General features: G+C 45.4%; 52 protein-coding genes, 1 pseudogene and 1 riboswitch (2 of these 54 running past the window's edge). Of the genes and pseudogenes, 36 read left to right on the forward strand and 17 right to left on the reverse strand.

The window, feature by feature from the left end; genetic code table 11:
- Window positions 1-257 carry the 5' portion of a helix-turn-helix domain-containing protein gene (locus ACUC6J_RS05510; protein WP_016821354.1) on the reverse strand. It extends 91 nt beyond the left edge of the window, so 257 of the gene's 348 nt are visible here — the first part of the coding sequence; it begins with the start codon at window positions 255-257; its stop codon lies off the left edge, out of view.
- Between the two features lie 233 nt (window positions 258-490).
- Between ACUC6J_RS05510 and ACUC6J_RS05515 the strand changes: the two genes are divergently transcribed.
- The 5 genes from ACUC6J_RS05515 to mmsB all read left to right on the forward strand — a co-directional run bounded on the left by ACUC6J_RS05515 (window position 491) and on the right by mmsB (window position 5,425).
- Window positions 491-994, forward strand: a complete 504-nt coding sequence (locus ACUC6J_RS05515; protein WP_090888229.1) for a hypothetical protein — start codon at window positions 491-493, stop codon at window positions 992-994.
- Between the two features lie 45 nt (window positions 995-1,039).
- Complete coding sequence (locus ACUC6J_RS05520; RefSeq protein ID WP_016821352.1) at window positions 1,040-1,366, forward strand: nucleoside triphosphate pyrophosphohydrolase; 327 nt, start codon at window positions 1,040-1,042, stop codon at window positions 1,364-1,366.
- A gap of 243 nt (window positions 1,367-1,609) precedes the next feature.
- Complete coding sequence (chvE, locus tag ACUC6J_RS05525) at window positions 1,610-2,695, forward strand: multiple monosaccharide ABC transporter substrate-binding protein (RefSeq protein ID WP_017426385.1); 1,086 nt, start codon at window positions 1,610-1,612, stop codon at window positions 2,693-2,695.
- A gap of 32 nt (window positions 2,696-2,727) precedes the next feature.
- Complete coding sequence (gene mmsA / locus ACUC6J_RS05530) at window positions 2,728-4,278, forward strand: multiple monosaccharide ABC transporter ATP-binding protein (protein WP_447249881.1); 1,551 nt, start codon at window positions 2,728-2,730, stop codon at window positions 4,276-4,278.
- On the forward strand, window positions 4,262-5,425 hold the full coding sequence (mmsB, locus tag ACUC6J_RS05535) for a multiple monosaccharide ABC transporter permease (RefSeq protein ID WP_016821349.1): 1,164 nt from the start codon (window positions 4,262-4,264) through the stop codon (window positions 5,423-5,425). Before mmsA ends, mmsB begins: the two co-directional genes overlap by 17 nt.
- A 104-nt stretch (window positions 5,426-5,529) precedes the next feature.
- Here the strand turns inward: mmsB and ACUC6J_RS05540 are convergent, their stop codons facing one another.
- Both ACUC6J_RS05540 and ACUC6J_RS05545 read right to left on the reverse strand, forming a co-directional pair.
- Entirely contained in the window at window positions 5,530-6,435 is a 906-nt protein-coding gene (locus tag ACUC6J_RS05540) for a glucose 1-dehydrogenase (protein WP_016821348.1), read from the reverse strand.
- 79 nt (window positions 6,436-6,514) lie between these two features.
- Window positions 6,515-7,267 carry an MBL fold metallo-hydrolase gene (locus ACUC6J_RS05545; protein WP_447249882.1) on the reverse strand — a complete coding sequence of 251 codons (753 nt, stop codon included), beginning with the start codon at window positions 7,265-7,267 and terminating at the stop codon, window positions 6,515-6,517.
- Window positions 7,268-7,426: 159 nt separating this feature from the next.
- On the opposite strand from ACUC6J_RS05545, the gene ACUC6J_RS05550 reads away from it, so the two are divergent.
- Complete coding sequence (locus tag ACUC6J_RS05550) at window positions 7,427-7,852, forward strand: Lrp/AsnC family transcriptional regulator (RefSeq protein ID WP_017426389.1); 426 nt, start codon at window positions 7,427-7,429, stop codon at window positions 7,850-7,852.
- 63 nt (window positions 7,853-7,915) lie between these two features.
- Here ACUC6J_RS05550 and ACUC6J_RS05555 read toward each other — a convergent pair whose 3' ends face one another.
- Window positions 7,916-8,392 carry a GNAT family N-acetyltransferase gene (locus tag ACUC6J_RS05555; RefSeq protein ID WP_447249883.1) on the reverse strand — a complete coding sequence of 159 codons (477 nt, stop codon included), beginning with the start codon at window positions 8,390-8,392 and terminating at the stop codon, window positions 7,916-7,918.
- Window positions 8,393-8,524: 132 nt separating this feature from the next.
- On the opposite strand from ACUC6J_RS05555, the pseudogene ACUC6J_RS05560 reads away from it, so the two are divergent.
- Window positions 8,525-9,447 (forward strand): annotated as a pseudogene (locus tag ACUC6J_RS05560) (EcsC family protein).
- 75 nt (window positions 9,448-9,522) lie between these two features.
- Here ACUC6J_RS05560 and ACUC6J_RS05565 read toward each other — a convergent pair.
- Complete coding sequence (locus ACUC6J_RS05565; RefSeq protein ID WP_019686352.1) at window positions 9,523-10,791, reverse strand: MFS transporter; 1,269 nt, start codon at window positions 10,789-10,791, stop codon at window positions 9,523-9,525.
- Between the two features lie 207 nt (window positions 10,792-10,998).
- Window positions 10,999-11,685, reverse strand: a complete 687-nt coding sequence (locus tag ACUC6J_RS05570; protein ID WP_447249884.1) for a hypothetical protein — start codon at window positions 11,683-11,685, stop codon at window positions 10,999-11,001.
- A 284-nt stretch (window positions 11,686-11,969) separates the two neighbouring features.
- Between ACUC6J_RS05570 and ACUC6J_RS05575 the strand changes: the two genes are divergently transcribed.
- From ACUC6J_RS05575 to ACUC6J_RS05600, 6 genes are all read left to right on the forward strand, one after another.
- Complete coding sequence (locus tag ACUC6J_RS05575; RefSeq protein WP_447249885.1) at window positions 11,970-13,739, forward strand: phosphatase PAP2 family protein; 1,770 nt, start codon at window positions 11,970-11,972, stop codon at window positions 13,737-13,739.
- Window positions 13,740-13,999: 260 nt separating this feature from the next.
- The gene (locus ACUC6J_RS05580) at window positions 14,000-14,785 is read left to right on the forward strand and encodes a hypothetical protein (RefSeq protein ID WP_025364214.1); all 786 of its coding nucleotides are present in this window, start codon (window positions 14,000-14,002) and stop codon (window positions 14,783-14,785) included.
- 1,416 nt (window positions 14,786-16,201) lie between these two features.
- Window positions 16,202-17,608: a sucrose-specific PTS transporter subunit IIBC gene (locus tag ACUC6J_RS05585; RefSeq protein ID WP_290402840.1), complete on the forward strand. Its 1,407-nt coding sequence runs from the start codon at window positions 16,202-16,204 to the stop codon at window positions 17,606-17,608.
- Between the two features lie 29 nt (window positions 17,609-17,637).
- Entirely contained in the window at window positions 17,638-19,896 is a 2,259-nt protein-coding gene (gene bglX / locus ACUC6J_RS05590) for a beta-glucosidase BglX (protein WP_447249886.1), read from the forward strand.
- Window positions 19,889-21,280 carry a glycoside hydrolase family 32 protein gene (locus ACUC6J_RS05595; RefSeq protein ID WP_447249887.1) on the forward strand — a complete coding sequence of 464 codons (1,392 nt, stop codon included), beginning with the start codon at window positions 19,889-19,891 and terminating at the stop codon, window positions 21,278-21,280. The genes bglX and ACUC6J_RS05595 overlap by 8 nt, the downstream gene beginning before the upstream one ends.
- A 214-nt stretch (window positions 21,281-21,494) precedes the next feature.
- Complete coding sequence (locus ACUC6J_RS05600) at window positions 21,495-22,328, forward strand: helix-turn-helix domain-containing protein (protein ID WP_447249888.1); 834 nt, start codon at window positions 21,495-21,497, stop codon at window positions 22,326-22,328.
- A gap of 134 nt (window positions 22,329-22,462) precedes the next feature.
- Here the strand turns inward: ACUC6J_RS05600 and queF are convergent, their stop codons facing one another.
- From queF to ACUC6J_RS05630, 6 genes are all read right to left on the reverse strand, one after another.
- Window positions 22,463-22,960, reverse strand: coding sequence for a preQ(1) synthase (gene queF / locus ACUC6J_RS05605; RefSeq protein WP_017426398.1), 498 nt, complete (start codon window positions 22,958-22,960; stop codon window positions 22,463-22,465).
- 433 nt (window positions 22,961-23,393) lie between these two features.
- A complete protein-coding gene (gene queE / locus ACUC6J_RS05610) occupies window positions 23,394-24,257 on the reverse strand; it encodes a 7-carboxy-7-deazaguanine synthase QueE (RefSeq protein WP_447249889.1) in 864 nt (287 codons plus the stop codon).
- Window positions 24,250-24,741, reverse strand: coding sequence for a 6-carboxytetrahydropterin synthase QueD (gene queD / locus ACUC6J_RS05615; protein ID WP_447249890.1), 492 nt, complete (start codon window positions 24,739-24,741; stop codon window positions 24,250-24,252). The genes queE and queD overlap by 8 nt, the downstream gene beginning before the upstream one ends.
- The gene (queC, locus tag ACUC6J_RS05620) at window positions 24,734-25,417 is read right to left on the reverse strand and encodes a 7-cyano-7-deazaguanine synthase QueC (RefSeq protein ID WP_107734068.1); all 684 of its coding nucleotides are present in this window, start codon (window positions 25,415-25,417) and stop codon (window positions 24,734-24,736) included. The genes queD and queC overlap by 8 nt, the downstream gene beginning before the upstream one ends.
- A 135-nt stretch (window positions 25,418-25,552) precedes the next feature.
- Window positions 25,553-25,596, reverse strand: a riboswitch (PreQ1 riboswitch).
- 85 nt (window positions 25,597-25,681) lie between these two features.
- Entirely contained in the window at window positions 25,682-26,386 is a 705-nt protein-coding gene (locus ACUC6J_RS05625; protein ID WP_447249891.1) for an AIM24 family protein, read from the reverse strand.
- Window positions 26,387-26,411: 25 nt separating this feature from the next.
- Complete coding sequence (locus ACUC6J_RS05630; RefSeq protein WP_447249892.1) at window positions 26,412-26,852, reverse strand: hypothetical protein; 441 nt, start codon at window positions 26,850-26,852, stop codon at window positions 26,412-26,414.
- 309 nt (window positions 26,853-27,161) lie between these two features.
- On the opposite strand from ACUC6J_RS05630, the gene ACUC6J_RS05635 reads away from it, so the two are divergent.
- The 3 genes from ACUC6J_RS05635 to ACUC6J_RS05645 all read left to right on the forward strand — a co-directional run bounded on the left by ACUC6J_RS05635 (window position 27,162) and on the right by ACUC6J_RS05645 (window position 29,363).
- Entirely contained in the window at window positions 27,162-27,317 is a 156-nt protein-coding gene (locus ACUC6J_RS05635) for a hypothetical protein (protein WP_016821329.1), read from the forward strand.
- A 223-nt stretch (window positions 27,318-27,540) separates the two neighbouring features.
- On the forward strand, window positions 27,541-28,308 hold the full coding sequence (locus ACUC6J_RS05640; RefSeq protein WP_016821328.1) for a hypothetical protein: 768 nt from the start codon (window positions 27,541-27,543) through the stop codon (window positions 28,306-28,308).
- 71 nt (window positions 28,309-28,379) lie between these two features.
- On the forward strand, window positions 28,380-29,363 hold the full coding sequence (locus ACUC6J_RS05645) for a helix-turn-helix transcriptional regulator (protein WP_017426403.1): 984 nt from the start codon (window positions 28,380-28,382) through the stop codon (window positions 29,361-29,363).
- 41 nt (window positions 29,364-29,404) lie between these two features.
- Here ACUC6J_RS05645 and ACUC6J_RS05650 read toward each other — a convergent pair whose 3' ends face one another.
- The 4 genes from ACUC6J_RS05650 to ACUC6J_RS05665 all read right to left on the reverse strand — a co-directional run bounded on the left by ACUC6J_RS05650 (window position 29,405) and on the right by ACUC6J_RS05665 (window position 33,333).
- Complete coding sequence (locus ACUC6J_RS05650; protein ID WP_016821326.1) at window positions 29,405-30,076, reverse strand: 3'-5' exonuclease; 672 nt, start codon at window positions 30,074-30,076, stop codon at window positions 29,405-29,407.
- Between the two features lie 244 nt (window positions 30,077-30,320).
- Window positions 30,321-32,228 (reverse strand): 5'-nucleotidase C-terminal domain-containing protein, encoded by a 1,908-nt coding sequence (locus ACUC6J_RS05655; RefSeq protein WP_447249893.1) that lies wholly within the window; start codon window positions 32,226-32,228, stop codon window positions 30,321-30,323.
- Between the two features lie 194 nt (window positions 32,229-32,422).
- Complete coding sequence (locus ACUC6J_RS05660) at window positions 32,423-32,848, reverse strand: ImmA/IrrE family metallo-endopeptidase (protein WP_017426406.1); 426 nt, start codon at window positions 32,846-32,848, stop codon at window positions 32,423-32,425.
- An 11-nt stretch (window positions 32,849-32,859) separates the two neighbouring features.
- The gene (locus tag ACUC6J_RS05665; RefSeq protein ID WP_013369769.1) at window positions 32,860-33,333 is read right to left on the reverse strand and encodes a helix-turn-helix domain-containing protein; all 474 of its coding nucleotides are present in this window, start codon (window positions 33,331-33,333) and stop codon (window positions 32,860-32,862) included.
- 275 nt (window positions 33,334-33,608) lie between these two features.
- Between ACUC6J_RS05665 and ACUC6J_RS05670 the strand changes: the two genes are divergently transcribed.
- The 19 genes from ACUC6J_RS05670 to ACUC6J_RS05760 all read left to right on the forward strand — a co-directional run bounded on the left by ACUC6J_RS05670 (window position 33,609) and on the right by ACUC6J_RS05760 (window position 50,781).
- Window positions 33,609-34,085, forward strand: coding sequence for an ArpU family phage packaging/lysis transcriptional regulator (locus ACUC6J_RS05670; RefSeq protein WP_017426408.1), 477 nt, complete (start codon window positions 33,609-33,611; stop codon window positions 34,083-34,085).
- 118 nt (window positions 34,086-34,203) lie between these two features.
- Window positions 34,204-35,058 carry an aminoglycoside 6-adenylyltransferase gene (gene ant(6) / locus ACUC6J_RS05675; protein WP_090888187.1) on the forward strand — a complete coding sequence of 285 codons (855 nt, stop codon included), beginning with the start codon at window positions 34,204-34,206 and terminating at the stop codon, window positions 35,056-35,058.
- 344 nt (window positions 35,059-35,402) lie between these two features.
- On the forward strand, window positions 35,403-36,371 hold the full coding sequence (locus tag ACUC6J_RS05680; RefSeq protein WP_447249894.1) for a hypothetical protein: 969 nt from the start codon (window positions 35,403-35,405) through the stop codon (window positions 36,369-36,371).
- 10 nt (window positions 36,372-36,381) lie between these two features.
- Window positions 36,382-36,600, forward strand: a complete 219-nt coding sequence (locus ACUC6J_RS05685) for a hypothetical protein (protein ID WP_016821321.1) — start codon at window positions 36,382-36,384, stop codon at window positions 36,598-36,600.
- Between the two features lie 2 nt (window positions 36,601-36,602).
- On the forward strand, window positions 36,603-38,069 hold the full coding sequence (locus tag ACUC6J_RS05690) for a phage tail sheath family protein (RefSeq protein WP_447249895.1): 1,467 nt from the start codon (window positions 36,603-36,605) through the stop codon (window positions 38,067-38,069).
- Between the two features lie 122 nt (window positions 38,070-38,191).
- Entirely contained in the window at window positions 38,192-38,599 is a 408-nt protein-coding gene (locus ACUC6J_RS05695) for a phage tail tube protein (protein WP_016821317.1), read from the forward strand.
- A gap of 100 nt (window positions 38,600-38,699) precedes the next feature.
- The gene (locus ACUC6J_RS05700) at window positions 38,700-39,134 is read left to right on the forward strand and encodes a phage tail assembly chaperone (protein ID WP_007429164.1); all 435 of its coding nucleotides are present in this window, start codon (window positions 38,700-38,702) and stop codon (window positions 39,132-39,134) included.
- 176 nt (window positions 39,135-39,310) lie between these two features.
- Window positions 39,311-41,335, forward strand: a complete 2,025-nt coding sequence (locus ACUC6J_RS05705; RefSeq protein WP_447249896.1) for a hypothetical protein — start codon at window positions 39,311-39,313, stop codon at window positions 41,333-41,335.
- Window positions 41,336-41,371: 36 nt separating this feature from the next.
- Entirely contained in the window at window positions 41,372-42,013 is a 642-nt protein-coding gene (locus ACUC6J_RS05710; protein WP_025364227.1) for a LysM peptidoglycan-binding domain-containing protein, read from the forward strand.
- Window positions 42,010-42,987, forward strand: a complete 978-nt coding sequence (locus ACUC6J_RS05715; RefSeq protein WP_102998618.1) for an XkdQ/YqbQ family protein — start codon at window positions 42,010-42,012, stop codon at window positions 42,985-42,987. The genes ACUC6J_RS05710 and ACUC6J_RS05715 overlap by 4 nt, the downstream gene beginning before the upstream one ends.
- The gene (locus tag ACUC6J_RS05720; RefSeq protein ID WP_447249897.1) at window positions 42,980-43,387 is read left to right on the forward strand and encodes a hypothetical protein; all 408 of its coding nucleotides are present in this window, start codon (window positions 42,980-42,982) and stop codon (window positions 43,385-43,387) included. The genes ACUC6J_RS05715 and ACUC6J_RS05720 overlap by 8 nt, the downstream gene beginning before the upstream one ends.
- Complete coding sequence (locus ACUC6J_RS05725) at window positions 43,374-43,844, forward strand: DUF2634 domain-containing protein (protein ID WP_016821304.1); 471 nt, start codon at window positions 43,374-43,376, stop codon at window positions 43,842-43,844. The genes ACUC6J_RS05720 and ACUC6J_RS05725 overlap by 14 nt, the downstream gene beginning before the upstream one ends.
- Window positions 43,844-44,995: a baseplate J/gp47 family protein gene (locus tag ACUC6J_RS05730; RefSeq protein WP_447249898.1), complete on the forward strand. Its 1,152-nt coding sequence runs from the start codon at window positions 43,844-43,846 to the stop codon at window positions 44,993-44,995. The genes ACUC6J_RS05725 and ACUC6J_RS05730 overlap by 1 nt, the downstream gene beginning before the upstream one ends.
- Entirely contained in the window at window positions 44,988-45,662 is a 675-nt protein-coding gene (locus ACUC6J_RS05735; protein ID WP_167438299.1) for a YmfQ family protein, read from the forward strand. Before ACUC6J_RS05730 ends, ACUC6J_RS05735 begins: the two co-directional genes overlap by 8 nt.
- A gap of 1 nt (window position 45,663) precedes the next feature.
- Window positions 45,664-48,183, forward strand: a complete 2,520-nt coding sequence (locus tag ACUC6J_RS05740) for a hypothetical protein (RefSeq protein WP_447249899.1) — start codon at window positions 45,664-45,666, stop codon at window positions 48,181-48,183.
- A 15-nt stretch (window positions 48,184-48,198) separates the two neighbouring features.
- A complete protein-coding gene (locus ACUC6J_RS05745) occupies window positions 48,199-48,810 on the forward strand; it encodes a hypothetical protein (protein ID WP_447249900.1) in 612 nt (203 codons plus the stop codon).
- Window positions 48,811-48,868: 58 nt separating this feature from the next.
- Window positions 48,869-49,135, forward strand: a complete 267-nt coding sequence (locus ACUC6J_RS05750) for a hypothetical protein (protein WP_250248978.1) — start codon at window positions 48,869-48,871, stop codon at window positions 49,133-49,135.
- A 79-nt stretch (window positions 49,136-49,214) separates the two neighbouring features.
- The gene (locus ACUC6J_RS05755; protein WP_016821295.1) at window positions 49,215-49,661 is read left to right on the forward strand and encodes a phage holin family protein; all 447 of its coding nucleotides are present in this window, start codon (window positions 49,215-49,217) and stop codon (window positions 49,659-49,661) included.
- Between the two features lie 154 nt (window positions 49,662-49,815).
- Window positions 49,816-50,781, forward strand: a complete 966-nt coding sequence (locus ACUC6J_RS05760) for a glycoside hydrolase family 25 protein (protein WP_447249901.1) — start codon at window positions 49,816-49,818, stop codon at window positions 50,779-50,781.
- A gap of 180 nt (window positions 50,782-50,961) precedes the next feature.
- Here the strand turns inward: ACUC6J_RS05760 and ACUC6J_RS05765 are convergent, their stop codons facing one another.
- Window positions 50,962-55,452 (reverse strand): amino acid adenylation domain-containing protein, encoded by a 4,491-nt coding sequence (locus ACUC6J_RS05765; RefSeq protein WP_447249902.1) that lies wholly within the window; start codon window positions 55,450-55,452, stop codon window positions 50,962-50,964.
- A 584-nt stretch (window positions 55,453-56,036) separates the two neighbouring features.
- On the opposite strand from ACUC6J_RS05765, the gene ACUC6J_RS05770 reads away from it, so the two are divergent.
- Window positions 56,037-57,671: the 5' portion of a cyclic peptide export ABC transporter gene (locus ACUC6J_RS05770; protein WP_447249903.1), read on the forward strand. The gene runs 1,461 nt beyond the window's last position; 1,635 of the gene's 3,096 nt are visible here — the first part of the coding sequence; the start codon lies at window positions 56,037-56,039; its stop codon lies beyond the right edge, outside the window.

Consider the following 57,671-nt stretch of genomic DNA (forward strand, 5'->3'; position numbering starts at 1 on the left):
ATGGCTTTTATACTCGAATCTTCTTCGGTAAGCTCATCATTTTCCTTCACATATGTAAGCAATTGATAGACGCCCACGTTCAATGCCTTCGCTATTTTCTCCAGATTCTTCAAAGATATATTTCTCTCCGCACGCTCGATGAAACCAATATAACTCGAATTGAAACCTGCTTTTTCGGCTAAAGCTTCTTGGGAAAGCCCTTTAGACTTTCGAATATCTCGAATACGTGTACCGACTAATTCTAATAGTTCTGACATGAATACACCTCTCTATAGTTAGAAGTGTAGAGAAAGAGTTACATCTAATTAATATGCGTTAGTAAGTAAATTGAATTAAAAACTACTATATAGTAATATTCATTATGAAGCTTGTCCGATAGCTAGAAAATTATACATTTTAGTGGTCTAATGATATGCTACGTTGCTCACATTTGTTTCAGGATTTTGCAAAACCCTTATTTATGAAATTCTAAATCAGGAGTTGATTCCCCATGAAACACTACTCCTTAAGTCCCCAACTACATAGTGATTCCGATTTCAAATTGCCGAAGTACAGCGACACCCACATATTGAATTGCATGATGGATTTTCAAAAGCTTGCCCAATACCAAATGCAGCTTGCCCAGATGATGCGTGATCATAATCAATGGCTAAACTGCCTCATTCTTTGCGATCGCGCCATGTTTTCTATGGCGAAGGCCATTTATGTACATCGAAATCAAATCATGCCTTTATCCATTAGTCTTTCCATGAACGATCTGCTCAGGCTAATTCGCTCGGATGCTGAGCCGTGTTTAGATATGGTGCTGTTTATGGGTACCATGCATTATCTGGTTTCCGGAGAGGAAGAAGCATCCAGGGAGACGATGAAGCTGGAGGAAGTAGATATGTTGCTGTATAAAACAGACTCTATTCTAGAGTCTCTGTCACAACGGATCGTAGCTGATCCGTCTAAGCGGTATCCGTCTATTTTTAAAGAAAACCCGTTCAATTAAATTGTTGAATTTTTAAACTTCATATCAGAAAGGGTGTTATTTGAAATGCCTACATACAACAAGCTGGTGCGGGATCAGATCCCGCATATCATTATGTCTCAGGGTAAGGAATGTCGGACACGCATATTAGACTCAGAGGACTATAAGCAGGAACTGCGAACGAAGCTTCGTGAAGAGACTGAGGAGTATTTTGCAGCGGACAAAGATCGGGACGCGCTGGAAGAACTAGCGGATATGCTGGAAGTCATCCGAGCGCTGGCAGAAGTACATGGAGCGAATGTAGCCGAACTGGACAAGCTCCGGGCAGACAAAGCCGAGGCCCGAGGCGGATTCCAGGAGCGGGTGTTCTTAATTGATGTCGACGAAGCTTAACGTCATTAAGTAATACCTCCCCCACCACAAAGGTTAAAATTTTATAAAAAAGGTTCAAAACCTGCAAAGACCTTCCCCGGCCTGGAATGATACCATGTGTTTGCACATAAAAAAAGAGAGGTGCTCATCGCCTCGCTTATGTAAGCGCTATCTCATTTCAATTTTAATCAGCAATGACCTGAGGATTTTGCAAAATCCTTACCTTCAAATGACCTGCATCACATGAGGAAAGGGGAACTTCATATGAAAAAGGGAGCTGTTGTTGTTTGGCTTCTGGTTTTGGCCCTGATGCTCTCGGCTTGCAATCTGGCGGAGAGTGGAACGGGCAGCAAGGAAAAAGGCTATGTGGGTATTTCCATGCCGACCAAATCGTCCGAGCGTTGGGTAGGGGACGGGGAGAATATGGTTCGGTTGTTTCAGGAGCAAGGCTATAAAACGGATTTACAGTATGCCGAGGACGTGGTGGAAAATCAAATTTCCCAAATCGAAAACATGATCACCAAGGGCGTTAATGTCATGGTCATCGCTTCGGTCGATGGAAACACGCTGACGGATGTAATTCAGAAGGCACACGACCGAGGGATTCAGGTCATCTCTTACGACCGTCTGATTCGCAATACACCGTATCTGACGTATTATGCGACCTTTGATAACTTCAAGGTGGGCGTGCTACAGGCGGCATATATTGAGAAAAAGCTGGGTCTCAAGGATGGCAAGGGCCCTTTCAATATCGAGCTGTTCGGCGGATCGCCGGATGACAATAACGCCTACTTCTTCTTTAATGGTGCGATGTCCGTACTTAAGCCATACATCGATTCCGGTAAGCTGGTCGTGCGCAGCAAGCAGATGACGATGGCGCAGATCGCTACACTGCGATGGGATGGAGCTTTGGCACAGTCGCGGATGGATAATCTGCTGAGTGCCTACTATTCAGGGGCCAATCTGGATGCGGTGCTCTCTCCGTATGACGGCATTAGCATCGGTATCATTTCATCCCTGAAAGGGGTTGGATATGGATCAGCGAATAAGCCACTGCCGATCATTACCGGACAGGACGCGGAGCTGGCTTCGATCAAATCCATTGTGGCTGGAGAGCAGACACAAACTATATTTAAGGATACCCGTAAGCTGGCTGAGCAAACGGTCGTGATGGCCAACAGCATTTTACAAGGCAAGCAAGCGGAAGTAAATGACGTTAAATCCTATAACAACGGGAAAAAGGTAATTCCTGCTTACTTGCTTGATCCAATCTCGGTGGATCGGACGAATGTAGAGAAGGATATTGTCGGCAGTCACTATTACACCAAAGAACAAATCGGACTGAAATAAGAATAAGAATCCAACCGAAAGGAGCGTATCCCATGACTGGAATCATTTTGGAAATGAAGGGAATTACCAAAACCTTTCCTGGTGTAAAGGCATTGGAAAATGTGAATCTCAAGGTCAAGGAAGGCGAGATTCATTCGCTGTGTGGCGAGAACGGGGCGGGCAAATCGACGTTGATGAAGGTACTGAGTGGTGTATACCCACATGGAACCTACGAAGGGGATATTATTTTCCAGGGCAAAACGTGTGAGTTCAAGGATATCAAGCAGAGCGAGGAATTGGGCATCGTCATTATCCATCAGGAACTGGCATTGATCCCGTATCTCTCGATTGCAGAAAATATTTATCTGGGCAACGAACGCGCCAGCGGTGGCGTGATTGATTGGAAAGAGACTTTTGTCGGGACACGCGAGCTACTGTCCAAGGTCGGGTTGAGTGAAAACCCCAATACCTTGGTTACGAACATCGGGGTCGGCAAGCAACAACTGGTCGAAATTGCGAAAGCGCTCTCTAAAAAAGTAAAGCTGCTTATTCTGGATGAACCAACAGCAGCATTGAATGAGGATGATAGTGAAAATCTGCTTAATTTGATGCTGGAATTTAAAAAACAGGGCATTTCCTGCATTCTGATCTCCCACAAGCTGAATGAGGTCGCAAAGGTATCGGATTCGATTACGATTTTGCGGGATGGGAAGACGATTGAGACGCTGGACATGAAAAAGGATGAGGTTACAGAGGATCGGATCATTAGCGGGATGGTTGGACGCGATTTGACCAGCCGTTATCCAGAACGCCATGCCAAGATTGGCAAAGTCGTGTTGGAAGTAAAGGACTGGACAGTGTATCACGAGCATCATGCGGACCGCAAGGTGCTGGATCAAGTGAATCTGAACATTCGCCGCGGTGAAATTGTCGGCATTGCCGGGCTGATGGGGGCGGGACGGACCGAGCTGGCGATGAGCATCTTTGGCAAGTCATACGGGCGCAACATCTCGGGTCAACTGATTAAGGACGGCAAGCCGATCCAGAACAACACGGTTACGGACGCGATTAACAATGGCTTTGCCTATGTGACGGAGGACCGCAAGGAGTACGGTCTCATTTTAATGGATGATATCAAGCGCAATATTTCGTTGACCGGTCTGAACAAGCTGGCAAAGGGCGCTGTAGTTAATGAGCAGGAGGAAGTCGTCGTTGCAGAGGAAATGAAAAAAAGCATGAACATCAAAGCGCCGAGTATTTTGCAGAAAACGGGCAATCTGAGTGGCGGCAATCAGCAGAAGGTAGTACTGAGCAAATGGATTTTTGCCGGACCGGATATTCTGATTCTGGATGAGCCGACGCGCGGCATAGATGTGGGTGCCAAATATGAAATCTATACGATTATTCATCGACTTGCCGCTGAAGGCAAGGGCGTGCTGGTCATTTCGTCTGAGCTGCCAGAGGTACTAGGCTTGTGTGACCGGATTTATGTCATGAATGCCGGGCGGATCACCGGAGAGGTTAGCCGTGAGGACGCTTCGCAGGAAACGTTGATGAGATATATGACCAAGTCAGGAGGCGTGAAGCATGGAAACCATAACTAAACTATTTAAAAATAACATCCGCCAATATGGCATGATGATTGCGCTGGTCGTTATTATGATTTTGTTCGAAGTGCTGACAGGCGGCTTGCTATTGAAGCCGATTAATATTACCAATCTGATTCTGCAAAATAGCTACATTCTCGTACTGGCGATCGGGATGGTGCTGGTTATCATCACTGGGCACATTGACTTGTCCGTCGGCTCCATAGCCGCTTTTGTCGGTGCGGTTGCCGCCATTATGATGGTCGATTGGCAGCTTCCAGCGTGGGTCGCTGTGATTGCAGCTTTGCTGGTCGGAGCGTTAATTGGGGCATGGCAAGGGTTCTGGGTCGCTTATGTACGTATTCCGGCATTTATCGTTACCTTGGCGGGAATGCTGCTCTTCCGCGGATTAACAATGATCGTGCTGGAAGGCCAATCGATCTCTCCTTTTCCGGGGGGATTCCAGAAAATCAGTTCAGGCTTCCTGCCGGATTTTTCATCTACCGGTTATAACCTGGTATCCATCATTGTCGGCATTGCACTTACGGTATGGTTTATCGTGAACGAAATTCGCGAACGCCGCTCTCAGCTTAAATATGGATTTGAGGTTCCGTCACAGGTGTTATTTGTACTCAAATTGATCGTAGTGGCTGCTGTGATTAATCTGTTCACCTTCATGCTCGCGAGCTATGCGGGAATACCGAACATTCTCGTCCTGCTGTTCATCCTGATCGTGGTATACTCCTTCGTCATGAACCGTACAGTTATGGGGCGCCATGTGTATGCGCTGGGTGGAAATGAAAAGGCAGCGGGCCTGTCTGGTGTCAAAACGAAAAAAGTAACATTCTGGGTATTTGTCAACATGGGCGTACTGGCTGCCATTTCTGGTCTCATCTTTGCTGCACGTCTGAATGCGGCTACGCCGAGAGCAGGTACGAACTTTGAGCTGGATGCCATCGCTGCTTGCTTTATCGGTGGAGCTTCGGCGTCGGGCGGGATCGGAACGGTTTTTGGAGCCATTATCGGTGGCTTGGTTATGGGCGTACTGAATAACGGTATGTCTCTGATCGGTCTCGGTATTGACTGGCAGCAAGGGATCAAGGGCTTGGTACTGCTGCTGGCGGTTGCCTTCGATATTTACAACAAAAACAAAAGATCAGTTTAAGCTTATATTCAATATTGTAAAATAAGCAAACCTCCAGTCCCACTTGAAACTGTGGATGCTGGAGGTTTTTGCTTTGTTAGGTTTATGGCTATTAGCTAACCCAACTAAGTCGTCACCATTTGTCCGCCGTTCACATGCAGCGTCTGGCCGGTAATGTAGGAGCCATCATCTGAAGCCAACAGCACATAGGCCGGAGCCAATTCATAAGGCTGCCCGGCACGCTTCATCGGCGTATTGCTGCCAAAGGTGCGAATGACTTCAGTTGACTGTGTGGCCGGATTCAGCGGAGTCCAGATCGGACCGGGAGCAATGGCATTCACGCGAATACCCTGATCGACCAGATTATTAGCCAAAGCGCGCGTGAAGCTGACAATGGCTCCTTTGGTAGCTGAATAATCAATCATATTTTTTTGCCCAACATAGGCTGTAACCGATGCCGTATTGACGATGCTGGCCCCAGCCCGCATATACGGCAAGGCTTCTGTAGTCATATGGAAGAAGGAAATAATATTCGTATCAAACGTATCACGTAGCTGCTGTTCACTGATATCCAAATAGGATTCGCGCACAAACTGAATCCCCATATTATTAATGAGGATATCAATACGACCGAAGGTTTCCATCGTTTTTTGAACAACCAGACAGCAGTTGCTTCTAAGCCTTAGATCACCTGGAATTAGCAAGCAACGTCGGCCAAGCCGGTGAATGACATCACGGGTCTCCATCGCATCTCGATGCTCATCGAGATAGGCAATGACCACATCGGCCCCTTCCTTGGCAAATGCGACTGCAACCGCGCGACCAATGCCACTGTCCCCGCCGCTAATAATCGCCACCCGATCCTGAAGCTTTCCCGTACCGATATACTTTGGATTATCAAAGATAGGGCGTGGAACCACCAGGTATTCCAACCCCGGCTGTCTATATTGATGCTGGGGAGGAAAAGCAATCGGAACTTCTTTACATTGGGTTTCTGTACCATAATAAGGATGCTGATATTGCCAATTCATTTAATAATCCCTTCTTTTAGGCGTTTTGAAATCCAATATATTCGAAATAGGCGCAAACGGTGAATCGGGAATTATCGCCTTATGCCGAAATCGTCGCTCCATCTGCCGGAATATGGACACGCTTCTCCAGACCTTCACGATGGATATGTTCCGTAAGCTCGGAGCGAGTCAGTACACAATGGTTGATGGCTTCCATATGGACAGCAACGACTTGGGTGTAAGGAGCATGCTGTGCAACAGCTGTTACATCTTGGGCAGTCATAATAATGGGATCGCCCACTGTAAACCGCGCTCCTCCAGCGTTTACGATCGTCCAGTCTGGGCGGTATTTATCCAGTGCTTCCGCGACTTCACTGCACCAAATGGTATCCCCGGCCACGTAGACGACAGGCTCACCTGGAGCCTGAAATACAAAGCCGGATACGGGTCCCATCTGTTCCCCGATTTCTCCGGTACCGTGATGTCCAGCAGTACGGTTGATCTCAATTTCTCCCACAGAAACAGCCACCGAAATCGGAGTAACCTGTGTAAAACCGTCAGCCATGATTTGTTCTTCATTTCCGGGCTGGCAGAAGACGGGAAGCTGTTTGTCCAGCCAGCGTACTGCTGCCGGGTCCCAATGATCCAGATGCAAATGCGTGACGATGACAACGTCAGGCTGTCCAAGCGTTTGCCATTGTGGTGGCAATGGAACCAGCGGATTGCGGAGAGTGTTTTCCGTATTGGGCACCGGCGGATTTAGGCCAGCATCACTCAGCATCGGATCAATCAGAAATTTTACTCCAGCGTATTCGATCCATAAGGTTGCGTTGCGGATTAGTGTGATTTTCATATATGGAAGCTCCTTTGATCGTAAATGTTTTTTTGACCGAGTGTATTTTCGGCCGTTCTTTGTTTCTGCTACAATCATATCTGACGCAAGCAGATGCAGGCTACGGCCTGCTGAAAGGAAAACCAGCATTCTCGTTTCATCATGAAAGGAAAAATAACTATGGAACTATTCGTACCTGATGAGACCGACCTGCGTATTCTTCATCATTTAATTGAAGACAGCTCTTTAACGCATAAGGAGATCGGTCAGCTAGTTCATTTGACAGGCCAAGCAGTAGGTGCGCGTGTTCGAAAAATGCAGGATGCAGGCATTATTGAGGGCTATACACTACGCTGGAACCCGGAGAAAATTGGGCAGACGATTCATGCCTTTATTACGGTTTTTCTGAATTCAGGAACGACTCACAGTGCTTTTCAGACTTTTGCACGGGAGCATTCCTCTATTGTCGAAATCCATCGGGTAAGTGGGGAGGGCTGTTATTGGATGCGGGTGCGCATGTCATCACAGTCAGAGTTAAATACCATGCTGGATGAACTTACGAAGTTTGGTAACTACAAATTGAGCTTTTCCATTGGCGAAATTTAATGATAAAAGCTTTCGGCATTTTGTGCCGAAAGCTTTTGTTTACGAGGGCTATTGAAGTCAGCGTTATAGGCTCATTTTAAAAATATGCTGCAAGCCGTGTTGTCCCATTTTAGTGTTACCTTCATCGATAAAGCCGCATTTGAGATATAGACTTTGGGCAGAAAGATTACGGGCATTGACGCCTAGTACAATCTCGCGAATATGTGGAAAGTGTGTAGAGATGAACTGTGGTAGCAGAAGCAGCCCTTGTTTAGCGAACCCTTGTCCTTGATCTGCATAATGAATAGAAAACGCACGTAGCAACAGTGCCTCAGAAGTATTCGTATAGTCTGCTAATTCATCTCCATCGTATAAAATGAAAAATCCAACCGGCCTTCCAGTAGCCGTAATCACGACTGGATGGCGGTGTGGGTCTTCCTTGGCCAGTGCCAGCATTTCAGCTGGCATTCCAGTAAATTGCTTCTGCTCCTCGGGCAAATAAAAGGTATGTAAAATCGCATCATGCTCACAATGGTAAGGGACAAGCCCTACATTATTCATCATTACACTCCGATCTGTACAAATTTTAAACTTTCTATACATCTCGTTTGCTAAAAAAAGAAACCTGAACTTGCCTTCCTTACGTATTATCCATACATAAACTAGCATAGTCAAAAGGAGACGTCTACGATTATGAAGCCGCTTATAGAATATCGGGAAAGTCAGGATGTATTGCACCAAGAGCTGAAGCAGATTGAAAAGTGGGAGAAGGAGCAGAAGGATATTTTTTTCTGGGAAAAAATCGGCAGATGGCCCTTTATGCTGTTGGATCGGCTGACGCCCAAAATCATTAAGGACAAGCTGGAGCAGCTGCTTAACGAGATGGGTAGCTTCATTCAAAATGGTGGCAAATATTTGGTGAAAGAAGAAACAGTCCTGAGTAAGCTGAACAAGACGGCCCGTGAATATATGATTCAGCAAAATGGTGCAGCTTCCGCCTCGGATACGGAGGATCAGCCCCATTCCGGGGAAAACGAAGATGCGGAGCATAGTGAGGAATCCATGTGGGATTTGAAGCAGGCGGCTGAGCTCCCACTAACGATCATGGATCAGACTGCGGACGAGATGACGTCGGGTCGCATTACCTTTGCCACCGCTCAGGGAGCAACCACGGGAATTGGCGGTGTGTTTACGATTGCGGCGGATATCCCTATTTTGCTTGGCTTGTCACTCAAGGTGCTTCAGGAAATCGCTTTGTGCTATGGGTTTAACCCCCATGATAAGCAGGAGCGCATTTTTATTATTAAATGTATGCAATTCGCTTCATCTGATATTGTGGGGAAGAAAGCTGTATTAGAGGAACTGGCCTTGTTCGATGATCCTTCACGTCAGGCACAGGTTTTTCCCAGATGCAGGGTTGGAAAGAGGTCATTAACACCTATCGTGATCAGTTTGGATGGAAAAAGCTGCTGCAAATGGTCCCGATTGCGGGCATTTTGTTTGGCTCCATTGCCAATCGAAGCGCGATTAGTGACGTAGCTGAAGCAGGGAAAATGCTATATCGGAAGCGCCGTATTTTGATGCGTTTGGCAGAAGAAGAGAATGGATTGGAGTAGAAGTGAAGAATGGAGTTCAAGGTCGTTGTTTATAAAGGTGTGCAGCGGCCTAGTTGGCCGCCGCATGTCAGCTTATTACACTTCGGCTCCATTTTCTTCCGCCCAGCGATTCAGGGTTTTGTCTGTAGGAAGTAAGAAGGTTAAAATGCCGAGCAGTGGCAAAAAGCCACACAGGAACATAATGTTGGTGATGCCTACTTTGTCGATCCAGTTGCCAAGCACGAGTGCACCCACACCGCCAAGGCCAAAGGCCAGGCCCGTAATGAGACCGGACACCGTCCCGATTTTGCCAGGCACGAGCATCTGTGCATATACGACTGTGACCGAAAAGCTGGACAACATAATAAATCCAATAATCGCCAGCAGGATCGCCGTCCAGAATTGGTTGGCATAAGGCAGCAGCAGCGCCAATGGTGCAGCTAATACCATGGACAAAAAAATCATATTGCGCTTGCCAAAACGGTCTGCCAGCGGACCACCAAAGAAGGTACCTAGCGCTCCAGCCCCGAGGAACAGGAAAATGTACAGCTGTGCATCCGCCAATGGCATTTTAAATACTTCCATCAGGTAAAACGAATAGTAGCTTCCCACCGAGGTCGAATACCACGAACGGACAAATACCAGCAGAATGAGGACAATCATGGCAAACATAATGCGGCTGCGTACTTCGGGCTTCATGCGGCGTGTCGCCGCTTTTTTGCGTGCAATGCCTTCTGTACGCAGGACGTTACCGTACCAGCGGGCAATGAATGATTGCACTACAATCCCGGCTGCCGCAATACCTGTGAACCAGATGGCGCCAAATTGCCCCAACGGGATAAAAATCCAGCTTGTGAGCATCGGTGCCAGCGATTGACCTGCATTGCCGCCAACCTGGAAAATGGATTGTGCCAATCCCCGGCGTGATCCTGCCGCCATATGGGATACGCGCGAGCCTTCCGGGTGAAAGGCAGCTGAGCCCAGACCTACGAAGATGACTGCGATTAGCACCGCTTTATAATCGGCAGCATAGGCGAGCAGCAGCATGCCGGTCAGCGTAAAACCCATACCGATGGGAAGGATAGCGGGCGTAGGTCGTTTGTCCGAAAACAAGCCAATGACAGGCTGCATGATCGAAGCTGTAAAGTTGATGGCGAATGAGATCCAGCCGATCTGCGTGTAGCTCAGGCTCATAGATTCCTTCAGGATCGGAAAGATCGCTGGAATGACCGATTGAATCGAGTCATTGAACAGATGGACGAAACTGATCGCAATCAGAATCGCAAAAACGGTACCTTTCGCTTGCGGCCCCTGGAGGGGGAGCGATTGGCCCGTTTCTTTTTTTGTAGCAGATTTAGTAGTCATGGCAACCTCCGGATATGTATGTATATTTTAAGATATAGGAAGCAATCCATTTGCAGCAAATGGCTGAAAGTGGGATAAAGTCCCTATTTACTCATCGCTGCTTGCCCATCCTGCTGGAAACTCTTTATTGCTCGATCCTTTAATTTACAACAGATTATCTCGCTCTGAGTGTATGGTATCTGTATAAGATATCCTTTACTTATCATTTTACTCTCTAACATGCATGAATTGGTTCAACTCGTCTTCAGGGATTATTAGATTTCCACAGTAGACTAAATTGGAATGAAATTCCCATTCGCCATATGCCACCAAATGGTTATCATCCTTAACTCTTTTAATCAATGCCCAAATCCCAAGATTACTTTGTGCGTTTGCATCAAGAAGAATCCAATCCTTATATTGCAATAGCTGAGCCTCTCCAAACATATGAAATGAATCCAGATATCCTGTTCCATCACGGGATGGCATTTCATTACATACATTTTTCAATAACAGGACTTCCTCCACTCTGACAGTGATCCAAGCTCTTTTTTCATTTTTCGATATGATGTCTTCAAATCTACACTTAATAAACGCAGAGAAGTTGATCTCATCAGGCTGCTCTTCCCAACCATTAAAATGTGAATAAGCAGGTCTGAATAAAGTCCAAAAAGTTTCTCCAACGGACATATGAAAAGGAAAATATACTTGTACTTTTTTTGAATCACCTTTTACCGGAGGTATCAATGCTCTTTCCCATATTTCACTATTTAGATCTGGAGTATGATGTTTGAAATCCGCCCAGTCCATAGCATCTTCGATGGCTACAATCTCAAAATCTTTGTTTTCTAACAGGGGTTTATCTGGTATCTGTTTACACGCTCCACATTTGAAAGCAATAGTTTCCTCGCTCATAAGACAACCTACCTTAATTAGATTTTATGGTCCAATACACCAACTATATTGATCATAAGCACATATCAACATGGTGAAAGTATTACAAACAAAAAAACTATTCTATGTTGAATGTTGTTGATATTCCTCTTACATATAAATAAGCAAGAAGAATTTAACAAAACTAGGCTCTTTATTTAACAAACTTAAGATATGATTCTTTATGTCATACAACTTGTTGTATAGATAATAGCTCCGTAGAAACAGGATGAAGAGCACAAGAGAAGAGAGGATCTGATTTGAGAATGAAATTGCTAAGAAAACCACTATCAGTTGCATTATTATCTGTACCATTACTTCTAGGTTCTCTGGGTGGAAATTACACGAGTGCAGCAACCTTGCCAACAACAATAACTCCAACAGAACCGTCATGGGGATATTTCGTAGATCATTACAAAAATAATAGTTCTGCTAATAAGACGGAAAGCTCCAATCCGACTCTCGGGTTGCTCTCTGAATTTAATAAGCTTTGGACTCCTGGCGCTACCTGGGACACAGGTACCAAACTAAACAGCAGTGTACTGGACGCTAATATTCAAAAAGTGATTGATATTGCTGCCCGTCGAACTTCCAGTGAGGCCGATGCGGCTTATTTGGACGACCGCCGAAATCAGAGCTACAGTGTAATCGACGGTCTGGGTTCGCTGACTGATATATATCGAAAGAAGGCAGGTGCCACGACAACAATCAACGACGTTCCGGCCGATGCCACAACTAAGAAATATGAAGATGAGGGAACGAATGCAGGGGATATAAGCTCCAGTCTCGGCAACGTTGTGAATCTGGTCAATACCTTGCGCGGGGACTACTCTACGACGAACCCGGCCAAATCTTACTTTAGTTATCCTCGTCCGTTCCGTTGGAGCGACAATTCAGTAGTTGTTCCAAGTCTGATCCCTGCCCTCAAATCTGATGCTACTAATGATGGCGGCTTTCCTAGCGGTCATACCAATGCTGCATATCTCAGTTCCATAGCTATGGCCTATGCCATGCCGGAGCGTTATCAGGAATTGCTGACACGAGCTTCGGAGCTGGGCAATAATCGTGTTGTTGCTGGCATGCATTCCCCGCTTGATGTTATGGGAGGACGCGTCATGGCAACGGCGATGGCTGCTGCCATCCTGTCTGATCCAGCCAATAGCAACTTGAAGAAAGCAGCTTACCAGGATGCTCATAAACAATTGCTGTCCCAAAAAGGTACAGCCCCAGATCGTTTCAGCAATTATGCTACGAACAAAAAAAATTATAATGAACGATTAACGTATGGATTTAATCAAATTAACCCAACCACGACGCCAATGACAGTACCTAAGGGAGCTGAAGTGCTGTTGGAGACACGTCAACCTTACCTTGACAGCACACAACGCCGTTGGGTATTGGCCACTACAGGCCTTCCATCCGGTTATCCTGTGCTTGACGATGCCGAAGGATGGGGACGCTTGAACCTGTTTTCCGCTGCGGACGGCTACGGTGCTTTTGCCAATAATGTTACGGTGAATATGGACGCTTCCAAAGGCGGTTTCAATGCATTGGATCGCTGGCGCAACCATATTTCTGGTGTTGGAAAGCTGATTAAAAAGGGAACAGGTACGTTGAAGCTTATGGGTAGCAATACGTATTCCGGTGGTACACAGATCGATCAAGGTATACTTGAAGGTAATTCGGAGACAGCTTTCGGAAGTGGTGCAGTTACAAATAACGGGGGGACTTTTCTTAAAAACAATGCTGGAAAGCTGATTGTTGGCAGCAATTACAAACAAACAGCCAAGGGCAAGCTTGAACTCAACCTGGGCAGTAAAAATGACGTGCTCAAAATTAAGGGAACCGCCCAACTTAACGGGAAATTACGCCTGAATTTTGCTAACAAATATGTACCAGCTAGCGGTGCGACCATTTTAACCTACGGTAAACGAAGCGGGGGATTTTCTTCCATCGAAGTAGCAGGTTTGCCGAGCAACTATAAAGTGAAGGTTGTCTATACAGCTGATCATGTTCAGTTGAAAGTCACGAAGTAACCAAATAGGATAATAAAAAGAGCACCTTTGGAATACACCGGATAAACCATGAAGTTATCCAGTGCCCATTCTGAAGGTGCATTTTGCTGTTACTGATGAAACATGATATGAACAGTATTAATTCTAAGAAACGTTTGGCTTTCGACAATATTCTATTGTTTTTTTATCCATCATTTTTAAAAAAATAGGTAATAAGGTACTATTTAGTGATAATTTATTTGTGTTAGTATACAAATATGTAAAAAGGAAGGGAGATTTGTATGAAAAAGTCAATAATAAGTGGTATCCTAGTATTTTTTATGCTTATTGGTGCTATCGGCCCAACAAGAGCTTTGGCAGAAGATGCGACATCACCTGTATCATCTCAGAAGGAAATTGTTAATTTTCAGTTAATTAATGACGATTTGAACAACTATGAATACACTTTTGAAAAAGGGGGGGAATCTTTCCGGATTGTCGAGAAAATTGATTTGAACAACAAGGAAGTATTTAGTAAGACTTTCAAGAAAAATAATGAAGGAGACTACGTACTAGACTCCGAGATTTCATCAAAAATGATGAAAGATACAAGCTTACTTATATCTACTAAGCAAAATGGTATTACGACAAATGAAACAATTTCTCCAACCGTAGTATCAGAGGCAAAAGATGACTTAAGCAAAATTGAGGGTGTGAATGATTTAAGTGATAGTAAAGCTCAACTCCAAGCAAGAAGTGATCTAACGGATTGGCAATACCAAACCACTACAAAAGGGTCAACTCTAGCAGATAAGTTAACAGTGGGGGCTATATCTATTGTTATATCTGCACTTGTTCCTTATGCGGCAGTGAAGATTGTTACACAAATTGCAAATCTTTACTATCAACTAAATACACCCAATATATATTACTCTAAACAATGGTACTATAGATATACTTTAACAAATCCTCCATTACCACGTGCAGAAAGAAGCTTCACGTATTTCTATAAAGACTCAAGTTATAGCGACTTTATCTATAATAGCCCAGTAATGACAGAAAATTACACGCCTGGTTGGGGGCCGTGAATTGACAATTTTATAATATAATCTCAATTAATGCACTTTTTCGTAATTTTCGAGAAAGTGCATTTTTATTTGTAAAATGAAGGGAGACAACTAAAAAACAAAAGACTTATGAATGGCTTCGTGTAAAAATGGAAGTCATTACAACATCATGTACACAGGTGAATCCATTATGAACTACCCTCATCTTAGCACAATCAAACACGGATAACTGGAGACTTTACAATCGTTTAGAGTGGACGACTCGAAAGAAATTAAAGTGGCATCACTAAACCATCGACCGTAAACTCAAGCGAGGGGCGCTGAGATAGGCTTAAGTGGCAACGCCAGCATATGAATCCTATAAACGGCGCAGAACGTTCAGTACGCCTTCTGGAGAATTTACGCTAGAGTTTACTCAGGAGCTTGAAGAGAAGCTGAACTAGACTTGGCCCTTTAAACCGATTGCAGAGCTGCGAGGGAGATTGTTTTGTCTGGGATTTAACGCAATCTTCTGGCTGCAGAGGAGGTTGCGCCTTCGTCACAAAGAGCAACCTCCCCAAACTGGTTGACGCTTTTGGGTCGGTACAGCTCCCTAAAGGAGTCCATAGGTGGACGATCTTGACCACTGGGAACTCGATACCATGGTGCCCAGTCGTAGAAAAAGTAAGATTTGTCAAGCAACAGTGAATTAAGGAAAAGAATTTGCCAGTTATGCTAACTTGAAGCATTTGGAAACAATTTTGCTGGGGTTACTGATGGAGAACTGACCCATTCCATTGTCTTATCAATAACCGTCTCAAATCTATCTAAAGTAAAAAAAGAATATTGCACTAACAATCAAAAGTAAAATATACATAATTACAAATTTAGCTTTAGGCTTGCGTATTATTTCTATAATAACCCATATAACTATTATGGCAGCTGCAAGCCAAAAAGTGGTAGTAGAAGGGAAAATGACAATTAAAACAAATATAATCAAACTGAATAACAAACCGCTCCTAAATTGGTTCATGCATATCTCCTTTCATTCCCGATTTTATGTAATTGTACAACAAAAATTTGTTAAAAACTATGAAGGGTTTGTAATTATTTGTATTTAGTGAGTGGGCAGAAAGTGATTTTAACCTTAAATCGTAGTTGATTAAGACAAATTAGTCTTCCTCTCTATACTGAGTGGGGGAATAGAAAGTGACATCGTTTTATTGAGTAGGATCTTAGAGTGAACATTTTGATTTAAATGCAAATACACTGCACTTCTTGGGGACAGATCCGTCTGTATTGCCGGACCAAGGGTATAAAAAGGTCAAAATTTGACCTTAATGTAGTAAAATAATCGCACTGTTTGAAAGCGCAGTCATGTTATTCTTAAGAAGCATATTAGTCCAAGTTTTAAAGGTTCAGACTAACTAAGAGGAACAGAGGAAAGGAAGAAGACTGATGAGTCTTGAGAAAGAATACGTTAAAATAGCCCAGGATGTCATTAAAGGGCTTGGTGGAGAAGACAATATTATTTCCATGGCACATTGTGCTACACGGTTGAGATTGATTGTAAAAGACAGGGATACTATTGATGATGAATTTATTGAAAATATTGATAAGGCAAAAGGGGTCTTTTTTACCTCCGGACAATACCAGATTATTTTTGGAACCGGTACCGTGAACAAAGTTTACGAAGCGATGGTCGGCCAGAACGTATCTGCGACATCAAAGGCAGAGCTGAAAGAGAAGGCCTCCACGCAAGATGATAACTTTTTCAAAAGAATGATCCGGGTTTTCGGAGATGTATTCGTTCCCATTATCCCTGCATTGGTAGCTACCGGCTTGTTTATGGGAGTTAGGGGCTTGGTAACTCAGCCTGCACTGCTACAGTTATTTGGACTTACACCGGATGATATTTCTGCGAATTTCATATTGTTTACGCAAATACTGACCGATACCGCGTTTGCATTTTTACCTGTGCTGGTATGCTGGTCTGCATTCAGAGTGTTTGGCGGGTCGCCGATCTTGGGAATTTTGCTCGGACTCATGCTGGTAAGTCCTTCTTTACCTACTTCCTGGGATGTCGCTCAACATGTGAAGGAGCCTCTTTTGTTTTTGGGCTTTATTAAAATCGCAGGCTATCAGGGTTCCGTTTTGCCGGCGTTCATTATAGGGATCGTGGGAGCGATGATGGAGAAAAGAATCAGGAAATCGGTACCCGAAGCCCTGGACTTGATTCTAACACCGTTTCTGACATTGTTGCTCACACTGGTACTGGGCTTGTTCGTGATTGGTCCCATCTTCCATGAGGTAGAGGTTTTAATATTATCGGCCGTTACAGCTATTTTGAAATTGCCATTTGGCATTGGCGGATTTATTTATGGCGGCATTAATCAGATTATTGTCGTTACCGGACTGCACCATGCGCTCAACCTGATCGAAATACAGATGCTGGTGGATGGCGGCTGGAATATGGTTAACCCGATCAGCTCGGCCTCTATTTGTGCACAAGCAGGTGCGGCGTTAGCTGTCGGCCTGAAATCGAAAAGATTAAAAACCAAATCTATTGCCTATCCTTCTGCCGTGTCTGCACTGCTGGGCATTACAGAACCGGCAATTTTTGGGGTGAACATTCGGTATGGTAAACCATTCGTGATGGGCTTGATTGGAGGAGCGGTTGGAGGATTCTTCGCACGTATCTTTAATGTTCAAGCCACAGGCATGTCGATTACAGCTATACCTGGCTTGTTATTGTATCTGAATAATCAAATTTTTCTGTATGCTTTAGTTTGTTTAATCGGTTTTGGTGTAGCATTTGCGTTGACGTGGATCTTTGGATTTAAAGAAAAAATAGAGAACAAATAGAGAATAAATAAAATTTGGTGGAGAAAATCATGGACAACAAAACATTGCTTGAAAAATTGAATAGTCTTTCAATAGAAGAGAAGATCGGCCAGCTCATCCAACTGACTGGTGATTTTTTTGAAGGAGACATGGATACGGTTGTGACGGGCCCTTTGAAAAAATTGGGGCTAAACACGGACTATAATATTTATAACACGGGCTCCATATTAAACATTACCAACCCGGAAAAAATAATCCGGTTGCAAACCGATTATTTGGAAAAATCGGTTCATAAAATTCCACTGTTATTCATGGCGGATATTATCTATGGCTATCGAACCATTTTCCCAATTCCGATCGCTCAAGCATGTAGCTGGAACTATGAGGGGATAGAGAATGCGGCTTCGATTGCTGCTCAGGAGTGCTACGAGGAAGGCATTCATGTAACCTTTTCCCCCATGGTAGATATGGTTAGAGATCCTCGCTGGGGGCGGGTGATGGAATCACCTGGAGAAGATACCTTGCTGGCGCAGAAATATGCGCAAAGCGTAGTTCTGGGAATCCAGGGCAGCAACTTGGAAGATGGAGCCGTACCAGCTAATAAAATTGCTGCTTGTGTCAAGCATTTTGCCGCTTATGGAGCACCTGTAGCGGGACGTGAATACAATGCCGTGGATCTATCGGAGCATGCATTGCGAGAATATTATTTACCTGGATATCAAGCAGCAATAGAAGCGGGCGCCAAGCTTGTCATGACGGCTTTTAATACGTTGAATGGGATACCTGCGACTGGAAACGAGTGGCTTAACCGTGACGTACTAAGACAGGAAATGAAGTTTGACGGTGTATTGATCTCAGATTACGCCGCTATTGAAGAGTTAATCATGCATGGTTATGCCGAAGATGAGACTTCCGCCGCCAGGCTGGCACTGTTGGCGGGTGTGGATGTGGATATGAAGACGGCAGTGTACGCTAATCAATTGAAGAATGTAATATCTGGTAACGACTATATGCTGGAGCTTCTGAATGAAGCTGTATACCGTGTCTTACAGCTGAAAAATGATTTGGGGCTGTTTGAGGACCCGTTCCGCGGATTACAGGAAATCGTTAAACGTTCAACCAGCAGCATTCTGTCAGACGAACATAAACAAGCGGCACTGTCCTTGGCAGAAGAATCCGTTGTGCTGCTGAAAAATGAAAATAATGTATTGCCATTGTCAAAGGAAACGAAGATAGCTTTAATGGGTCCCTATGCAGAAGAAAATTCCACCCTGGGTATGTGGGCGATCAAGGGAGAGCAGACAGACACTATTAATTTGAAAACGGGGTTGTTACAGCTTGTTGGCCCCGACAATCTCTCGGTATGTAGAGGAAGTTATCTGCTACCTCTTGATGCAAGGGAAACCTTCGATAAATATGCGGACAAACTGGCGGTTGAAACAAGCTCCGAGGAAGATCTACTGCAAGAAGCCATTAGGCATGCAAATGAAGCAGAAGTCATAGTCCTTGCTTTGGGAGAAAGTATTTATCAGAGCGGAGAAGGTGGATCACGAACGAATCCGACGCTGCCAGAGCCGCAATTGAGATTACTTCATGAATTAAGCTTATTGGGCAAAAAGATCGTTCTGATCGTATATAGTGGAAGACCTTTGATCCTTACCAATGTTGTTGAAAAGGTTGACGCTATAGTTCAGGCCTGGTATCCAGGAACGATGGGCGGAGAAGCACTGGCTAATATATTGTATGGGAAAGTAAATCCGTCCGGGAAACTAGCAATGACCTTTCCACATAGCGTCGGTCAGATTCCGGTCTACTACAATGAGCTGAATACAGGGAGACCGAAATTAAAGGAAAATGGATCTTACCGCTTTGCATCTCGATATATAGATGAAGTGAACGAACCCTTGTATCCGTTTGGCTATGGCCTATCCTATACCTCATTTGAATACAGTCTATTAGCCGTCAGTCAAAAGGAAATAAAAACAAATGAGTCAGTGGATATCCGTATTTCTGTATCCAACACTGGAACGTATGATGGAAAAGAAACGATTCAATTATATATTCGCGATAAATTTGCAAGTGTTGCAAGGCCAGTGAAAGAATTAAAAGACTTTAAAAAAATATTTTTACAAAGCGGCGAGACTACAGTTGTGGAATTTTCAATTGATGAAGACATGCTCAAATTTTATGGCCGTGAAATGGAATACAAGAGTGAGCCAGGTGAATTTGAGGTTTATATCGGTTCAAGCTCACAGGACATTTTGCTAAGCTTTAGTTTTACTTTGTTACCGGAGGATAAACATGAATAAAAGCGACGCTTATCATCTTAAATATCATATTACTCCTCCTTACGGGCTATTAAACGATCCTAATGGACTTGCCTTTTTCAATCAACAATATCATGTGTTCTATCAGTGGAACCCCAAAGGAACCGAACATCAAAATAAATGTTGGGGCCATGTAGTTTCGAGCGATCTGGTGCATTGGCAAAGAAAGGGTGTAGCGCTGGAGCCTTCGGAATGGTATGACAAGGACGGCATTTATTCCGGAGGCGCCATAGTCCATGATGAAAAGCTGTATCTGTTTTACACAGGAAATGTAATCAGGGATGATGGAGTCCGAGAAAGCTATCAATGCGTAGCCATTTCGGAAGATGGGGAGCATTTCGAGAAAATGGGTCCTTTGTTTGAACATCCACAAGGCTATACCAGACATGTCCGAGACCCGAAAGTATGGAGAGATCGGAACGGGAACTGGTGGCTGATCGTTGGCGCTCAAAGAGAGGATTTGACTGGAGATACGCTTATCTACAAATCTATAAATTTGTCTGATTGGGAATGCCAAGGATCATTTTTGGACCATGATCATGAATTCGGATATATGTGGGAATGCCCTGATCTACTTCAATTTGCGGAAAATGATATTTTTGTGTTCTCTCCTCAGGGCTTACCAGAAGCAGGCGAATATTATAGAAACCCTAACCAATCGGGATATGTTGTTGGGAAATTAACGAGTACAGGAAAATTCAACGGAAACCTTACCCATTTTAAAGAGCTTGATCGGGGGTTTGATTTCTACGCGCCACAATCATTCAAGGTGAATGATAGAACCATTATGTTCGGATGGATGAGCGCCATGAATGAAGAAGCAGAGAGGGCTGTTCCCACCATTCAGGAAGGCTGGATTCATGCGCTGACTCTTCCTAGAGAAATCGTATTGTCTAACGGTGTGCTATACCAGAAACCATTGCCGGAATTACAATTGCTAAGAATGGACGGTGTACATTCCAAGGAGAACATTCACAAAAATAGGGTTTGGCTGCTGCCTTCCCTGCAGGTGGAGTGCAATGTTCATTTTTCGAAGCTTACAGAGAACTTCAAAATGATAGTCAGAAATGCGGTGGAAATTGACTATGATTCGGAAGAAAACAGTTTAACCGTATGGAGAACCAACTGGTTGACGAACCAGAGAGAGTACAGAAAAGCAACGTTAGCCAGTCAACTTACAGGCATGCAAATATTTATAGAAAGCTCAAGTCTGGAGATCTTTGTGAACGAAGGCGAGGAAGTATTTTCTCTGCGTTATTTCCTGGAAGATACGGAACAACGCAGTGTGGTGCTTGAAGCAGGAGACAATGAAGGAGAAATTGAGATTTATCAGTTGCAGGAATGTGATGCCATAATCAATCATTAAAACTTTATTCTTATCTTTTACCTGAGAGCTACAAGCAGACAAAAAAAGGCTGTTCATTTCTCCGTTTGCGAGAAGAACTGCCTTTTTTTGTCTTAGTCGACTGAAGAGATTTCAGCTTGTGTAGGCATTTTACTATCGGTATAGTATGAGTATTAGAGTATATGACTGAATATAATTACTGTTGATTACTCATAGCTGGTTGATGAGGTGTCGTATGAAGAAAATATATGAACATATTGAAATAGACAGAAGAAAAATGATTAACCTCTTTATGTTTCAATCGACAGATACAGAAAGAGTCATCCCTATGCATTTTCACAGTAATATGGAATTAATCTACTGTACAAGTGGAAGTCTTAAGGTGTGGCATGAAGGAAAAATAACCATTTTGATGGAAAAGGATGCACTGTTCATTAATAGCAATGTACCGCACTCCACCCAAAGTATTACGGAAAACCAGGTCGTTGTATTGCAATTTCCAGCTACCTTTTTTGCCAATGAACAAGTATTCATCCAATTAAACACGCAAGAGCAACAAGTTGAACATACTATACTTTCTAAATTAAGAGAGTTATTTTTGGATATATATAACCTGCATATTTCCAAAGGGAAATATGACTATATTTTAGAGCAAAGTCGAATTATTGAACTTAAATATTTGCTTGTTAATCATTTTAGTCAGGCAGCAGATCTACAGCCGGAGGTATTTAGCGATAAGCAGCAAAAGATAAAGACGATCATGGACTTTATTAAAGAACATTACGCTGAAAATATTAGCCTAGCGAAAACAGCTCGAATATGTGGCTATTCGGAGGCCTATTTGTCGAGAATGTTTCATGAATATACAGGTCAGACGTTTACGGAGTACAAGCAAATTCTTTGTTTGGAAAAGGCGATTGATTTATTGGAAACAACGAATAAGTCACTTACAGAAATTTCTTACGAGGCAGGCTTTCCCAACGAGAAGTCTTTTAGAAAAGCTTTTAAGGAAGTTATGGGTAAGACCCCTTATGAATATAAAAAATCAAAATTTGATCTGAGTGTGTAAACGACGCCACAAGCGCAAATTTTTTATGGATTATTTTGATAGACTAGAAACATAGGGGCTGTCCTTGAGTCATTTTATGACTATTGGGACAGCCCCTTATTTATATTTGTAGCGAATGAGTTGAGGGGATCAGCCTATCGATTATCCACCGTCTCTGGATACATATCATGGTTCATCATACGGTGTTCTGCGATTTGCTCATACTTCGTTCCCGGCTTGCCGTAGTTGGTGTACGGGTCGATAGAGATACCGCCGCGTGGCGTAAATTTGCCCCATACTTCAATGTAGCGAGGGTCCATCAGCTTAATCAAGTCATTCATGATGATATTGACGCAGTCTTCATGGAAATCACCGTGGTTGCGGAAGCTGAATAGGTACAGCTTAAGGGACTTGCTTTCAACCATTTTAATATCAGGAATGTAGCTGATGTAGATGGTCGCAAAATCAGGCTGTCCTGTAATCGGGCAAAGGCTGGTGAACTCTGGACAATTGAATTTTACAAAATAATCGCGGTACGGGTGTTTATTATCAAAGCTTTCGAGAATGGCGGGATCATAGGCAAATGTGTATTGTGTGCCTTGATTGCCAAGTAGGGTAACGTCGGTCATTTCTTCAGGTTTTCTTCCGGTCATATTGAGTGAGGCTCCTTAAAGTTGGTTTAGTGGTAAAAGAGAGAGGGAGTTATGGTGGGGAGGTTCGGTTAGGCGACGCTTCGCGAAGGATTTGAGCTTCCGATCGCTGTTGAAATGGGATTCTTTCTGATAAAAGATCTATAGGTTAGAATCCCATTTCAAAGGCGAACGCTAACGCTTCTCCAGCTTCAAATCCTCCGCTCCGCTGCTGACCGCCGTCAACACCATAAAGTCCCTACCCGTTTACATGTGGGTTGGGCAGAAGTGAAATTTCGCTCCTTATATTTAAGGAGCGTTATTTTATTGAGAAACCCCGTCTCGCGGACGAGGGTTTCTCTTGATTTATAGTTATAGATGTTGAAAAGTACTACGATGAATTTGGCGTATCTTGTGTATCACATACAGACCATATGGAATATATTGTATATACGTGTTATACGCCGCGTTTGTTGCCCCATACGAGGGTGTGGAGCTGCGGGAGTACTCTTACATCATTGAGCCGGGAATCGTCCATGACACGGTCGATAAGCCATTCATAACGATGTAAAAGAGACTCTGCGATCTGCCCGGTGTTCTCCGTGTTCACATCTGGATTACCCGTCTGGAGGAACAACGGTACGTGTGGATAGCGCTCATGAACGGTGCGGGCATATGCAAGATCAGTGTCATCGAAGATGACGACCTTCAGGCTGCATGCTCCAGCATATAGTCTGACCGATTCATTATTTGATTCCTGGGAGCACGTTGTAACTGAGACGTTTGTTGTAGACTTGGACGCTCCAGCCATCTTCCGGTTGGTCAGACGGACCACGGTATCATCCAGCACGTCCCAGTTGGTCGTCATGCCAGAGCTGGGCGGCTTCGGGGATAAGGTCACCTCATCAATATCGTACAGCCATTCCTGCCAACGGGAGCCTTGTGTTTCGACAGCTGTAGCAATGCCTTGACTGCGTAACAGGGTAATCAGCGTCCCGAGCTGTGGCAGCAGGACGGGATTGCCTCCGGAAAGGGTCACATGCGAGAACCGTTCGCCGCCGATGGACTGTAGTTCCTGCCAAATATCAGTGGCACTGAGACGACGGATTTGATCCTTGGCGCTGCCGTCCCAGGTAAAGGCGGAGTCGCACCATGAGCAATGGTAATCGCAGCCTGCGGTACGCACAAACATCGTTTTACGACCAATGACCATACCTTCGCCCTGCACGGTGGGACCAAACACCTCCAGCACAGGAATAGGGGCTGCTTTAGCCTTGTCGGGGGTTGCCATAGGTTGGTGAGTAGTTACAGTATTACTCATCGAACATCCACTCCCGTCGGAATTCGGCGTAGCTGGTAGGTGTCTCGAACAGTCGTACAAACTCGGTACGTCCGCCTTCAACACGATTGCAGTATGCATCCGAGGTCAAGGCTGACTCCATTTGTTCAAAGATCCAGACGACCATGTTTTCTGCCGTTGTATTCATTGGAGGGAGCGTTTCATTCAAGTAACGGTGGTCCAGAAAAGGCTCAATTCGCTCTTTCCAGATCGTTTTGATATCACCAAAATCCAGCGTTAGACCTATTTCGCTCGGGATACCGCTTATGCCAAATACGACGATATAAGTATGTCCGTGCAGATTTTTGCATTTGCCTTCGTAACAGTGCAAATGGTGGGCTGCATCGAACGTAAATTGTTTGCTTACGAGTACACGCTTGCGGTGATAACGCAACTGAGAGCGTTCAATGTCTGTCTCGAACTGCTGGAGCTTGTCGACAATACGAAAGGTACCTGGCTCACGCATGGCCTTCAGCTCCTTGGGACGAAGCGCCGCGAACTGCAAGATACTGCTCCAGTCCAGCACGACGAAGATTGCAAGCAGGACATTCGCCACAGCCATCGCCAATGATGCCGTTATAGCACGTTAGTGTACGGGTTCTTACAAATTCAAAAGCTTTCAGCTCATCGGCCATTTGCCAGGTTTCGGCCTTGTTCAACCACATGAGCGGGGTATGAATCACAAAGGGATAGTCCATCGAAAGGTTCAGTGTGACGTTCAGCGATTTAATAAAGGAATCCCGGCAATCGGGATAGCCGCTGAAATCTGTCTCGCAAACGCCTGTAATGATGTGGCGCGCTCCTTTTTGCTTGGCGAGAACTGCTGCAAAGCTCAGGAACAAAAGATTACGACCGTCTACAAAGGTGCTAGGCAGTTCGCCTTCCTCTTGAGTAATGTCAATGTCAGTGCGTGTGAGGGCATTGGGGGCAAGTTGGTTGAGCAGGCTCATATCCAGTACCGTTTGCGTAACACCCAGCTCGCTGGCGATTCCGGCGGCAACTTCAATTTCCTGCTTGTGGCGCTGACCGTAATCGAACGTCACAGTTTCTACTTCGGCAAAATGTTTTTTTGCCCAAAATAAACAGGTTGTACTGTCTTGGCCGCCGCTGAATACGACGACTGCTTTTTCGTTTGTAAACATAAAAAAACCTCTCGATCTTCTTGGAATGGTGTAAGACACAGAGTCTTGTCACGTGGAAGAAGGAGAGTTCTTGAACCGGCTTCAACAAAAAACAGGCCTTGCCCCGCAAATTCATTTTTCAATGCGGAGGACAAAGCATCGTTAGTTTTTTATAGAGGGAGTTCGCGAACCTCTCCCATGCGTTATGCATGGATTTTCTTCATTAGCAGCTGCCACAAGGACAGACAGCTTCATTGATAGCATTGCCATTATAGCATGGCAGGGCTATTTGATAAACACTCCACCAAATGGAATGACTTCCCTTAAAAATCGTTTGATCACGCCATCGTCGTTCATATCCTGCTGAAGTCGCCGATGATGCTCACCAGCATGAAATAGTACGGTACCGTGCCCCGTCATTTTAAAATGATAGTTCATATGCTGGCTGGCCAAATGGTTACCATATACGGTTAACTCCAGCTTGGCGTTTTCGGGATAGGCAATGACGCTGCTCGCATCGACGTAGATCGGCTCCGACGGATGAAGCTGTTCTTGACATACCAATCCCTGCGTCAAAATGCCAATGTGGCCGATACCGTCAAATTTCATTTTAATGACATCACGGCTAAACAACATGTTTTTCATGCTTAGCAGCTTGGTACGCATTTGGATGCCGGAGCTGTACCAGAACAGGTTGCGGAAATCGTATAGCAAATCGTCGCTTCCTTCCAGCTTGATCATCTTCAGACTAAAGCCAGGAGGAAGTGCGGCAATTAGCCGGCAAGCGCCTGTGAAATCGGCCTGAATCAGTTTGTGCTTGCGATACATGCCTTTAATATTCATCAGCTTATCACTGCGACCTGAGCTGGGTCCGCGAAAGGCGATGATTTGCTGCGGATGCAGAACGTGCAGCTTTTCCCCTTCAGCCAGGTCGAGCGTTACGACCGAACCGACACTTTCATCATGGTGTTGTCCTGCTTGTATGTCCATTCAGACCCTTCATCCTTTCAGGCAGTTAGTATCTTCCCGAGCGTCGACGCATCCCGTAACGTAACAGTCGGATACCGATAAAATAACCGGCCAGCAGAATGACAGCCGTGATGATGAGCATTTTATTTCGGTGTGAAGCCTGATCGCGCTGGGTTTGAAGATTTTTTAGTTCTGTAACGGTGTCGTTCAGCTTGCGATTTTGCTCCAGCAGTTGGGCGTTTTGCTTCTGGTAGGTCTCGATGCTGGTACGGGCCTTTTCCAGGTCTTCCTGTGTTTGGCGGTAGCTTTCCTTGAGTTGATATACATCGCCTGGCAAACGTGAAAACTGCTCAAAGCCTTGATATACATCATCCCAATAAGCAGCATGAGCTTCGGGTACACGGGTTACTCCAAAAATAAACAAAAGCACTATAGCAGCGCAGACAATGCGGCGGTACAAAGCAAAGCGATAAGTTGCTCGTGCCAAGTGATGTTCCCCCTTTTGAGAAACCAAGATGTTAGATGTTACAGATCATTACCCATATCACATGGTTACGTACAATATAATGATTTGGATGCAGCTTTTAGAATATATAGACGACAAATACGGGAAAAGATTATCAAAAAAACTCGATTATTAGTTTAAGTGTAACCTAAAACGGGTATATCAAGGAAGCGGCAACATTCCGGCATTTTTCCCAACAAACGAGTCAAGAACCATCCGCACCTGATCAGGGCTTGAACAAAATATATGAACTAGAAATATTAAAATAGATATAGAAGGAGATCTTGAAAGATGAATGAGAGAGAACAAAACTATACAATTTTAAAAATCACTGTAAATGGCAAGCCATTATCGAAGGAGCTTATCGTGGATAGCACTACATTTGCTCCAATATCCGATATTTGCACAAATACGAAAGTATCTTTAACAGAAACTACGATTTCATAATTTTAAATATAGAAGCAGACTATCATGTAGCCCGGCAAAAGCCGGGCTATTTTTGCGTATTTATGTAATTAGAATGGATGAAAATGTTATTTGCCGAATTAGGTCCCCTTTCATAAAGATTACCATGTATAATTTTCACAATCAAACATATGTTCCCTGACAATATAGTGTCAGATAACACTGTTAATTTAGAGTTACATGTTCTTTTAGGGGGAATTTACCAGTGGTGAAGTCAATGCTCAATGTAACGTACACATGGGACAAAGAGTCTATATCGGCGAATGGGTCCAAACAAGTAAATCTACTGATAGAATGGGGCTATGGGGCTATACGTAAAAGAAAAGGGAATCTAATACCGAAGGCAGCGGGATGTGACCTTCAACTTCAGTTCATTCCAGAAAACGGGGTAAATCTATTAAAAGCTGAAGGGGTGAGGCTCGGGTTTAAACAATCAGAAAACGGAGATTGCATGCTGGTTCACTGTGGTGATGTGCGACGGGGAAAATATAGACAAGCTATTTTAACGTTTTCTATACCGGCTCACGCGTCCGGAAGACATACGATTGGAATGATCGAGTGGAGCTGGCGCAAGCCATCGCAGGAAAAGCGAACGCTGATCCGCACAGACCAGCTTTATATCCATTACACGCATCATCTTGGTCTGCTGAGCATTCCATCCAACCCGAAGGTGGAAAAATACATAAAGCTGAATGAGACGTCCCCAATTGTAAAAAAGGCATTACGTATGTATGAGAAAGGGGAGCCTGAGCGAGGGGCGTTCATCCTTACGAGACAAGCAGATGAATTGCTTATATGTGCAGCTAGAAGCGAAGACATGGATTATCTTGAGGAAGCCGAGTTACTTCTATCCATACGCAATAAATGGAGTGGGTCTTTTGTATCGTTTACTGCGTATAGTTCTAAGGTCTTTTTTAATAAGGAAATATCGTTAGGAGATGTTCGTTTTACGAAGAATAATAGGTTGAGATAGGTAATTGTGCTAGTTTATTTGTGCAAATTAGTGAGTCTAATTTACTATCTTTTTGTAAAGGAGAGACTTCCTTGACTGATCGGTTGATACGTTTAATGCGGATTATTACTATTGTTCAGGCAAATCCAGGAATATTGGCAAGAGAGCTTGCCGAACGTTGTGAAACATCAGAACGTACCATATACCGAGATATGGAGGCGCTAAGCGCTATGCATATTCCGATTACGAATATGGGGCATGGCAAGGGGTACATTTTTATTAGCAATTTTGCTTTGTATCCTCTGAATTGGACAGAAGAAGAGGCAGAGGCTTTTACCAAGCTGGGAGAGATGATGGAAACGATAAAGCCTCTTCTACCGCCAGCTTTTGAAAGTGCTTATGAGAAAGTGATGGCCTCTAGTCAGAAAAAAAAGATGGACCAGACGAGCTTCGCGCAGGAAATGAAAAATATCATCCGGCTCGGCTCGACACTTGATCGGGAAAACCAGCCCTATCTGCTCAGGCTGATTGTTTTGGCGAGTCTTACGCAGCAGACAATTGAAGCGGAATACAGCTCGCCTCAAAATGAAGATGTATCATTGGTGCAAGTAGATCCTTATTGTTTGGTTCCTCAAGATCGGCGATTCTATATGCTTGGTTTTTGTCATAAGCAATCCGCCATGAGAACCTTTCGGATCAGCCGTTTTCGGAATATGAGGATTTTGCCGTATACGTTTCAAAAAAATACATCTGAAATGGAAATGTTTTTTAAAGGCACCTGGTCGGTGACCAAAGGAAATCAAAATATTCGGTTTGTCGTACGTTTCTCTGCCGATTCTGTATATCGGGTCAAAGAAGAGGAGCTGTTCATCAAGCCTCTTCTCAAGGATTTGCCAGATGGAAGTTTGTTGTTTGAGGTGACGGTCAATCATGACCGTGAATTTCTGGATTGGCTCACATCCTATGGAGCTGAGGCCGAGATTCTGGAACCTTTACGGTACCGCAAACGTATGCAAGAAATGCTGCGAACCTGGGGGGCGTTTTACTTCGATAAAAAGGTAGGAAATCAAGAATAACAGGGGGAAGATCCCCCGGAACGGGCCGGGGAGCTATCTGCTTAACGGTCCTTAAACAGGTTGGCGAGATTGCCGAAGGGACTGTACTGCTCCTGTTCTTCTTCTGGTGAGGAGTAGACGAGCTTTGAGCCGCGACTTTCCTCATCGTCGGCAGCATTATGAACTAATGTAAGACGATCAAAATGGTACATGAAAACCTGAGCGGTGTTCACGGCATCATCCAGTGCCCGATGCTGTTGACCGTCAAAGTCAATGTTGCACAATTCCAACGCCTGAGACAGGCTCAACTGACGATACTTTCCATTGGAACTAAACAGACGGGAAATTTGCTTCTGTATATCATTTGTATTATGAATCCAACCGAGATCTACATGATGGGTACGACAATGGGATACCAGCTTCTGACGGTCATCCGGTCCCCATGCGCATAAATAATAGGGCGAATCTGTACCGAGCCAGGCAATAAATTGCTTCACAGCTTCAGGAAAGAGTGGAGCGGCATCAATGTCTCGTTGAGTAATACCCGTGAATTGAACGGTATCTGTAGAGATCACAGGTCGATTCGATGGTCTCACAAAACTGTGAAATGTATCCGCAACGAATAGGCCATCGTCTCCCTGAATAACTTTGACGGCACCGATATCAATAATTTCGGAGGAATATCTGGCGTTACGGCTAACGGTAAATTCAAGATCATAAATAATGTATTGCATATAATGGACTCCTTCCACACACATAACTGATCCCGATGGATACCGGGACAAATGTTCTCTGCCCGAATAACTCTTCTCCATCATACCTCTCGGTTCACAACTTGTCAGCGGTTAAAAGGCTTGCTTTCAAAAAAAATATGCGATGTCCAAATGAGCTTGGACTATCGCATATCTAAAAAATCCTGACATATAGCAGCATCCGAAACCACTTGGATTCCGAATGCTGTTTATGCTAGCTATTGAATTAGGCCGGGAGGTCCAACTTTTGACCCGGATAAATGCGGTGAGGATTCTTCAACTTATTCAAATGCTGAAGCTGTTGCCAGGTAGTACCATGTTTGCGAGAAATGTCATACAGAGTATCCCCGGATTTCACAACATATACATGGCTATTGGCAGCTTGTGCAGTAGTCGATGCCTGCTGTGGCTTGCTAGTTTGAGATTTTGCAGGTGCCGATTTCACAGGAGCTGGTTTCGCAGCCGATGTAGAATTGGATTGCGGTATCTCCTGCAGAGGTGCTGGCGTCGTTGTTGGTGGAGACGGCACAGCTTGTGTGGCAGGGACAGAAGTTTTTCCGTCTGCCTTGGCTTCTTGAATACGGCCGTCTGCCTGTACTTGCAGGCTAGCAGAGCCCACTTTTTGCATATAGCGGATTAACGCTTCATCCAGCGATCCGAACATACCGGCCTGCGGGTATTTGGCGAACATCGTATATTGGTCACCACCTACGGCAGTAAAATCATTGGTGACCAGTGTGTATGTTGCCTCAGGATCAAGGGCCTTTCCACCGATCAGGATGGAGTGAACACGGCTGCCTTTGGCTGCTGAGGTGTCTATTTTGAACGAGATACCGGATACCTGAGGGAAGCTCCCGCTTGGTTCTGGATAGGAGGCTGTGCCATTTTCCAGTGCGGCCTGAATGTCAGAGCCTTTCACTTTCAGGGTAACGATCTGGTTGCCGAAGGGCAGTACGGTAATGATGTCTCCCTTGGTAACCGTTCCTGCTTTGATGGAAGCCCGGATGCCACCACCGTTCGTTAAAGCCACGTCTGCTCCCGAAATGTCACGCATAGCATCGGTGAGCAGGTCGCCGAGATTGGTTTCACCCGCACGTACCTTTTCGCGTGCGCCTTCGAGATCTACACTGGTTTGTGCTACAACTTCTTTAAGAATAGGTTCTTGTTCCTTCTGAATGGAGGCGATTAATGCAGCAATGTCAGCGTTGGGCTGCACGTCAGCAGCTTGAGTCGAATCGATCAGCTTGGCTTGCTTTTGGATAACCTTGCCGCCGTCTACCCATAGATCCACTACACCCAGATACTTGGTGTATTCACCTGCACTAGCGATTAACGTGCCATTGTCACCGACCAGGCCCTTTTCCAATACGGTATGGCTGTGTCCGTCGATGAAAATATCAATACCAGGCACTTCTTTCACGACCTTGAGGCTGGTGTCTTTGCTGGATGCATCTTGTCCCAGGTGACCCAGAGCAACGACGACATCTACTTTGCTGCGGATTTCGTCTACTACCGCTTTGGCTTCAGCCGCAGGGTCGGTGAATTGAATGCCCTCCACATTTTTAGGATTGGTTTTATATGCCGTTTCAGGTGTAGTTAGGCCGATAATACCGATTTTAACGCCATCGACTTCTTTAATAGTATACGGTTGGAACAAACGAGTTCCGTCCGTTTGCTTAATGTTGGCGCTCAGTACAGGGAACTGAATCTCCTTACTCAGCTCAACTAGATGCTTCCAGCCGTAATTAAACTCATGGTTACCCGGAACCATTGCATCATAGCGCAGCTTGTTGATTACTTTTACGATACTCTCACCATTGACCAGAGTAGCGAAGGTCGTTCCATGAACGGTGTCCCCATCATCCAGCAGTAATGTATTGGGATTGGCAGCGCGATATTGATCGATAATGCCCGCCAGCTTGGCGAAGCCCATTTCCTTGTCGTTGGCGACCACGTGGGCATGGGTATCATTCGTATGTAGGATGGTGATGTGTTTACCGCTGACTGGAGACGGTGTTGTTCCGGTTCCTGCTGTTCCCGCATTAGCAACTGGGTCCGCTGCTGCTGTGCCGAGACAACCAAGTAGAAGCGCGGCGGTCGTCAAGATCGACGAGAGTTTTTTCCATGAGTTCATGTTGTTCCTTCAACCTCCCATAAAATGAATGAATTAGAGAAACCGCTTACGTCCACATTTTATCAGATGATTGTAAAAATAACTCTTATTTTATATCAAAGCACTACATTTTTTTGAGATATCGGTTGTTAAACCCACCGTCTAGTTACCTATATTGTAGAGGCAGTAATAGACAGCAACTCATAGAATAGGAACTATTGTTCTGTTTTGTGATCAAAAAAAAGGGCAGTCTCTTTGGGCAGCCCGATTCGGGGTAAATAGTGATCCAATGTTTCGTCAGCCAGCGGCGGATTGCCTGCACTCAGCAAAAGCACGGCAAAGCGATTAGCCTGCTGTTCAAATTTTCCTGGAGAAAAGTAGGAATGCTCCTCCATAAAAAAGCGACTAATACCTTTATGCAGTCGGTCATGTCCCAATTCATGCGCACAGACGAACCGTTCCCATTCTGGTGTAAGGCCATTGTGAATGACGATAAATCTTCTGCGCAGCTTGTGATAATACAACCCTTTGGTTGTGGAGCCCAGATCGCAGTATCGGATATGGATGCCTAGGGCTTTCGCAATATCGAAGGGGCAATTAGTGCGGTATTTTCGGACAAGTTGGTGAATGAGTTCCTTCATACGATCACCTACTATCCCTGATCTTTGCTCGCACCGGGATCGGCGGGCTTTTTATGTTTGTTCATTTGCTTGGCTTCCCAGAACAGACCTGTCAGTACGTCCTTGATTCGTTGCCGGTCTTTTTCATCCAGCGGAATGCCATCAAACATTAATTCGTCGTCTTCCTCCAACATTTTTTTAAAATCCCGGCGGTCTTTGGAGTTTGCCCATTCTGGTACAGTAGAACGATAAAGTTCGTGTGGGTTTTGCTCTATTGAATCATCGTCCGCCCAATATCCGGCGGCCTTCATCATTTCGGTATAAGATACGCTGAGCGCGTCCGCTATTTTGCGGAGGGTGGAGGGTTTGGGCACTCCGCGCAGCCCATTTTCGATGCGGGAAATTTGTGAATTACTAATACCTGCGGCATCTGCTAATTGGTTGATGCTCAATTGCTTGTGCTCACGCTGCTGTTTTAGGTAAGTTCCGAATGCTGGCTGTTCCACAATGGAGCTCCTTTCTGCAATAGAATCATAGAATTAGCTTTATTATACCATTAGGCAAATAGTAAAAGCACGTAATATGCCAAAAGGCATAGAAAAGTAGAGCGAATATCCTGTTTTTGGGGCTATATTGCTTTTTTTCACGATGGATACCTATCCTAAATAATGTTATGTTATACTCAAGATACGAACAAAAGGGGAACAAAATGTAAACAAGTGCGTTTTTATTTGAAAATACATCATTGTCAAAAGGCATAATATAAGGAGTGTTGCTTTTCATGAGAAATAACTTACCCGAATTAGACCGTCGCAAAACGCAGAATGCATTGGAGGGTGTATTTGAGAAATACCGGATTTATAAAACAATAACCTTTATGGATCGGGAAAGTTTTATTACTGCTGGCTATACGGATCGCCCGAACGGACCCACGAATGTGACAAGCGACCCAACGGCCCGGACTGCTGTATATAATGTAGATGCTCCTGCCGCCCGCTTGGCCTATTGCCAAATGGTGGATGCCGTAGTGAGCCGCTTGAATGAACGTGAACAGTTGCTGATCCGTGAACGTTATTTAAAGGATGATGATGTGTTCGATTACAAGGTTTACAATTATGTGCTGGACCCGCCAGTCAGCAAAGATACGTATACGAAGCTTCGCACACGTGCTTTTTACAAAATGGCGCTAGCGCTGGCAGACCAAGGCGTTCTGAATCTGGCAAACTTGCAAAAGGGTGCGGATCGCAGACTGGGGTAGGTAAATGCATAGGGGTCACAACCTGTGGCTCTATTAACCTAGACAGCAAGGAGTATGAACCGCAACGGTGAATAAGAAGCATAGGTCTCAATTAAAATAGGAACGGAGGACGGATGTATTGAGAAGTGAACCAGAAATGATGAATATCCTTATAAAGTTTGCTATGAACGATAAAAGAATACGATTGGTCACGATGGAAGGATCACGTACAAACTTCAATATTCCTCCTGATTCATTTCAAGATTATGATATTTCTTACTTTGTAACAGATATGGATTCTTTCAAGGAAAGTGATCAATGGCTCCACGTGTTTGGGGATAGGCTTATGATGCAAAAACCCGAGGATATGGAACTTTTTCCATCAGAACTAGGTAACTGGTTTTCATATATCATTCTTTTTGAGGATGGAAACAAATTAGATCTGACACTGATCCCTATAAACGAGGTAGAGGATTATTTTACGAATAGCGATGGCTTAGTTGAGGTTCTGCTCGACAAGGATGTGCTGATCCAAGAGGAAGTGATCGCAAACGACCATCAATATTGGATTAAAAAGCCTACGGCAAAGGAATTTGATGATTGCTGTAATGAGTTTTGGATGGTTTCAACTTATATCGTAAAAGGATTGGCGAGAAAAGAAATCCTGTTTGCTATTGACCATTTGCACGAGATAGCACGACCTAATTTGCTGCGAATGATGGCTTGGAAGATTGGCTCAGAGCAAGGGTACGCCTTTAGCGTAGGAAAAAACTATAAATTTATAAATCAGTACCTTCCTAATGAAGATTGGGAAAGTTTACTATCCAGTTACTCTGAAAATGGCTATCGAGAAATGTGGGAGTCTTTACTTACTTGCTATGCATTGTTTAGAAAATACGCTAAGGCTGTGGCCAGAAGTTTGGAGTATGAGTATCCAGATTACGATGAAGCCATCACTAGGTATACTGCAAATATTTATAATTCATTGAATTGAACGATGTAATAACCGCCTTTTTAAAGGGCGGTTATTTTTTTGTGTGCACATCAACAATGAGATTAAACGCATTTTTAATATAGGAACAAATGTTCGCAAAATACCGCCTAACTTCATCCCTAGTCTCTACTTTTATCGTCCATTTCCCCGGCAACGCATTCGTTATAAGGGTGTAAGATTATATCATCGGGAATCAAGACAAGAGGACATACCGAAGACACACACTGTCAAACGTTAGCCGGCCAATAGGGCCGGTTTTTTCATGCGGTTATCGTCTTTGTCACTTCCCGGGAATTCGATGTATAGAAAGGAGGAGTCGTGTTGCCTAAGCAAGGGATGCTGCAATGCATGAGTACAAGGCTACGCCGGCTGAGAGCATGGAAGTGGAAAAAAGCCTGGCTAAACAGCCACAGCATGCGAGCACAGGATACGCAAGGGTGGCATGCCACAGGATGAGACAAGCCTTTAAGCAAAAGCTCATAGACATTATTCCGGCGCTGCAAGGGCGTGTATACGATGTTCAACCCCCGTCGCAGACGGCAGAGGAGCCGTATGCGGTTATGGTGCTGGGCGAGGAAATCTGGAAGTCTTCCTGGGCCGGTTACCGGCAGGTTGTCCGCATCAAGCTGTACGCAGGACAAGCGGGGCTGGCGCAGGCCGATGTATGGGCGAATACCCTGATTGCCGGACTGCACCGAGCATCGGTGACAGGTAAAGTTGAGGACACGTCTGCTTTTACCGCGCACTATTTGGGCGTGCGGGATGCAGAAATGCTGGACACGGTTACGGGCAAGGCCTATAGAACGCTGCGTTTTGGCGTGTATGTGCCTGAAACAGAAGGTGGATCGGCCGCTTCAGCACCTGGTGCAGCACAGCCGGAAGAATGGCTGGCAGCACTGGTCGGCTGGACGCAGAAGCAACTGGGCGAATTATGGTCGATATACGCCGACGCATGGCCCGCACAGCCGGGAAGCCACGCGGTATTATGGCGGCTGAGCGGCTGTGAAACCCGGATGGCAGGAGCCTCCATGTATGAGCTCCGCAAACGGTTCATCGGGCATATCACTGCTCCGGTCACCACCGAAGAGAACCGCGCAGCTTCCGCGCTGGTCGAAGGCTTTGCCGCTCAAATCCAGCTTCCTCTGGAGCAGGACAAGGGCCGTTATATGTCTACGGCTGAAGCCTCAGCCGATTTGCAGGCGGATGCCATTTTAGACGGTCAGCTTCGGCTGACGCTGGTACAGCGGCGTATGCGTCCGGCTGAGGAAGCGGCATTGATTCGCAGAGTGGAAATTCATCCTATTTTGAAATGAGGTGGTCCGAGTGACCTTGGAAAGCCATGAGAAGACCCCGCTACATAGCGGGCAGGAAGCAAGTGGCCCACGCTATACGCTAGAGGAACTAAAGGAACACGCAGAACAATTGTTTTCTGTAAAAGTAGAAGTGCTGGCAGGCGCCTTTTTTGGCACACAGGACAAGCTGTTTACGGTAGCAGAAGCACACACTAAAATCGAACAATTTATGAAAGCGAAGGTGGATTAATTATGGCAGGCGGAACATGGGAAAACACGAATAAACCGGTATTACCGGGTTTGTATATGAATTTTCAGGCAGCAGCAGCTTCAGCGATTCAAGGTGGATCACGTGGTACGGTCGTTGTACCCGTCAAGGCGAATTGGGGCCCTGTACGTGAGTTTGTAGAGGTGGGCAGCGAAACGGCTATTAGCCAAATCTTCTCCGGCGACAGTGAGAATGGTGCGACAGCATATTCCACGTTGTATCTGGCTTTGCTGGGCGGTCCGAAAAAACTGCTCGCTTATCGCTTGGCAGATGACACGGCTGCTGAGGCGTCTGTAACGCTGAAAAGTGGTGGCGAGACCCCAACCGACGTGCTGCGTTTGAAGGCTTTGTACACAGGTAGCCGTGGTAATGGTTTTGCCGTAACGGTACAGCCAACTTTGGGCGACGAGCAAGCTCGTGAGGTGCGCCTCTATGAAGGAACCAAACTGCTGGGTACGTACAAAGGCAGCGACGGTACGGCTGCTTCGATTGCCAAAGCGCTGAACGAAAACAGCGAAAACGTATGGGTGAAAGCTGAGGTTGTCGGCGAAGGCGGCATTCCAGCGGATGTCAGCGGCGTACATCTGACAGGTGGCAATAGCGGCAATAGTAAGCTGGTTAATGCCGATTACATCGCCATGCAGGAAGCATTGGAAGGACAGGAGTTTAATGTGCTGGCCCTGGATTATGCAGCCGATCTGGCATTGCTGCAAAGCTTTGCTGCCTGGATCAAACGTGTCCGGAATGAAGGCAAAGGCGTCATCGCTGTATTCGGCGGTTCTGCAGCAGATGATGTGTCCAAAACGGCTGTCAGCTTGGCTTCTGCACGTTCTTTGGCACTGAACCATGAAGGCATCGTAAACGTGGGCACAGGCGTATGTCTGGCAGGTACGGACTACAGCTCCGCCCAAACGGCTGCCTATGTAGCCGGACTGATCGCAGGCCAACGGTTGAACCAATCCGCAACGTATGCGGTTACGCCTTTTGAAGATGTAACTCGCCGCTGGACACGTTCCGAGCAGGAACAGGCTGTCCGTAACGGGGTGTTCCTCCTGTTCTTCGATGGCCGTCAGGTCAAAGCGCTGCGTGGAATCAACAGCTTGGTGAACCCGTCTGCCGGACAAAACAATGCGTGGAAGAAAATCCGTTCCATCCGTGTCATGGATGCCATTAACGCTGACTTGCAGCGTGCAGCCGAAGAGACTTACATTGGCAAAATCAACAACACAGTAGAAGGTCGTCTGGCACTCATCGGTGCGATCAAAGAATACCTGGCACAGCTGTCGCTGAGCAACGTGATCGAGGCGGATGGCTACGATGTTATTCTCGATCCGGCTTACTACGGTGATGCGCCAGTCATCAAACCGGAGCCGGATCAAGTGTTCCTGCAATGGAATGTGAAGCTCACCGACGTGATGGAGCAGCTGTTCGGCACATTTTACGTGCAATAAATAAGCATTTTACGCGCCTAAGCATTTCGGTGGCGCTCAGTAGGATTGCAGTAGCATTTTAACAACGAGGATTTTGTGAAATCCCGAACTATATTATGAATTATTTTGAGGAGGAAAAAGAAATGTTGGATGCTTCAAGAGTTATTTTAGGTACGTTTGGTCAGGCGCATGTGGATGGGGTGTGGCAGACGAATATCAATAAGCTGGAAGCCAGCGTGGAAATGGAAAAACGCGAGCTGAATCTCGTGGGCAATGAGTGGAAGGTGCATAAGCGCGGCATCAAAAAAGGGACGGGGACGATGAGTGGCTACAAAGTTACGTCCGATATGATTCGTCGTGGTTTTAATCGTTTTGAGATTATTACGAAGCTGGATGATCCAGAAGCTTTTGGACATGAAAGTATTCGTCTCATCCGTTGCACTGCTGACAAAATCCAGCTAGCCAACTGGACAGCAGGCGAGGAAGTACAGGAAGAAACGACCTTCACCTTCGAAGGCTATGAGCTGCTGGATCCGATTGTAGCGAACTAAATTGGTTAACGGGGAATTGGGATGCTGTCAGGTGTCCCGTTCCCCAAATGAAAATAAGAATTTGTGAAATTCTGAAATTAACAATAAGGGAGAATGACCTATGAGTTTGAATGAGAATATGACAGAAGAACAAATTTTGGACAGTCTGTTTGAAGCCGCTGAGAAACTACCGGAAGAAACGGTTCGTATCAAGCGCCTCGATATGAAAATTGTACTGCACGGACTGACCTCTAGTAAGGTGGACAGCATTCGTGAGCGTTGCACGATTCGCCGAACCGTGAAGGGTGCTGTAGACGAAAAGGTAGATACCGAAACGTTCAACGCCTTGTTGATTTCGGAAGCCACCGGAAAGTTGGAAGTGAAGGGCCTGTCCCTTAATGGTTGGGGAGATCCCCGGATTACAAGCCGCTTGAAGCTGTCCGGTGGCGAACAGTCTGTCCGCCGTATGCTGCTGGCGGGTGAACTGGATGCAGTGGGAGATAAAGTGCTGGAACTGTCCGGTTTTGGCGTTGAGATTGCTGATCTAAAAAACTAATCGGCTCCGGGGGAATGACGACGATGCTGTACCACTTGTGGGTCCGGCACCACCTCCGTCCCGGAGACTTTTGGCGGCTTCCCCGCGGTGAGCGCATGCTGCTGCTGGCGTTTGCCGAACAGGAAATGGATAGCATTGCAGCTTCAAAAGCATAAACAAGGAGGTGAACATGATAGATGGCAGAAGCATTAAATTACCGCATGAACCTTGTGATCGATCCCAAAAACGTCATTAAGGCCAACAGAGAATTGCGCGCAATGGAACGCTATTTTGAGCGAATTCAAGGACGTGTTTTGAAAATCGGCCGCACTCGCATGGCTCCGGAAATTGTCCTGAACGATATGGCCTCCAAAGGCTTGGATAATCTGTTAAACAAGATTAACCGGGTCAAATCCCAGGTTATAAACGCCTCGGGAAGTGTGGATTTAACGGTGAAGAGTAGCAGTAATGTGTCCATTGACAAAGTCAGTAGTCTTGTTGCAGCTCTTAATAAGAATACAGAAGCAGTTAAAGGCAACTCCCGTTCAAATATATTTAAAAAAGATGAGCCTCCTAAGGAAGAAGACAAAAAACTTCCAGCGTGGGCTGAGGCGCTGCAAAAGTATAATGAACCAGCCAAGGTTGTACAGGAAGTATACAAAGGGGTGACAGGTGAGGATTTAAGTGCTCAAACCATCCTAAAGATTCCAGATACAATTTCAAAAGGAAAAGAAAAGTGGACGGCTACAAAAGACGCTTGGAGAGAAGGTGGAGCAAAAGGTGCACTAAAAACTCTCTTTTCTTCAAAAAAAGAAGAAGCTGCAGAAGGTAACACAGAAGGTGCGACAGGTAACAAGGACCTTTCGGAAATTAAAGAATTAATTAAGAAATTAATTCAAGTTACCTCAGATAGAACTACTGGTGGTGGGTTTGGCGGTGGCGCTGGCCCGGAAAGAAGAAACAGACGTACCGGGGGCAGAAGGTCTGGAAATAGAGGCGGTGGCCGTCGATCCTCGGGTGGTCAAGGAGATTTTAATTCAAGAGCCGGAGAGATCGCGAGGATTAATACTAGAGATCGGAACTCAACATCAGGAAACAGAAACGGACGACAAAGTACAGGTTCTGCAGAATCCAATCCACGAATTAATCCTAACCGAAGAGTCCCAAGTCCAAGAAATAATCCGAGAAGTCCTCGTGGTCGCCGCTCTTCCAAGTCGCGTGGCATTCTTAGCTTTGCAGGCGACTTGCTAGCTGGTGGAACAGATTTAGATGCTTCTTCTGTTCTAAATATGGTAAGTGATAGCGGATTAGTTGAAAAAGTGAGTAAAGGTCTTGGTGTAAGCAAAAAGTTCATTAGTGGGCCTTTGGGGGTTCTGGCAGATGCAGCAAGTATAGCTACAGCAGCTCCGGGCAAGGAACGTGCACAAGCGATTGGTTCCACCGTAGGTGGGGCAGTCGGGAGTACGGTAGGCGGAGCAATAGGAACATTTTTGCTTCCAGGTGTCGGTACTGCTGTCGGCTCATATGTAGGCGGTTTAGCGGGTGACTTTTTAGGGGGTAAAGTGGGCGGCTGGATATCAGACCATGGTTCTGAAATTAAGGAGAAGGCATCCAAGGTAACCGGTTGGCTTTCAGAGAAGAGCGAAGCCTTTGGTGATAGCATCTCTAATTTCTTTTCTTTCGGTAAAAAAGATGAACCCAAGAAAGCACCAGTTAAGCCACCTGAAGCCCCTAAACCTGCCGTACCACCTCAACCTGCTGCAACTGTGGCTACCAAACCGTTAACACCTATGCCACCTTATCCAGGGTTACCACCTGGCTCTCAAGTGATGTATGGACCTCCACAACCGGGCGCCAAAGGCGTTCCTAATCCTTACGGACCGATGGCTATCGCTAACCAAGGGGTAAACCCAAGCCCAATGTTGAATACTGCGGCGCATGCGAACAATGGCGCCAAAGCTAAAGGTAAGGCCAACGGTAATCCCACTCCTCAAGTAGTACAGATCAGTCCTGAACAAATGGGAACATTGTCTGGCTTTTTGAAGGATTTTAAAACCGAAACCACCAATCAATTTAATCTTCCTGCGGGGGCTGTACAGGTCACTGTACATGAGAACAAGCTGGATGTGGATGGGCTTATTACGCAGATTGGCTACCGTCTTAAAGCTGAAATTTTGCGTGCAACGCAGAACACCAAGCCAACGGGCGCTGGAGCTATGTAATGCAGTAAATGGTAGCAATAGGGAAGGAGGAGAAAGATGGAATTTAGTTTGACGGATGGTAAGGGAAAAAAGTTTCAGTTTCCAGTAAATCCTGAGGAAGTAACGATTTCACGACAAAAGGGATTTGATACAACGACGATTTTATCCTATGGGGAGTTTGACTTTCCACAAGGGGAGAAGGTGAAGGAAATCTCCTTCTCTTCTTTTTTTCCGAAAGAATACAATCCAGCATATTGCACATATGAAGACATCCCTGATCCGCAGGAGGCCATGAACACGTTGAATGGCTTTTTGTTATCCAAGAGTCCGCTACGTTTTATCATTACGGAGACAGCTGTGAACGTACCCGTAATTGTAGCTTCTCATAATTCGACCTTTCGGGGCGGGGAATATGGGGATGTGAATTTTGATTTGTCACTGCGAACCTGGAGCGAAATGAAAGTAGCCAAAAAATCTGGTACCGGTTCGAAGTCTGTGACAGTCAACAAAAAGCCTCGCACGGATATGAAAGAAAAAAAGAAAACGTACACGGTTAAATCGGGAGATTCCTTGTCCAAAATTGCCAAGCTGGAGCTGGGAGACAGCTCGCAATGGAGTCGCATTTATCAGCTTAACAAAAAGACCATCGGGAAAAATCCGAATGCGATTAAACCGGGGCAAAAGCTGGTGCTGTCATGAGCTATAAAGTCATTTTACAGGATAAATATGATCTTTCGCCACTTGTGGAGAACATTAATTTAAGAGATTCGCTGGAGCAAATCGCCTATCAGGGGACGGTCAATTTGGTCGTTACGTCCGATATGCCGACCATTTCTCCAGGGATGTCAATCCGGGTTAGTGGTATTCCTTATGGTAAAAAAGACTATGTTCCTCTGTTGTCTCCAGCGGTGATCTGGGAAGTGGAAACCTCCAATAACGGGCTTAAACGTATGACGCTGACGCTATATGACCGTACGGTATATTTGGACAAGTCGGAGGATGAATATTTACTTCCTGCCAAGCAGACGGCTACCCAGCGTTTTCAGAAATATGCGAGGGATTGGAAGCTGAAAATCGCTTCTTTGCCGGACACAAAAAAGCAGCTCGGGCGCGCCGTATACCGGACGCAGTCCATTTATTCCATGATGCTGGGCGATCTGCGGGAGACGGCCAAGGCGGGCGGCAAGCTGTATCATCCACGTATGATTTCTTCCGGCTTGGAGCTGTACGAACTGGGCACGAACAAAGATGTATATGTTTTGGAGAAAGTGACCGATACGACACAATCCCGTACGTTGGAAGGCGCAGCCACGAGAGTAAAGGTGTTGGCTACGGCGGCCAGTGAAACAGGGAAAGAGGTTCCTTCCAAGGTGATGGCGCTTGAGGAAAAGGACATTGCCAAATATGGAACACTTCAGGTGATCGTACAGGATGACGAGGTGAAATCGGGTGCGGCGGCACGTGAGTTGGCCAAAAGTAAGCTGAGAGGCATACAACAAACGATATCGGTAAATGCGCCAGATATGAATACGATTCGAGCAGGAGACGCGGTAATGTTAGGGAACATGAAGCTGCTGGTGATTTCAGTAAGCAGGGAATTGGGCAACCCTGGCAGTATGTCGCTAGAACTCGGAACGTATGACGATGTAAAAAGGAGGTTTTACCTTGAATAAGGACCCCTACGGGCATTTAGCCACTGCGCTGCAATCTTCATTTCATAAACACACCAAGCAAGCGCTGAGTGGAGTAGGTGCAGTATTAGGTACCATCACTTCCACAGGACTCAAGCTGGATGATTTTAAACATGAGCTTCAGGATTATCTAGTCGCCGAGCTGCCGGGGCTACTATCTGTACCACGCCATATGTACCAAGGTACCTCAACCTCGGTGGAATCTGAAAATTGGGAAGCCAAAGAGCTGAAAACCTCTTTTTATATCGGGGAGGATGAGCTGGAGGATGTAAATCTGAGCCTGAACAAAGGACTTAAGCCTGGGGATCGTGTACTGGCGATGCGGGTGAATAGTGGTAACGATGTGGTGGTCGTGTGCAAGGTGGTGAATGGACGTGGCTAATTTGTTTCCCGAAACAGATGATATGATCTGGACAGACACAGATGTGACTGACCCGGATGTACTGGAGGATAACCGTGCTGTATTTGGGCGAAGCTGGAGATTTGATTTTGAAGCTGGGGAGTTTGTAATGAGCCCTAGCCGTAAAATCGTGACTACAGGCGAGAAAGAAGCTTGGGTACAGTGGTGTGAAAAAGCCATACGCACTCCTCGCTATCGTCATGTGATCTATTCGCCTGACTATGGAAGTGAGCTGGAGGAGCTGATTGGCAGCAGCTATGGGCACGGTGTGCAAGAAAGTGAAATTAAGCGCATGGTCACAGAGGCGTTGCTAGCAGATGCACGTACGGCTAGTGTGGATCAGTTCACGTTTCGATGGGAAGGTGAGGCATGCTATTTTAGCTGCCAGATTACGAACGTGCGGGATGAGACAGAAATTGTGGAAAGTGTGGTGATCTAATGGCAGACTTGCCGGAATATTTGGTAGACCAGACGGAAGAGGAAATTTTAAATCGAATGCTGGAAAAAGTGCCTTCGGACATCGATAAGTCCGAGGGCTCTTTTATTTGGGATGCGCAGGCGCCAGTGGCATTTATGCTTTCTGAAGCGGCAATCTGGGCGCAGGAGCTGCTGCGTCGGGGGTTTGCCAGCACAGCAGCCAGTGATAACCCGGATTTTCGCTCGCCGGAACTGGATTTGCGTACAGCAGAGCATGGAGTGACACGACGGGAAGCCGTTGCTGCATCAGGGAAGGTCAAGTTCACAGGCACAGCTGAAACAATCGTCCCGGCGGGAACGTTGGTGGCGACTCCAGCAGATGATGTATCCGGGGAAGCCTCTATTGAATATGCGACCACGGCATCGGTCACGCTGGATGAACATGGCACCGGGGAAGCGGCCATTCGGGCGGTTAATCCTGGACGCAGCGGCAACGTGCCAGCGGGTGTCATTCAGGTGATGGCTACTCCGATTAGCGGGGTTTCCTCCGTGATCAATACGGAGGAAACCAAAAGCGGCACAGACGTTGAGAGCGACCAACTGTTGCTGGAGCGTTTTTATGCCAAGGTGCGGAACCAGGGTACAAGCGGTAACAAGGCGCAGTATACCCAGTGGGCGAATGAAATTGCTGGAGTGGGTGGCGTGGAAGTTGTTCCGCTCTGGAAAGGGCCAGGAACAGTGGGGTTATATGTGCTGGATACGGATAAACGCGCTGCCAGCCCGGAAATCGTGGCTGCGGTGCAGAAGTATATCGATCCGACCCAGGATGGGCAAGGCGAAGGGTTAGCACCAGCAGGTCCTGTGGTGACGATCATGCCAGCGACAGAAGTGGAGATTAACATTTCGGTCAAGGTACAGCGCACCAAAGAGAAGCCGTCCACACTGGATGAAATCAAAAAGCTGATCGAAAACGGTGTGCGGACGTATTTGAAGCAGCTTGCTTTTTACAAGGCAGATCCGTTGGTAAGGTACACCCGGATTTCTGCTGTGCTGTTAGACATTCCAATTATTATTGATTTCTCTGAGCTGAAAATCAACGGACAGAGCAATCAGAATATTGAGATTGGATCAGGTCAGGTGGCCGTGCTGGGGACGGTGAGCGTCAGTGAGTAACAACGGAATAGACAGTTTTGAAGATTTATTGAATGACCCAGACCAGGGAAAACGTGTAAACCGTGGTGACATCTTTGCTAACCGGGTAGCAATAGCGAGAGATACAGTAAGCCAAATGAGCAGCGAGCGGGGACGCGAGCTGCTTTCCTATTTGCCTGCCTATTATGAAACCTCACGTGTGATGCGTTCCGATATGGATGCTAAAGGAAGCGAACTGGACGCCTTGTATCTTGCAATGGATGCAACGGTGGGACAGTTTTTCGTACGTACCGCCACCTGGGGGCTGGAACGCTGGGAAACGGAGCTGGGGATCGAAACCGATCTGGGGAAGCCGTTGGATCAGCGGCGCGCAGTGGTGGAATCGAAGCTACGGGGGGCAGGAACCTTTTCAGGCAAGCTTGTCAAAAATGTAGCTGAGGCGTATGACGGAGGCACGGTAGATGTTACTTTTCACCCTGCCGAATGGGGATTTACGGTCAAATTTATGGACACCATCGGAATTCCGCCCAACGTGGAGGATCTTAAAGCAGCCATTGAGGAGATCAAACCTGCTCATATGGCGGTAGAGTATAAATTACGCTACTTGACCATTGCGGAAGTGGAGTCCATGACCCTCTATGAAAATGAACATACAACACAGGATAGATATTTAGGAGGTGGCGCATAACATGGCAAGCGAAAAAACACCGAATCTTGGTTTAAATCAAATTGACCGCACATCGCCCAAAACAACATATTTTGATCTGGAGAAGTACTTGGATGAAAACTGGCGGTCTGTAGATAAATTTGCAGGTGACGTGAATGACGGTGTAAATGAGATTAAGAAGCGTCTGGATACGAGGGAACGCAAGGCGGTAGCTTTGGAACCTGGGGTACAGATTGTTCATGCGGAGAAGGCTGCGCCATTTTCGTTGACGGGACTAAGCGGACGTACGTTGGTGAATTTGTTGGGGCGGATGGGAAGCTGCGAGACCGTAAGCGATTGGTCCTCAAACGTAGCTATTGCAATTGATAATAATAACAAGGCCAACGGTAGTAGCTCGTTTAAAATTACGCTGGGTAGTGTGCCGGCAACCGCGTCTGCAAGTTTTTTGACCACACCTGGACGAAAATATATCGCAATAGCAGACGTAAAAAGTGGTAATACCAGCAATGTGGCAATATCAATAAATGGTATTGCCAGTGCTGTGGGTAATGATGTAAATTCAGGCTCTGTTTTTGCGCCGTCTGTTGTACGGTTCACGGCGAAGGAATATTTTCATATTGTTACCATCACAGGCACGGGTGCGACTGGTAATATCTTTAATATGGATAGTGTGCGTGTATACGAGATCAGCGATGCAGATTATGCAGCAGCCGCAAGCCTTACGCCAGTACAGGCCGCAGCAAAGTATACGTATGTTGATAGTGTAATGCCTGTGCGTAATCCATATGCTATTCGGTATGGAGAAAACTTAATTCCCCCATTCTATGAATGGACGCGCGGTGATAGGGCTAAGGTGATAAATCCGTATAAGCTGGAAACGGTAGCTACTGTATCTGTGGATCAATCTAATGTATATGTTCCTGTGGCTCCAGGAACGCCTTACACCTTGACCGTTAAAGTTAACGGGCGTGTAACGGTGGTCGAGGTAGATGATGTGGGTGGAGAATCCACCGTGTACAGTACAACCGATAACGAAAATAGGGTTGTCACAGTAACGTTTACGACCAAGACGACAACTAAGAGAGTGCGTGTTTACGCAACTAATACAGGAGCAGGGACGTTCACGCTTGAAAACCCAATGCTTAACATTGGTAGCACAGCCAAGCCTTTCAAGCCACGCGAAGACTCTATGTTGGCGTTACAAACAGATCTGTACGCCGATCCAGTTACAGGGGCAAACCCTGATATGGTGTTCGAGCGTGATGGGCAATACTTCAAGTCCAAGAAGTGGCAAGGGTTGATGTTGGACGGTAATCAAGCTTGGGTATATAAGGACACTAAGGCAGGCAACAAGCAGGTAACGCTACCTTTGCCCAACCCAAAGACCGATAGCGAAAGAGTTACTAAGTATGACGGAAAGTTAATCGCACACGCCTATCCGTGGACGGATTCGGATCAATCTTTTCTAGCTGCTGATGGACTATACCTATCAATACCCGTTGCAGACAGTGGATGGGCAGACGGATACCAGCCGTCACAGGATGATATCAAAGCCTACTTTTACGGGTTCAAGGTGTATGACGCTGGCACCTTCACGCCAGCTAACGCCCAAGCTGCTACAACAGCGACATGGAACGGAACAGGTGCTAAATATTATGTTCCGCGTGTTGGCCCTGCAAACCCTGTAGCGTCGGTGCCGCAACAGTCTTATGTAGGGTACACGCCGTACCAACTTGTATATCAACTTGCAACGCCTATCGTAGAACCTATCGTATCCGAGGGACAACTTTCATTTGTGGAAGGTGACAACCAGGTTGAATTAGGTACGGGGATTGTGCTGCGCGAGTCGGTTGGTCCTAAACTGCACACAAACGGGTTCTACTACATTAACGCTAATGCCGTTTCGGGCAGTAATACAGTCAATACACCTAGCCGAATTATCAATATTTTCGCGAATAACAGAAAAGATACAAGTAGTTGGGCCAACTACACAAATTCCAGCAGCAACGGGATAACATCCGAGTTGAACCCGAGTAAATTTAATGCAGCAGCTTCTTATAGCATCACATACCTTATGTCTAACCCATCGCCAGCTGTGCCGTTTGCAGGCTCCTACGCCGCCAACGAAAAGACACTGCTGTCAGACTTGGTGGACAGCATACAACAGAACACCGCGCGTGTGAGTGTGCTGGAGAACAAGAAAGCTGACAAGGATAATCCTGCATGGCTTACACCAACGTTGCTTAATGGATGGGTTGTAAGTCGCCCGGTAGGAATAATGAAAGATATTAACGGATTCGTTCATATCAGAGGGTTGGTTGTCAATGGTCTGACAAATGGAGGGTTAACATTGTTTACTCTGCCGCAAGGCTACAGACCTACAAATATACAAGGTCCAGTATCTTACGGTTACGGGGTCAATGGCCCTGTTTTAGTGCAGTTTGATATTTTCCCAGATGGAAGAGTTTGTTTTGGTGGTGGAGGGGCAAAAGATAGCACCTCGTTGAGCCTTCTTTTCCCACCATTCCTAGCAGAACAATAAAAGGAGGTCTAAAACATGAAAGCAGTACCTAAAGTAAATACAAACGGCCTTTATCTGGAGGACGAGCTGGTGGACGATGCCTTTTCAGGTATCGTCCCTTTTTATACTCCATCTTCGCCTACGCTATCTGATACAAACCAGCAACTAGACACCCATCGGCTTGCTGATAGTAGCTCTAGTACCAGAGATGAAGTACATTCAGATAACATCCCTGCTGGTTATACAGTAGGGATTCAAGTACCACCAGGTCTATACCATCCTCGTTTTGACATCCAAGGTTGGCTGGCCTACGAAGCAGAATATGCAGAAAATCTGTTAGAAGCGCAAAAGGCCTTTGATCAGTTAAACAACGAATCCCAAGCTTTATTTCAGAAGCAGCATGATGAATGGCGAAATAATCCGGAAAACGAGCGTGGAGATGAACCTATATATCCTGCTCCCACTTTTAAGACCCCAGAACGAAGAGACCCGGCGACGTTCTGGAGTGAAGGATTGAGTGAGGAAGAAATTAAGAAACTGACTCAAAAAGCGGAGCAACAGCCAAGCGAGACAGATCAACTGAAGCAGCGCATTGCAGATCTTGAAGTGACGTTGACCCAACTCATGCTTGGTGGCACAGGAAAATAACGTGAACTGACGACTATATGTAACAGCATTTTTTATAAAAAGAGGTGAAGTCATAACCATGGCAGCTTTAACAGAGGCTCAAATGCGTATTTGTGCTCATGCTTGCATCACCCGCTATGATCGTGGAGAAGGTGATATATCAACGATTATGGGAAGCTACGCTTTAAATGAAGAACAGCGGGAACACGTAATGAAGATTATTTTATCCACTCGTTCCGATCTAGCACCGGATAACGTAGATGATTCATCATCAAACGATGCTCCGAATGAACAGGAAGAAACGGTTAAATGGTATAACTCTATTTTCCGCAAGAAAACAGTATAGAGAACAAAACAAAAATAAAATGCCCTTGGATTAACCAAGGGCATTCACTTTACACCTAGGTTCAAAAGGGGGAACAAACATGCATGAAAAGATCGATCAGATTTGGCTGGGGTTTTCCACGGGGACCTTGATCGGTTATTTTTTCGGGGGGTGGACTACAATGTTGACGTTGCTGTGGTGGATGGTCGTGATCGACTTTTTCACCGGATGGGCAGCGGCCTGGATTAATGGGGAGCTGAAAAGCCGCCAAGGATATTACGGTATTTTTCGCAAGGTTACCGTGTTTTTGCTCATTACGGTAGCCCATCTAATCGACGGTATTCTCGGGGATGCACACTATTTCCGGGATGCCGTCGTTTTCTTTTATTTAGCGAACGAGCTGTTGTCTATTATAGAAAATGTGGGCAGAATGGGAGTGCCGATGCCGGATATTTTGCGGAATGCGGTCGCCATTTTTGAGTCCAAGTCGAGTGGGGAAAAAATAAAGCCAACCGATCCTTCTGACAAGCAAAATAAAGCTTTATAAAGTGCTGACTGTTGCCATTACAAAAAAGGAAGACTACCTTTTCGCCCTTTTTCGGCGTAAAAATGGAAAAGCCCAGACCGTTTCCTTGGTCCAAGCATATGGATAACAGAGTCAGAGTGCTACAACATTATGAATGACAAGGAGGGAACGCCTTATGCAAAATCGTAGCCCCAACGCTGCCGAAGGCATTGACGTGTCCCGATATCAGGGAAAGATTGATTGGAAACGCGTACGAGCAGATGGTAAATCGTTTGCATTTATTAAAGCAAGTCAAGGACAGCGTTACGTTGATCCAACATTTATCACGAATGCAAAAGGGATCAAGGCAGCCGGAATTCTACTGGGAGCGTACCATTTTGTAGATGCGACCAGTGTAAACGCAGCCAAAGCGGAAGCCAGACATTTCGCCGAGGTGCTGGATCAGGTGGGTGGTGCGAAAGCGCTGGACTTGCCAGCGGTGATGGATTATGAAAACAATCCAGGAAAGCTTAGTTCGGCTGCGATTCATGAGGTAGCGCTGGCATTTTTGACGGAATTTGAGCGAGTCAGCGGCCGTAAGCCGATGGTATATACAGGGAATGCTTTTGCTGCCAATTTTAAAGCTACACTGGGTAGTTATAAACTGTGGATTGCGCGTTATAGTACACAAGTGCCTAATGATACCACAGCATGGAAGCGCTGGGACTTCTGGCAATATAGTGATAGTGGACGGGTTGAAGGCATTCCAGGACCTGTGGATCTGAATGTATATGCCGGAACAGAGCCCGAGCTACGCCAAGCATTTGCAGGAGAAGAGGGGGATGAGCCGATGACAGCAGAGGAAAAAGCCGCATTTAAGGCCCTGCAGCAGCAGGTAGCCGCTCTTGAAAATAGCAAAGATGTGCTCAAGCAAACAATTAATGAACAGAGTGCTTATATTAAAAAGGTGGATCAGCGAGTAGCCGAACTGGAGGCGCGTCAGGCTATGCCTGTACCGGTCTGGGCCAAGGAAGCGGTGGCTGCCGCCGTTGCAGTTAATCCGGCAAGCCCAATTGTGGATGCGAAACTGCCAAGCAGTTATGATTTTTATCGCTTACTGGTCGTGTTGAACCGTCTGGGTGTGTTTAAAAAAGCCAAATGATCTTCGAAAGAACTTATACACTGCCCATCCCACTTTTATATGAAATGAGTAAAGAAACTACGAGCGAAGCCTAAATAGACAGGCGGTTAAATGCAGCCGCCTGCCCTTATGGTTAAGTGATGTTTTTTAGGACCTCTGAATAGGCTGAATCCCAAAAAAAGGTAAATGGAAAATGCATCTTTACTCGAAAAGTAATTCAATATCCTCCTGACTAATCTGAGCGGTTTCAAAGTCCGAAGGAGTGAAATGAACATTCTGCTGACGAACGGTAAAATCAATGATCCGAATGATTGCTTGGACATACATATGCATAAATTCAGTTATACTTTCCTCTTCAAACATTTCTGTGCTGTACATCATATCGATCACCAATTGGTCGTTAACAACCAGGCAGTTAACTTCGATGGCGGTCGTTAGATGATTGATGTTATCTACATTTTGATTGTCTATAGTATGCCTATATACATAGTCTGAACTTTGACTTTCGTGATCGAATTGTCCCAGATAATTGAAGCGTATAGGACGAATGTCTGTATGCTTTTCAATAGCCCCTAGCATATATTTTAGGATGCCATAACCTATACCCTGATGGGGAACACGTCTGCGCAGTTCCTTGACATGTGCAATGACATTGCCTATTTCTGTGCCCGGCATTTGAATACGTAAGGGATATAACGCAGTAAACCAGCCAACCGTTCTGGATACATCTATGTGATCTAGACTCCTTCCGTGATGCTCAACCTCATAAGTGAAATCGTCCAATCCGGTCCATTCCTTTACACTTAACGCCAAGGCAGCCAGCAGTAAATCTACAGGTTCGGTATGGTAAGCCTGAGACATCTCATGGAGCAGTTTGTGCGTTTGGACAGGAGACAGATGTTCTTCAACCACAGCGCATGAAGCATAGTTTACGGTAGCGGTTGGTAGGCTTGTGATAGATGCTGGAAAATAGCGGACTCCACCCTCCATTTCGCGCCAAAACTCTAGCTCTTTCCGTAGATCCGCAGTCGTGGAATAGTGATGGAGTTCTTGAGCAAAGGCTTGAACTGAGGCCGTTTTTCTTGGGAAATTTACCTCCTCACCTTCTTTTATAGCATGGTATGCATTCAATAAATCCTCCAATATAATTCTCCAGGAAACTCCGTCTACAACCAGATGATGGGCAGTGATGAACAGTTCCCGAGTTTCCTGTCCGTGATCGAATAGAGCTGCGCGGATAGGAAGACGGTGGGACAGATCGAAACCGGATTGCAGGTTATGCACCAGGTTATTGAATTCATGTTGCCGTGCCTCGGCTGAAATAAGCATCATATCGTAACAATCCAGCTTGAACGAGACGATGGCGAGTTCTGGATTATAAAATAACTTGCCATCAGGCTCCATGCTCATCCTTAAAGCATCGTGATGCTCGATCACCTTCTGAAAGGCCTTTTCCAAAGCGGAACGATCCATTTCGTTTTTCAGCAGAAGCATGATCGATTGATTATAGTGATGAGGATTGTGAAATGTCTGCGCCATAAACCAACTGGAGATAGGAGTGGGCAGAATTTCTCCGCTGGCTGGAGCTGAATCGTATAGCTGGCGCTTTGGACGTGTATAATGAGCAAGCTCCGCGATATTGGGATGCGCTAAAATATCCTGTACGCCTATCTCCAGATCATAGTTATTTAATTTGGATGTCATTTGGATTGCCTTAATAGAGTCTCCGCCCAGTGCAAAGAAATTATCATGGATACCTATGTTAGCCATCTGGAATAGCTCTTCCCAAACCTGCACGAGAATATTTTCAACCTCATTATGAGCTTCTTCATACATGCTTGTTAATCCAGAGGACAGGTCTGGTACAGGAAGTTTCCGCTTGTCGACCTTACCGTTTGACGTAAGTGGAACGGTATCCAGCCGAATTATATGGCTTGGCACCATATAATGGGGAAGACAAGCATGTAAATAATGCTTGAGAAGCTCGGGAGAGACAGCAGCATCTGATACATAGTAGGCGTACAAAATAGGCTGGCTATTGTCTTCGTCCGATTCCCCTACATTCACAACAACGTGCTGGATACCTTGATATGAGGATAGCGCACCCTCAATTTCACCCAGTTCGATACGAAAGCCTTTGATTTTGACTTGGTGATCTTTCCGGCCAAGGTATTCAATCAGGCCATTTTCCAGCCGTATTCCCAAGTCTCCGGTTTTATACATTCGTTCTCCTGGAACAAAAGGATTATCGAGAAATCTTTCTTTTGTGAGTTCCGGTCTATTCAAATATCCTCTTGCCACTCCAGGACCGGAAATGTAAATTTCTCCTTTTACCTGTACAGGAACAGGTTTTAAGTACGCATCCAGCACATATATAGCCACGTTATCAGAAGGTACGCCGATAGGAACGGATCTTCGGATATCTCGGTTCGCATCATAAATATGGATCATGCAGCCTACAACAGTTTCTGTCGGTCCGTACTCATTGTACAGAGTAACATTGCCACCAAATATGTCATAAACGTTCCGGGCAAGACTGACTTTGAAATCTTCTCCACCTACAATGAATTTGCGGACGTTCGATGTACGAATATCCGACTCTTGGAGAAGGGACAAATGGGCGGGAGTAAGCTTCACAATGGTTGTACGCTGGTCTTTCAGAATGCGAAACAATACAAACTCGCTGTAATCGTCATCCCTGTAGAGGCTCATGGCATGACCGCTGATTAATGGGGTGAATATGGAAGTGACGGTCAAGTCAAAGGCTATTGACGAATAACAGGCAAAGACCTCACGTGCGGCGGAAAAGTAGGTTTTACTTGCCCACCATATATAATTAACAAGTCCCTTGTGGTGGACTGCAACTCCTTTAGGCTTGCCTGTTGAACCAGAGGTATAAATGACATAAGCGAGCTGGTCCGGTCCGGTTTGCGACTCCAAATTGGAGTCTTCGCCATCATACAGGGATGCATCATCCATACGATAGGCTTCTTTGGAAAAAGAGATATCATCATCCAATGGTGCGTCGGTGAGCAGCAAGGCAGCCCCGGAATCCTCTAGCATAAAGCTAACACGGTCAGCTGGATAGTGTGGATCTATCGGCAGGTAGGCCCCGCCTGATTTCAATACAGCTAAGATCGAAATGATAAGTTCAAACGAATGCCCCGCCATGATTCCGACGATACTCTCTTGGCCAATCCCCCTACTTTTTAAAAACCTCGCCAGTTGGTTAGCTCGTTCGTTTAACTCACGATAGGTTAACGTTTGCTCTTCAAAGTAACAGACAATTTCATTAGCTTTTTCAACGACCTGCTGTTCAAATAACTGAGTAATGGTTAGGGACGAAGGATAGGGGGAGTGAGTTTGATTCAGCTCATAGATTAGCTCATTGTGTTCCTGCGTAGACAGCATTTCAATTTCCGCAATCGGAGTGTATGGCTGCTCGATCATCTCGCGAATCATATGCATGAGATGCTCAAACATTTTGGCAATCTGCATCTCGCTGAAAGCCTTCACTCTATAGTCAAAATCCAGCGTAATTTTTCCGCTCCCCTCCCAATCACGTATAACCAGCTGCAGGGCATAAGGCTGATAACCACTGAATACTTCCTGAACTTCATAGGGGCATCCATCAAATTGGGGACTAAATTTCATATTGTAATAATTAACACACATATCAAACAGACCGTTATATCCTTTTTGGGCAAGCTCCAAATCACCAGCCAGAAGATCATACGGATATTTTTGATGAAAGTAAAAATTCATTAGCTCTGTTCCCACCTGCTTCATCCAGGAGTAGGCATCTAAAGCTTCATCCACTTGGATACGAAACGGCATTGTGCTGGTGAACATGCCAAACGTATTTTTTTGTTTTTTTCCTGATCTGTTCAGGACAGGTGTCCCGATGACTACATCGGTTTCTTGAGTCGTTCGGTAGATGTAAAGCAGAAGGGCGGATACGAATAACACATTTACAGAAAGCTTGGAGCTTTGGATAAAATTCTGGATGATGCGAGAGGTTTCGCTATCGATGGCAAAGGATGAGCGAACGGCCGAAATATCTTTACTTTTGTTGATGGGTATCATATTAGGTAAGGTTTGAAACTTTTCATTCCAGAACATTTTATTTTTGATAAAACGTTCAGATGCTAGATAGGCTTGTTCTTGATCAATGATAGGTATGTAGGAATATTCTTCATCAGCAGGGAGAGGACGGTGGTTGACTAGTAGAGTATAATAGTGCGAAATTCGTTCCGACACGATATGTAAAGCCCAACCGTCTGCAATAATATGATGAAATTTACCCAAATAACCAACATCATCAGGTCCCAGCCGAAAGATAACAAAAGAATATAGTTTGGAGTTCAACAGAGGCATCGCTTGTCCGCTCACGACCTTCAGCCATTGTTCAAAATGCTGTAAAGGATCAGTCTCATGACTAAAATCAAGATATTCGATATTCTCCTTTTCATAGGGCTTAACGTATTGTACGGGTTCTCCATCTTGCTCTTCGATCCGGATACGGAGGCCTTCAGTTTTGGAAATGAAGAGCTGAATCGCATTCTCCAGTGCATCAAGCTCGAGTTCCTTTTGAATGCGTACTAGTCCGGTCAGATTATGCATGGCCGTCGTGCCATGTATTTTTTCGTTATACCAAATTCTTTTTTGAGCATGCGTTAATGCATAGAACATACATTAGCCTCCTTATACATGCAGATTTTGAAAAACGTAGAGTCTACATAAAAATGATGCTATCCGACCAAATAAAAACAATCAAGCAGAAAAAATGTATTTTTATGAGGAAAATAAAACGGATTTTCGACAATTGTATACCAATTTAAACATACGAGTTCCCTTTAAAAGGTTTTTGTAGGTTTACTAGGGAATTTCGAAAAAGTGTGAATTAACTCACTACATCCGAACGGGATGAAATGTTAAGGTGTTAATACAAATTCAATTAAATTGATAATTATTAGTTTATTACGTATTTCTGGCAATTGACTCTCCGAATTAAGATCAATACCTGGTAATCTCCCGATTTTTCGTCACATAAACCCATTCCTATTTAATATATATTCATTATAAATTGCTTAAATATCCATAAAATAAATATAAAATTACGCATATTTATACGCCATATTGAATGCTTCGTTTTGAATACTATTTATCCTAGTGTTTTTATATAATTACTAGATAATTAGTCTTACATATATTGGTCAAGAATGCTTTGATTACATATTACAAAGAAAGCTGGAGCGATTATGGAATGTAAAAAGATGATCATGAGAAAAATGGCAGCGGTTATTCTGATTTTCGCTTTAGTGGCGGCATGTATTCTGCCCAATCACGCGGAAGCCGCAGCAGGTTTGGATCAAGCCACGACTCAACGTCTAGAAGCATTTATTCATGAGAAAATGCAGGAAGGTCATATCCCCGGAATGACAGTAGTGGTGGTTCGGGGAAAAGAAACGGCTTACCTCAAAAGTTTTGGGTATGCAAATGTGGACAAGCAAGCTCCTGTTACACCTGAGACAAGCTTTGAAATTGCCTCTTGTTCTAAGGGATTCACAGCACTTGCCGTACTGCAGCTACAGCAGCAGGGTTTGTTGAAGCTGGATGATCCTGTTTCGAAGTATTTTCCATGGTTCCAAGCCAAGTACAAACACCAAAATGTCGAGATTACACTGCGACAGTTGCTACACCACTCCAGCGGCATTCCATGGTATACGATTACCGACATTCCGATCTCCAACCGCGTCGATTCACTCGAACAGGTTGTTAGGAATGTGAATGGCTTAGAATTACATAACCGTCCTGGCGAACGCTTTGAATATGCCACCATTAACTATGCCATCGTGGGGGCTGTCATTCAAAAGGTCACAGGGCAGCCTTACGAAGATTATATGAAGGCCCATATTTTTCAGCCATTGGGTCTGCATAAGACCACTCTTTACCCCACAGAAGCCGCACCCACACTGGCAACAGGCTACAAGAACGGCTTTTTTCAAGCACGTGAATATCAATCCCCTGTCTTTAGGGGAAATCGTCCTGCTGGTTATATCATGATGGACGGTAATGACCTCGCTACCTGGCTCAAATATCAACTGGGTAGCCTGAAATCTCCCATGACTCCATTAATTATGGAAACGCATGCGCCTGACCGCACTGTGGCTCCCAGCAAGTTTGATATGTCGTCTTATGCTATGGGCTGGGCTGATTATCAAAGCGGAAATGGAGAGGTGTCGAAGGCTGGATTAAATCCGAATTTTTCTGCATATATGGTTTTTCGCCCTCAAGATCAGCTCGCTGTAGGGATTATGGCGAATAACGGTACCACTTTAACGTATATTACGGGTCACGGCCTGATGGATATTTTACGAGATCGTCAACCTGTGTCTCCGTATGAGCCGGATCAGAAAACAGATAATGCATGGTCCGTCATTACGATTATGCTGGCATGTTATGTGCTGGCTGTAGGAGTTCTGCTAATTACAGTTGTTCGGGACATCATCCGCAAACAACGTGTTTATAAGTCTTTGAATCCAAAAAAGCTGCTCACATGGCTGGTGTTTTTACTTTGCAGTACACCGTTTTTGTATGGAGTTTATCTGGTTCCTACTGCGATGCAAGGGGTTTCCTGGACAACCGCGATTGTCTGGTCTCCGTTTAGCTTTCCGTTTGCGATTGGGGCCTTGGGCCTAGGATTGCTCTTGAGCTTTGTCTACTTGGTGCTGGGTACGCTTTTCCCTAACGCAGATGAAACTAGACGTTCGCTTCCTTTATTGGTGATGATGAGCTTGCTGAGCGGTGCGGCGAATGCCTTTGTCATTTTTATCGTCAATTTCTCGATTGGCAGCGAGATTCCGCTCAAATACCTGCTGTATTATTTCGGGCTGGCGTTGGCAGTATAT

The organism is Paenibacillus sp. JJ1683 (assembly GCF_053006485.1).

Excerpts from the sequence above, each read along its gene's own strand:
- ACUC6J_RS05515 (WP_090888229.1), top strand. The coding sequence starts at position 491 with ATGAAACACTACTCCTTAAGTCCCCAACTACATAGTGATTCCGATTTC.
- ACUC6J_RS05520 (WP_016821352.1), top strand. The coding sequence starts at position 1,040 with ATGCCTACATACAACAAGCTGGTGCGGGATCAGATCCCGCATATCATT.
- chvE (WP_017426385.1), top strand. The coding sequence starts at position 1,610 with ATGAAAAAGGGAGCTGTTGTTGTTTGGCTTCTGGTTTTGGCCCTGATG.
- mmsA (WP_447249881.1), top strand. The coding sequence starts at position 2,728 with ATGACTGGAATCATTTTGGAAATGAAGGGAATTACCAAAACCTTTCCT.
- mmsB (WP_016821349.1), top strand. The coding sequence starts at position 4,262 with ATGGAAACCATAACTAAACTATTTAAAAATAACATCCGCCAATATGGC.
- ACUC6J_RS05540 (WP_016821348.1), bottom strand. The coding sequence starts at position 6,435 with ATGAATTGGCAATATCAGCATCCTTATTATGGTACAGAAACCCAATGT.
- ACUC6J_RS05545 (WP_447249882.1), bottom strand. The coding sequence starts at position 7,267 with ATGAAAATCACACTAATCCGCAACGCAACCTTATGGATCGAATACGCT.
- ACUC6J_RS05550 (WP_017426389.1), top strand. The coding sequence starts at position 7,427 with ATGGAACTATTCGTACCTGATGAGACCGACCTGCGTATTCTTCATCAT.
- ACUC6J_RS05555 (WP_447249883.1), bottom strand. The coding sequence starts at position 8,392 with ATGAATAATGTAGGGCTTGTCCCTTACCATTGTGAGCATGATGCGATT.
- ACUC6J_RS05565 (WP_019686352.1), bottom strand. The coding sequence starts at position 10,791 with ATGACTACTAAATCTGCTACAAAAAAAGAAACGGGCCAATCGCTCCCC.
- ACUC6J_RS05570 (WP_447249884.1), bottom strand. The coding sequence starts at position 11,685 with ATGAGCGAGGAAACTATTGCTTTCAAATGTGGAGCGTGTAAACAGATA.
- ACUC6J_RS05575 (WP_447249885.1), top strand. The coding sequence starts at position 11,970 with ATGAAATTGCTAAGAAAACCACTATCAGTTGCATTATTATCTGTACCA.
- ACUC6J_RS05580 (WP_025364214.1), top strand. The coding sequence starts at position 14,000 with ATGAAAAAGTCAATAATAAGTGGTATCCTAGTATTTTTTATGCTTATT.
- ACUC6J_RS05585 (WP_290402840.1), top strand. The coding sequence starts at position 16,202 with ATGAGTCTTGAGAAAGAATACGTTAAAATAGCCCAGGATGTCATTAAA.
- bglX (WP_447249886.1), top strand. The coding sequence starts at position 17,638 with ATGGACAACAAAACATTGCTTGAAAAATTGAATAGTCTTTCAATAGAA.
- ACUC6J_RS05595 (WP_447249887.1), top strand. The coding sequence starts at position 19,889 with ATGAATAAAAGCGACGCTTATCATCTTAAATATCATATTACTCCTCCT.
- ACUC6J_RS05600 (WP_447249888.1), top strand. The coding sequence starts at position 21,495 with ATGAAGAAAATATATGAACATATTGAAATAGACAGAAGAAAAATGATT.
- queF (WP_017426398.1), bottom strand. The coding sequence starts at position 22,960 with ATGACCGGAAGAAAACCTGAAGAAATGACCGACGTTACCCTACTTGGC.
- queE (WP_447249889.1), bottom strand. The coding sequence starts at position 24,257 with ATGAGTAATACTGTAACTACTCACCAACCTATGGCAACCCCCGACAAG.
- queD (WP_447249890.1), bottom strand. The coding sequence starts at position 24,741 with ATGCGTGAGCCAGGTACCTTTCGTATTGTCGACAAGCTCCAGCAGTTC.
- queC (WP_107734068.1), bottom strand. The coding sequence starts at position 25,417 with ATGTTTACAAACGAAAAAGCAGTCGTCGTATTCAGCGGCGGCCAAGAC.
- ACUC6J_RS05625 (WP_447249891.1), bottom strand. The coding sequence starts at position 26,386 with ATGGACATACAAGCAGGACAACACCATGATGAAAGTGTCGGTTCGGTC.
- ACUC6J_RS05635 (WP_016821329.1), top strand. The coding sequence starts at position 27,162 with ATGAATGAGAGAGAACAAAACTATACAATTTTAAAAATCACTGTAAAT.
- ACUC6J_RS05650 (WP_016821326.1), bottom strand. The coding sequence starts at position 30,076 with ATGCAATACATTATTTATGATCTTGAATTTACCGTTAGCCGTAACGCC.
- ACUC6J_RS05655 (WP_447249893.1), bottom strand. The coding sequence starts at position 32,228 with ATGAACTCATGGAAAAAACTCTCGTCGATCTTGACGACCGCCGCGCTT.
- ACUC6J_RS05660 (WP_017426406.1), bottom strand. The coding sequence starts at position 32,848 with ATGAAGGAACTCATTCACCAACTTGTCCGAAAATACCGCACTAATTGC.
- ACUC6J_RS05670 (WP_017426408.1), top strand. The coding sequence starts at position 33,609 with ATGAGAAATAACTTACCCGAATTAGACCGTCGCAAAACGCAGAATGCA.
- ACUC6J_RS05680 (WP_447249894.1), top strand. The coding sequence starts at position 35,403 with ATGCATGAGTACAAGGCTACGCCGGCTGAGAGCATGGAAGTGGAAAAA.
- ACUC6J_RS05690 (WP_447249895.1), top strand. The coding sequence starts at position 36,603 with ATGGCAGGCGGAACATGGGAAAACACGAATAAACCGGTATTACCGGGT.
- ACUC6J_RS05695 (WP_016821317.1), top strand. The coding sequence starts at position 38,192 with ATGTTGGATGCTTCAAGAGTTATTTTAGGTACGTTTGGTCAGGCGCAT.
- ACUC6J_RS05700 (WP_007429164.1), top strand. The coding sequence starts at position 38,700 with ATGAGTTTGAATGAGAATATGACAGAAGAACAAATTTTGGACAGTCTG.
- ACUC6J_RS05705 (WP_447249896.1), top strand. The coding sequence starts at position 39,311 with ATGGCAGAAGCATTAAATTACCGCATGAACCTTGTGATCGATCCCAAA.
- ACUC6J_RS05710 (WP_025364227.1), top strand. The coding sequence starts at position 41,372 with ATGGAATTTAGTTTGACGGATGGTAAGGGAAAAAAGTTTCAGTTTCCA.
- ACUC6J_RS05715 (WP_102998618.1), top strand. The coding sequence starts at position 42,010 with ATGAGCTATAAAGTCATTTTACAGGATAAATATGATCTTTCGCCACTT.
- ACUC6J_RS05725 (WP_016821304.1), top strand. The coding sequence starts at position 43,374 with ATGGACGTGGCTAATTTGTTTCCCGAAACAGATGATATGATCTGGACA.
- ACUC6J_RS05730 (WP_447249898.1), top strand. The coding sequence starts at position 43,844 with ATGGCAGACTTGCCGGAATATTTGGTAGACCAGACGGAAGAGGAAATT.
- ACUC6J_RS05740 (WP_447249899.1), top strand. The coding sequence starts at position 45,664 with ATGGCAAGCGAAAAAACACCGAATCTTGGTTTAAATCAAATTGACCGC.
- ACUC6J_RS05745 (WP_447249900.1), top strand. The coding sequence starts at position 48,199 with ATGAAAGCAGTACCTAAAGTAAATACAAACGGCCTTTATCTGGAGGAC.
- ACUC6J_RS05750 (WP_250248978.1), top strand. The coding sequence starts at position 48,869 with ATGGCAGCTTTAACAGAGGCTCAAATGCGTATTTGTGCTCATGCTTGC.
- ACUC6J_RS05755 (WP_016821295.1), top strand. The coding sequence starts at position 49,215 with ATGCATGAAAAGATCGATCAGATTTGGCTGGGGTTTTCCACGGGGACC.
- ACUC6J_RS05760 (WP_447249901.1), top strand. The coding sequence starts at position 49,816 with ATGCAAAATCGTAGCCCCAACGCTGCCGAAGGCATTGACGTGTCCCGA.
- ACUC6J_RS05765 (WP_447249902.1), bottom strand. The coding sequence starts at position 55,452 with ATGTTCTATGCATTAACGCATGCTCAAAAAAGAATTTGGTATAACGAA.